The organism is Gimesia maris, assembly GCF_008298035.1.
Taxonomy (GTDB): domain Bacteria; phylum Planctomycetota; class Planctomycetia; order Planctomycetales; family Planctomycetaceae; genus Gimesia; species Gimesia maris.
This window is the reverse complement of the sequence record NZ_CP042910.1, coordinates 6,603,700-6,661,370: the sequence shown is the minus strand read 5'-3', so window position 1 is coordinate 6,661,370 and position 57,671 is coordinate 6,603,700. Positions and strand designations below refer to the sequence as shown.

38 protein-coding genes and 1 tRNA gene (2 of these 39 only partly in view) are annotated in these 57,671 nt (G+C 49.1%); 27 read left to right on the top strand and 12 right to left on the bottom strand.

Annotated features, from left to right (window positions below):
• On the bottom strand, nucleotides 1-417 hold the beginning of the coding sequence (locus tag GmarT_RS24855) for an alpha/beta hydrolase (protein ID WP_149303386.1). The gene continues 438 nt to the left of window position 1, outside the view; 417 of the gene's 855 nt are visible here — the first part of the coding sequence; its start codon is at nucleotides 415-417; its stop codon lies off the left edge, out of view.
• Between the two features lie 250 nt (nucleotides 418-667).
• Between GmarT_RS24855 and nrfH the strand changes: the two genes are divergently transcribed.
• The 6 genes from nrfH (at nucleotide 668) to GmarT_RS24825 (ending at nucleotide 10,752) form a co-directional block, all read left to right on the top strand.
• Complete coding sequence (nrfH, locus tag GmarT_RS24850; RefSeq protein WP_198139454.1) at nucleotides 668-1,162, top strand: cytochrome c nitrite reductase small subunit; 495 nt, start codon at nucleotides 668-670, stop codon at nucleotides 1,160-1,162.
• A gap of 43 nt (nucleotides 1,163-1,205) precedes the next feature.
• Nucleotides 1,206-2,573 (top strand): ammonia-forming cytochrome c nitrite reductase subunit c552, encoded by a 1,368-nt coding sequence (locus tag GmarT_RS24845; RefSeq protein ID WP_002649260.1) that lies wholly within the window; start codon nucleotides 1,206-1,208, stop codon nucleotides 2,571-2,573.
• Nucleotides 2,574-2,731: 158 nt separating this feature from the next.
• Nucleotides 2,732-3,979 (top strand): neutral/alkaline non-lysosomal ceramidase N-terminal domain-containing protein, encoded by a 1,248-nt coding sequence (locus GmarT_RS24840; protein WP_002649261.1) that lies wholly within the window; start codon nucleotides 2,732-2,734, stop codon nucleotides 3,977-3,979.
• A 146-nt stretch (nucleotides 3,980-4,125) separates the two neighbouring features.
• Nucleotides 4,126-7,509, top strand: coding sequence for a PSD1 and planctomycete cytochrome C domain-containing protein (locus GmarT_RS24835; protein ID WP_002649262.1), 3,384 nt, complete (start codon nucleotides 4,126-4,128; stop codon nucleotides 7,507-7,509).
• A gap of 4 nt (nucleotides 7,510-7,513) precedes the next feature.
• Nucleotides 7,514-8,956: a DUF1501 domain-containing protein gene (locus tag GmarT_RS24830; RefSeq protein ID WP_230682416.1), complete on the top strand. Its 1,443-nt coding sequence runs from the start codon at nucleotides 7,514-7,516 to the stop codon at nucleotides 8,954-8,956.
• A gap of 206 nt (nucleotides 8,957-9,162) precedes the next feature.
• The gene (locus tag GmarT_RS24825; protein WP_002649264.1) at nucleotides 9,163-10,752 is read left to right on the top strand and encodes an alkaline phosphatase D family protein; all 1,590 of its coding nucleotides are present in this window, start codon (nucleotides 9,163-9,165) and stop codon (nucleotides 10,750-10,752) included.
• 26 nt (nucleotides 10,753-10,778) lie between these two features.
• Here GmarT_RS24825 and GmarT_RS24820 read toward each other — a convergent pair whose 3' ends face one another.
• The 4 genes from GmarT_RS24820 to GmarT_RS24805 all read right to left on the bottom strand — a co-directional run bounded on the left by GmarT_RS24820 (nucleotide 10,779) and on the right by GmarT_RS24805 (nucleotide 16,543).
• Entirely contained in the window at nucleotides 10,779-14,276 is a 3,498-nt protein-coding gene (locus GmarT_RS24820) for a PAS domain-containing hybrid sensor histidine kinase/response regulator (RefSeq protein WP_002649265.1), read from the bottom strand.
• Nucleotides 14,277-14,737: 461 nt separating this feature from the next.
• Nucleotides 14,738-14,826, bottom strand: a tRNA-Ser gene (locus GmarT_RS24815).
• Nucleotides 14,827-15,109: 283 nt separating this feature from the next.
• Nucleotides 15,110-15,988: a dTDP-4-dehydrorhamnose reductase gene (rfbD, locus tag GmarT_RS24810; RefSeq protein ID WP_002649266.1), complete on the bottom strand. Its 879-nt coding sequence runs from the start codon at nucleotides 15,986-15,988 to the stop codon at nucleotides 15,110-15,112.
• Nucleotides 15,989-16,054: 66 nt separating this feature from the next.
• The gene (locus GmarT_RS24805; protein WP_002649267.1) at nucleotides 16,055-16,543 is read right to left on the bottom strand and encodes a GNAT family N-acetyltransferase; all 489 of its coding nucleotides are present in this window, start codon (nucleotides 16,541-16,543) and stop codon (nucleotides 16,055-16,057) included.
• A gap of 161 nt (nucleotides 16,544-16,704) precedes the next feature.
• On the opposite strand from GmarT_RS24805, the gene GmarT_RS24800 reads away from it, so the two are divergent.
• From GmarT_RS24800 to GmarT_RS24790, 3 genes are all read left to right on the top strand, one after another.
• Nucleotides 16,705-17,274 (top strand): Uma2 family endonuclease, encoded by a 570-nt coding sequence (locus GmarT_RS24800; RefSeq protein ID WP_002649268.1) that lies wholly within the window; start codon nucleotides 16,705-16,707, stop codon nucleotides 17,272-17,274.
• Nucleotides 17,275-17,384: 110 nt separating this feature from the next.
• Nucleotides 17,385-18,785 carry a Si-specific NAD(P)(+) transhydrogenase gene (gene sthA, locus GmarT_RS24795; RefSeq protein ID WP_002649269.1) on the top strand — a complete coding sequence of 467 codons (1,401 nt, stop codon included), beginning with the start codon at nucleotides 17,385-17,387 and terminating at the stop codon, nucleotides 18,783-18,785.
• 35 nt (nucleotides 18,786-18,820) lie between these two features.
• Nucleotides 18,821-20,260, top strand: coding sequence for a sulfatase (locus GmarT_RS24790; protein WP_197998152.1), 1,440 nt, complete (start codon nucleotides 18,821-18,823; stop codon nucleotides 20,258-20,260).
• Nucleotides 20,261-20,330: 70 nt separating this feature from the next.
• Here GmarT_RS24790 and GmarT_RS24785 read toward each other — a convergent pair whose 3' ends face one another.
• On the bottom strand, nucleotides 20,331-22,316 hold the full coding sequence (locus tag GmarT_RS24785; RefSeq protein WP_063825457.1) for a redoxin domain-containing protein: 1,986 nt from the start codon (nucleotides 22,314-22,316) through the stop codon (nucleotides 20,331-20,333).
• Nucleotides 22,317-22,595: 279 nt separating this feature from the next.
• Between GmarT_RS24785 and acpS the strand changes: the two genes are divergently transcribed.
• Nucleotides 22,596-22,982 (top strand): holo-ACP synthase, encoded by a 387-nt coding sequence (gene acpS, locus GmarT_RS24780; protein ID WP_002649272.1) that lies wholly within the window; start codon nucleotides 22,596-22,598, stop codon nucleotides 22,980-22,982.
• A gap of 25 nt (nucleotides 22,983-23,007) precedes the next feature.
• Here acpS and GmarT_RS24775 read toward each other — a convergent pair whose 3' ends face one another.
• Together GmarT_RS24775 and ftsH are read right to left on the bottom strand one after the other, a co-directional pair.
• Nucleotides 23,008-23,598, bottom strand: a complete 591-nt coding sequence (locus tag GmarT_RS24775; RefSeq protein WP_002649273.1) for an LOG family protein — start codon at nucleotides 23,596-23,598, stop codon at nucleotides 23,008-23,010.
• On the bottom strand, nucleotides 23,595-25,652 hold the full coding sequence (ftsH, locus tag GmarT_RS24770; RefSeq protein ID WP_002649274.1) for an ATP-dependent zinc metalloprotease FtsH: 2,058 nt from the start codon (nucleotides 25,650-25,652) through the stop codon (nucleotides 23,595-23,597). The genes GmarT_RS24775 and ftsH overlap by 4 nt, the downstream gene beginning before the upstream one ends.
• A 398-nt stretch (nucleotides 25,653-26,050) precedes the next feature.
• Between ftsH and GmarT_RS24765 the strand changes: the two genes are divergently transcribed.
• The 3 genes from GmarT_RS24765 to GmarT_RS24755 all read left to right on the top strand — a co-directional run bounded on the left by GmarT_RS24765 (nucleotide 26,051) and on the right by GmarT_RS24755 (nucleotide 29,785).
• Nucleotides 26,051-27,196 carry a 1-deoxy-D-xylulose-5-phosphate reductoisomerase gene (locus tag GmarT_RS24765; RefSeq protein ID WP_149303384.1) on the top strand — a complete coding sequence of 382 codons (1,146 nt, stop codon included), beginning with the start codon at nucleotides 26,051-26,053 and terminating at the stop codon, nucleotides 27,194-27,196.
• Nucleotides 27,187-29,208 carry a site-2 protease family protein gene (locus GmarT_RS24760; protein ID WP_149303382.1) on the top strand — a complete coding sequence of 674 codons (2,022 nt, stop codon included), beginning with the start codon at nucleotides 27,187-27,189 and terminating at the stop codon, nucleotides 29,206-29,208. Before GmarT_RS24765 ends, GmarT_RS24760 begins: the two co-directional genes overlap by 10 nt.
• Nucleotides 29,209-29,347: 139 nt before the next feature.
• On the top strand, nucleotides 29,348-29,785 hold the full coding sequence (locus tag GmarT_RS24755) for a hypothetical protein (RefSeq protein ID WP_002647049.1): 438 nt from the start codon (nucleotides 29,348-29,350) through the stop codon (nucleotides 29,783-29,785).
• 20 nt (nucleotides 29,786-29,805) lie between these two features.
• On the opposite strand, the gene GmarT_RS24750 is transcribed toward GmarT_RS24755, so the two are convergent.
• Nucleotides 29,806-31,308, bottom strand: a complete 1,503-nt coding sequence (locus tag GmarT_RS24750) for a hypothetical protein (protein ID WP_149303380.1) — start codon at nucleotides 31,306-31,308, stop codon at nucleotides 29,806-29,808.
• Between the two features lie 750 nt (nucleotides 31,309-32,058).
• Here GmarT_RS24750 and GmarT_RS24745 point away from each other — a divergent pair.
• The 13 genes from GmarT_RS24745 to GmarT_RS24685 all read left to right on the top strand — a co-directional run bounded on the left by GmarT_RS24745 (nucleotide 32,059) and on the right by GmarT_RS24685 (nucleotide 52,795).
• Complete coding sequence (locus GmarT_RS24745) at nucleotides 32,059-33,105, top strand: A24 family peptidase (protein WP_002647052.1); 1,047 nt, start codon at nucleotides 32,059-32,061, stop codon at nucleotides 33,103-33,105.
• A 47-nt stretch (nucleotides 33,106-33,152) separates the two neighbouring features.
• Nucleotides 33,153-34,358 (top strand): class I SAM-dependent methyltransferase, encoded by a 1,206-nt coding sequence (locus GmarT_RS24740; RefSeq protein ID WP_044238504.1) that lies wholly within the window; start codon nucleotides 33,153-33,155, stop codon nucleotides 34,356-34,358.
• Nucleotides 34,359-34,363: 5 nt separating this feature from the next.
• Complete coding sequence (locus GmarT_RS24735) at nucleotides 34,364-35,206, top strand: hypothetical protein (protein WP_044238440.1); 843 nt, start codon at nucleotides 34,364-34,366, stop codon at nucleotides 35,204-35,206.
• A gap of 317 nt (nucleotides 35,207-35,523) precedes the next feature.
• Complete coding sequence (locus tag GmarT_RS24730; RefSeq protein WP_002647055.1) at nucleotides 35,524-38,616, top strand: PSD1 and planctomycete cytochrome C domain-containing protein; 3,093 nt, start codon at nucleotides 35,524-35,526, stop codon at nucleotides 38,614-38,616.
• A 57-nt stretch (nucleotides 38,617-38,673) separates the two neighbouring features.
• Nucleotides 38,674-40,101 (top strand): DUF1501 domain-containing protein, encoded by a 1,428-nt coding sequence (locus GmarT_RS24725; protein WP_002647056.1) that lies wholly within the window; start codon nucleotides 38,674-38,676, stop codon nucleotides 40,099-40,101.
• Between the two features lie 189 nt (nucleotides 40,102-40,290).
• On the top strand, nucleotides 40,291-42,411 hold the full coding sequence (gene flhA / locus GmarT_RS24720) for a flagellar biosynthesis protein FlhA (protein WP_197994223.1): 2,121 nt from the start codon (nucleotides 40,291-40,293) through the stop codon (nucleotides 42,409-42,411).
• A gap of 79 nt (nucleotides 42,412-42,490) precedes the next feature.
• Nucleotides 42,491-43,831: a flagellar biosynthesis GTPase FlhF gene (gene flhF, locus GmarT_RS24715; RefSeq protein WP_002647058.1), complete on the top strand. Its 1,341-nt coding sequence runs from the start codon at nucleotides 42,491-42,493 to the stop codon at nucleotides 43,829-43,831.
• A gap of 88 nt (nucleotides 43,832-43,919) precedes the next feature.
• A complete protein-coding gene (locus GmarT_RS24710; RefSeq protein ID WP_002647059.1) occupies nucleotides 43,920-44,900 on the top strand; it encodes a P-loop NTPase in 981 nt (326 codons plus the stop codon).
• A gap of 379 nt (nucleotides 44,901-45,279) precedes the next feature.
• Nucleotides 45,280-45,501: a hypothetical protein gene (locus tag GmarT_RS24705; protein ID WP_149303378.1), complete on the top strand. Its 222-nt coding sequence runs from the start codon at nucleotides 45,280-45,282 to the stop codon at nucleotides 45,499-45,501.
• Nucleotides 45,502-45,576: 75 nt separating this feature from the next.
• Complete coding sequence (locus tag GmarT_RS24700; RefSeq protein WP_002647060.1) at nucleotides 45,577-46,353, top strand: FliA/WhiG family RNA polymerase sigma factor; 777 nt, start codon at nucleotides 45,577-45,579, stop codon at nucleotides 46,351-46,353.
• A gap of 246 nt (nucleotides 46,354-46,599) precedes the next feature.
• Nucleotides 46,600-47,559, top strand: coding sequence for an AAA family ATPase (locus GmarT_RS24695; RefSeq protein WP_044238449.1), 960 nt, complete (start codon nucleotides 46,600-46,602; stop codon nucleotides 47,557-47,559).
• A complete protein-coding gene (locus GmarT_RS24690; RefSeq protein WP_002647063.1) occupies nucleotides 47,556-48,866 on the top strand; it encodes a DUF58 domain-containing protein in 1,311 nt (436 codons plus the stop codon). The genes GmarT_RS24695 and GmarT_RS24690 overlap by 4 nt, the downstream gene beginning before the upstream one ends.
• 602 nt (nucleotides 48,867-49,468) lie before the next feature.
• A complete protein-coding gene (locus tag GmarT_RS24685) occupies nucleotides 49,469-52,795 on the top strand; it encodes a hypothetical protein (protein WP_187782318.1) in 3,327 nt (1,108 codons plus the stop codon).
• A gap of 49 nt (nucleotides 52,796-52,844) precedes the next feature.
• Here GmarT_RS24685 and GmarT_RS24680 read toward each other — a convergent pair whose 3' ends face one another.
• On the bottom strand, nucleotides 52,845-53,333 hold the full coding sequence (locus GmarT_RS24680; RefSeq protein ID WP_002647065.1) for a YybH family protein: 489 nt from the start codon (nucleotides 53,331-53,333) through the stop codon (nucleotides 52,845-52,847).
• Between the two features lie 560 nt (nucleotides 53,334-53,893).
• On the opposite strand from GmarT_RS24680, the gene GmarT_RS24675 reads away from it, so the two are divergent.
• Nucleotides 53,894-54,472 (top strand): FHA domain-containing protein, encoded by a 579-nt coding sequence (locus GmarT_RS24675; protein WP_002647066.1) that lies wholly within the window; start codon nucleotides 53,894-53,896, stop codon nucleotides 54,470-54,472.
• On the opposite strand, the gene GmarT_RS24670 is transcribed toward GmarT_RS24675, so the two are convergent.
• Nucleotides 54,453-56,588 carry a YfhO family protein gene (locus GmarT_RS24670; RefSeq protein ID WP_002647067.1) on the bottom strand — a complete coding sequence of 712 codons (2,136 nt, stop codon included), beginning with the start codon at nucleotides 56,586-56,588 and terminating at the stop codon, nucleotides 54,453-54,455. The genes GmarT_RS24675 and GmarT_RS24670 overlap by 20 nt on opposite strands.
• 99 nt (nucleotides 56,589-56,687) lie before the next feature.
• Nucleotides 56,688-57,671, bottom strand: partial view of a hypothetical protein gene (locus GmarT_RS24665; protein ID WP_002647068.1) — the 3' portion only. It continues 234 nt past the right edge of the window; 984 of the gene's 1,218 nt are visible here — the last part of the coding sequence; its start codon lies beyond the right edge, outside the window; it ends in the stop codon at nucleotides 56,688-56,690.

The window sequence follows — 57,671 nt, the reverse complement described above, 5'->3', positions numbered from 1 at the left end:
CCACTCTCTGGCCTTACTGCGAACAATTCCCAAGGCACGTTGGGCATCTTTGAGAGCGGCTTCTCGCTGGTTGCCGGGAACCGTGTATTTGACAACGATCGCATGAATGCCGATCGAATTCAGCCATTCGGCGATTTCGGTTCCTTCCAGATCATATGCAAGGATGTTGTATCCGCCACCAGGGAAGATGACGACTGCAGGGGCATTTGGTTTCGCATCGGGAGCTTTATAGAATTCAATTGCCGGTCGATTGACTTTGGTAATGCGAATGATATTGCTGTATTTGACTTCATCGTCACTCTTGTCCAGCAGCGGGCGATCCGGCCAGATGGCAATGCTTTCTGTTGGCTCAGGAGTTTCAATTGGTGCCGCTGCCAGTGAGAACAGGGCAAACACAGTAAGACAAAGATATTTCATGGTGGGGACTCCGAACAGCAGGGGCTGACGATTTTGTGGATTCAAAATATTACACTACACAAAATAATAACGCGCGGATCGGTAACAGAAAAGCAGTCACAAATCGTTATTTCAGGAGAAGATCGAGTTAATTATGAGATGCCAGATATATATCCTTGCATTTTACTAAAAAAACTACAGACTTGATTCCACGAATTCAGTCTTCACTGCCAGTTCTTTCAAGTGTGTTTTCTTTCTGTGATTGATGCAGATGATACATAAACTGAAACGAGAAACAGTACTCTACCTGATTATCGCTATTTTTATTGGTGCGATTGTCGGTGTGGGGACATTTACCTTTGGTTATGCCAAAGGAGCCTCTTATCTCAGATCTGATTCTCAATCATGTGCTAACTGCCATGTGATGCAGGGGCACTTCGATGCATGGGTAAAATCATCGCATGGAAAGTTTGCAGCCTGCAATGACTGTCACTCCCCGCATGACAGTGCTGCTTCAGCCTACTACTGTAAAGCCCGCAATGGTTTCTTTCACTCTCTGGCTTTCACAACCGGTAATTATGAAGAGAACCTGAGGATTACTGATTACAACCGACGGATTACCGAACAGGCCTGTCGGAATTGTCACGCGGATCTGGTACATCAGATCGATATTCGGGCTGTTGGAGAGTTAAATCAGTCGGCAGTGGAAAATCTCGAGTCCAATTCCTGTATCCGCTGTCACTCAACTGTCGGGCATGACACCTGAATTTAAGCGGCTTCGCGTCGATTTGTGTAAACTGGAATGAAGTATGACTCAAAAAAAATATTCGATTTCGTTTTCGACACTCCTGTTGATCGCAATTTTGTCAGCTGGCATCTGTTTTGGCGTGGTGTATCTGCTGACGAATATCTTTGAACGACAGCAGGAAGCACGGACCACCGTCCTGAAAGTCGTAGACATTGATGATAATACCGCTGATCCTGCAGTCTGGGGACGGAATTTTCCGTTGCAATATGATGATTACCTCAAAACTGTCGACATGATTCAGACCACTTATGGTGGAAGTGAAGCGATACCCCGGACTCCCACCGATGAAGATCCCCGTGATCTGGTTTCCCGCAGCAAGATCGAACGTATTCCTCAATTAAAACGATTATGGGCTGGCTATGCCTTTTCCAAAGATTATCGGGAAAAACGGGGGCACGCTTATATGCTGACCGACCAGATCTACACAGAGCGACAGAAAGTCGGGCAACCCGGTACCTGTATTCACTGTCATGCTTCCACTTATGTTCCCATGAAAGAACTGGGTGAGGGAGACATCCATGCCGGTTTTGAAAAATTAAATGCGTTGCCTTATATGGAAGCAAAAGCGCATGTGAAACATCCAGTGGCCTGCATAGACTGCCATGAGCCAGAAACCATGGCACTTCGGATTACACGCCCAGCTTTTATGGAAGGTATTGCCGCCTTTAAAAAGTCACAAGGAGTTCAAGACTATGATGTCAATCGCGATGCTACTCGTCAGGAAATGCGTTCTTTTGTGTGTGGACAGTGTCACGTTGAATATTATTTTCAAGGTGATGAGAAACGCCTGACTTATCCCTGGACGGAGGGACTGACCGTAGATGCAGCGTACTCTCATTTTGAGAGTTCAGGTTTTAAGGACTGGACACACGCGGAAACTGGTGCACCGATGCTGAAGGCACAGCATCCGGAATTTGAACTTTGGTCACAGGGAATTCATTCTCGGGCTGGAGTTGCCTGCGCTGACTGTCATATGGCTTATAAACGTGTGGGAGCGATGAAAATCAGCGATCATCACATTCGCAGCCCTTTGTTGAATGTGAACGCAGCCTGTGGAACCTGCCATAAAACTGGAGATCAGGAATTGATTGCCCGTACGGAGAATATTCAGGCCCGTCATCAGAAACTGGTAAAGATAGCCCTTGATGCGGTGATTGATCTCATTGATGATATAAATGCTGCTAAGGCGAACGGTGTCGCGGAAGACAAAATGAAAGCCGCTCAACAATGGCAGCGAAAAGCCACGTTTTATGTAGACTATGTTGAAGCCGAAAATTCGTCGGGCTTTCATGCTGGTCAGGAAGCAGCACGTATTCTGGCAGAATCGATCGATTGCTCCCGCAAAGGGCAAAATGCACTGCGCGAATAACGCAGGCTTGGTTGAACCGGAACAGAAGCTCCGCACGGATTTTGCTTATTTTCTTGATCCCAGAGTTCATGCAGGTTAGGATCGAGGACATACTTCATTCCGCGTTCGAGTCATCTCGGAATGCATCACGCTCACCCGACCTCAGGAAAGCTCTCAGCATGCGTCGCTTCTTATTCAGTCTGGCAGTTGTTTTCAGTCAATGTCTCATTACGCTGGCGGCGGACCCTGCGAAGCCGGAACCGACCGAATGGAAGGCGGGTGTTGCTTCGGCTAAAATTACTCCTGAAAAACCGTTGCGAATGGCCGGTTATGCCGGGCGTAAAGAACCCGCGGAAGGTACCGAACAGGATTTGTTTGCTAAAGCTTTGGCAGTCGAAGATGCAGCAGGGAACCGGGCCGTATTTCTGACGCTGGATCTGATCGGTGTGATTGAACAGTTACGGGCAGATGTAACCAGTCAGGTTCAGGAACAATATCAATTACCTCCTCAGTCCTTGCTGATGAACGCCTCACATACGCATTGTGGTCCTGCTTATGGTCGTGAGGATGCGACAGAGTATTATGATGATCTTGTCGTCACACTGGTTAAGACAGTTGGTACAGCGCTGGAGAAAATGCAACCGGCCAGACTGAGTTGGTCGGCAGCACGGTGTTCGGTTGCGATGAACCGTCGCACACCGACGGCGACCGGATATCGCAATCATCCCAATCCAGACGGGCGTGTGGATCACCAGGTTCCTGTATTGAGAGTGGATGACACCAACGGAAAATTGAATGCCGTGATGTTTGGTTACGCCTGTCACAATACAACAATGGGCTTTCGCAAGTGGCTGGGGGATTATGCCGGATTTGCGCAAGAGTATTTCGAGAAAGATCACCCCGGTGTGACGGCACTGTTTATGATGGGCTGTGGTGGCGATCAGAACCCCTATCCCCGCAGCGAACTGCATTATGCTCATAAGCATGGTCGTTCGCTGGCAACTTCGATTGAAGCAGCTCTGGAAGTAAATCAGCGAACTCCGCTACATCAGCGCGTATTACATGGGCCGTTGAAAACTGCATACGGAACGGTCGAACTGGAATATCTGCCTGAAAAGAAACGTGATCCCTGGAACTATCCGGTGCAGGTGATTCAATTTGGAAACGACCTGACGCTGGTTGCTTTGGGGACCGAAGTGGTGATAGATTATTCTTTGCGGATCAAACAGGAACTGTTTGATCCTGAGGGACCTGCCATCTGGGTCGCCGGTTATTCGAACGTGTATTCAGGATACATTCCCAGCAAGCGGGTCCTGCTGGAAGGGGGGTACGAAGCGAGTCGCCCGTACAAGCCGGATGTTGAAGAACGAATTATTGGCAAGGTACTGGAACTGGATCAGGGTCTGAAAACGCAGGAAACGAAATAGTGAGTTCCCAGTTGAATGTCAGCTGTTATGTTGAGTTTCCTTCAGCCGTACCATAAGATGATGACTGATAAATGTTCTTTGATGTGATTGTGCCGGTTTTCATTTTCAGATAAGCAGTCAGTCAATTTTCCTTCCGGAGAGATCAGATGCTTCCGGCCTGTCGTTGTAATCTGCTTGTATTTGTTGTTGCCTGCTTTGCTTCGCAGGTGTTCTTCACCAGCGAAGGGGCAACGGCAGAGAAACGGACTCCTGGTCTGGAACTCTTTGAGTCAAAAATTCGCCCGGTACTGATCGAGCACTGCTACGAATGTCATTCTGCAGCCACTTCTGCTGTCAAAGGGGGATTGCGGGTTGATAGCCGTGATGCGATTCGTTCCGGGGGAGAAACCGGTGCAGCAGTCGTGCCTCACAAAGTGGATGAGAGTCTGCTGTTGGAGGCGCTCAAGCACGAATCATTTAAGATGCCTCCCGGCAAGAAACTGTCTGATGAGGTCATCGCTGATTTCGTCAAGTGGGTCGAACTGGGAGCGCCCGACTCGCGCGATCGGGCACCCACGGTGAAAGAAGCCGCATCCCTCTCATGGAAAACCATTTTCGAAAAACGACGCAAGTGGTGGAGCCTGCAACCTCTGCAGGATGCGAGACCTCCTGATTTGAAGGAGAACAGCTGGTCGTCTCTTCCTGTCGACCGATTTCTTCTGGAAAAGCTGCGTAAGGTACAGCTGCAACCTGCACCTGCTGCCGAGCCAGAAATTCTGGTTCGGCGTCTGTCCTTTGTCCTGACCGGGCTGCCTCCCACTCCGCAACTGGTAAAACAGTTCGCAGCAGATGCGAAACAGAATCCCGAGGCTGCCTATGAGAGGCTCGTCGATCATCTGCTGTCTTCACCTCATTTTGGGGAGCGCATTGCACGGCACTGGATGGACGTGGTGCGGTACACCGATACCTATGGATATGAATGGGATAATCCGGCAAAAGGATCATGGGAATATCGCGATTATCTGATTCGGGCTTTCAATCAGGATGTGGGGTTTGATCAGCTGGTGCGAGAGCAGATAGCCGGCGATCTGCTACAGCAGCCTCGCATTGACGAAAACAGCGGATTTCAGGAAAGCCTGATCGGCCCCATGTTTTATCACATGGGAGAACATCGGCACGGCGACAGTGTGAATTTCAATGGTATTCATCAGGAGATGATCAATAACAAGATCGATGCTTTCTCGAAAGCGTTTCTCGCCAGCACGGTAGCTTGTGCGCGATGCCACGATCACAAGCTGGATGCCATTTCGCAGCGGGATTACTATTCGCTCGCCGCAGTCTTCATGACACCCCGCTGGACGTCACGCGTGATTGATGCACCTGGTAAGCATGAAAAAACAATCGAAAAACTCAAACAACTGCGAAATAAAATTCATCAGGAATTGAAGCCCGTCTGGCGCGCACAGGCTCAGCAGTTTGGTAGTGAGATTCGCCAGGCGGTCACAGAGAAATCGGACAGCCCTCGTTCCCGACTCTGGCGAGATGTTTTCAAACTGGAAACAAATCAGTCAAAAAAGAAAGAAGAATTGAAGTCAGGCGAGGTTGCCTACCCTGCACAACGATTGCTGAATTGTTCGCAAGCCGAAGAGTTGCAGAAGATGTGGCATGAATTGTCCCAGGACTGGCAAACCGTCAGCGAGACACATCAACGGGAAAATTCTAAGCGATTTGAGTATGTCACACGCTTTGAAAAACCAGGTTTTCCGAAAGGCTGGCAAACAGAAGGAGACGGAATACGCCATGGTTATGTTAGTGATGGCGTTCCTCTGATTTCTCTGAAGGAGGAGCGAGTCGTACAGCGTCTTTTGACTCGTGGTTATCACACGCATGCCTTGTCTTCGAAATTACCGGGCGCGATCAGACCTCCCTCAGAGCGGGATATTTCGGGAAAAATGATCAGTCTGAATCTGGCAGGGGGTGAGTGGAGCGGCTTTCTGCGAGTTCCCGATAATGCTTTTCAGACAGAGAATGTCATTTTCTTTGATCGGGAGCAGACCGAGTGGCAAACGTTCGCTGACCGTCCGCTGGTCAATGGAATTCAGCGACTGATGTTTGAAGTTGCGACCAGCGATCTGAATCCGGATTTTCCGCCACGTACTGGAAAAACCCGCGCGGGAGGCAATCTGTTGCCTGCAGACGATTATGGTTTTGAGAAACGCAGCTGGTTCAGCCTGACAGGCATTGTCTCGCATGACGCAGCGGGGACACCAGCGGATGAGCTGGCCCGCTTTGCGCCTCTATATGGCAAGACTGTTCCCGAGGATCGAGGAGAAGCCTGTGATCGAATCGGTGACTGGTTATCTTCCGCTGTCCAGCGCTGGACTGACGATCAAGCGACGGTGGCTGACATCGAACTCATCAACTGGCTGCTGGAAAAGAAGCTGTTAAATAATTCACCAGAATCAGTCTCAGGTCTGGCCGAGTTACTTTCAGAATATCGCAGAGTGGAAGATCAGATCACGTTTGCTCATACCGCCAACAGTATGGATGAACGTGGAATGATCTCAGCAAAATATCCATTGAATGTTCGCGGAAATGTCGACGAACTCGGACCGCTGATCGAACCCGACTTTCTGGAAGTGTTTGCAGGCCGTCATTCAGTCCAGCAGAGTCAGGGGAGTGGCAGACTAGAGCTGGCTGAATTTCTGATCAGCCCGGATCACCCGCTGACAGCGCGGGTTTATGTGAATCGGGTTTGGCAATGGATCTTTGGAACTGGTCTGGTACGAACGCCAAACGATTTTGGGCATCTGGGAGCCCAGCCAAACCATCCTGAACTTCTCGATTATCTGGCGCGAGAGTTTATCAGTGATGGCTGGTCGACAAAACGCCTGATTCGCCGTCTGGTCATGACGCGGGCCTTTCGTCAATCGGGAAAGATGGACGAGGCAGCACGCAATGTGGATCCGGATAATCATTTGTGGCACCACTATCCAACCAGGAGACTCGAAGCGGAAGCAATTCGCGATTCTCTGCTCGCTGTATCAGGACGCCTGGATCGTCGATTGTATGGTCGCCCTGTTGATCCGCCTCGATCCAAAGAAGATGCAGCCAAGCGGCTCTTCAGTGGTCCGGTGGATGGGGGAGGCAGGCGTTCTATTTATTTGAGGATGTCGATTATGGATCCACCCCGGTTCCTGGTGGGGTTCAATTTACCGGACCTGAAACTGCCAACCGGGAAGAGGGACGTCACAAATGTGCCGAATCAGGCTTTGATTCTGATGAATGATCCCTTCGTGATGGCACAGGCAGAAGAGTGGTCAACACGTTTGGTTCAGCAGCCAGCTGATACCGTCGAAACGCGTATGCAGCGGATGTTTCAAAAAGGATATGGACGAGAACCGGATCAACAGGAATTACATCGCTGGATTGAACTCGTACAAGAACTGGGGGGCAGCGAAGACGAATCGTATCTGCTGGCAGATCCAGGCGTCTGGAAACAGATTTCGCATACCCTGTTTAATACAAAAGAATTCATCTATTACAGGTAAAAAAATGGGACGAAGAAACAAGTCCGATTGCTGTTCAGTCCATCTGTCTGTGATGAACCGACGCGGTTTTTTGAAAAACAGCAGTGCGGGTTTTGGCTGGCTGGCATTCGCAGGTTTACTGGGAGGACAAGTTCAGGCTGCGACAAAGAAACCTCTTCCCCAGTTCGTTGCTCCTGTGAAAAACGTAATTTTCTGTTTTATGGATGGTGGCCCAAGCCATGTTGATACGTTCGATCCCAAGCCGGCGCTGAAAATTCATGAAGGGAAAGCAATTGGAAAAGAGGCCGTTTCAAAACGTTCTCAGTCGAATGCCAGTCGCGTCTGGCTGGGAAGTCCCTGGAAATTTCAACAACGGGGAGAGAGCGGACTGTGGGTCAGTGACCTGTTTCCCCATCTGGCATCAATTGCGGACGAGTTATGCGTCGTGCGTTCATTGGTGGGGGAACTGCCACTGCATGGTCAGCAGAATCTGTTATTGCATACCGGACGAATTATCGGGCAGGCTCCGAGTATGGGGGCCTGGGTTTCTTATGGACTGGGAACGGAAAATAACAATCTGCCTGCTTATGTGGTTTTGAATAATGACTGGGTCCCCAACGGGGGGCTGGAAAATTTCGGGAGTTCTTTTCTGCCAGCAACCCATCAGGCAACTCAGGTGCGGGCGAAAGGAAAACCCGTCGACAATATTCAGCCGGCGGATCCTCTTTCTCTGCAGAAGCGCAAGCTGGCGTTACTGGCAGAACAGGATCTGGCTTTCGCGACACAGGCTTCAGAAGCGTCTCCGATTGAGAGTGCGATTGCCAATTATGAAACCGCCTTCCGGATGCAGACGCTGGTTCCGGAAGTGGCAGACATTTCGCACGAACCACTCCATATTCAACGCGAGTATGGTGTTGATTCGAAGGACGAGCACCAGCACTATTATGCCACTCAGACACTGCGGGCAAGACGGCTGGTCGAAGCGGGGGTTCGATTTGTTGAAATTACCTGCCCCAGTTTTGACAGTAATAATTCGCCCTGGGACCAGCATGGATTACTCAAGCAAAATCATGAAAAGAATGCGTGGATTACAGAGCAGTCGATTGCGGCATTAATATTAGATCTCAAACGGCGCGGTCTGCTGGATGAGACTCTGGTAGTCTGGGCGGGGGAAATGGGCCGCACTCCACATACTCCTAAAGTGACATCGACCTGCGGACGCGATCATCATGTGAACGGTTATAGTCTCTTTATGGCGGGAGGGGGTTTGAAAGGAGGGATGACCTTCGGCGAGACCGATGAATTCGGTAACAGCGTGGTTGAACATCCGCTGACGATCCATGATATTCATGCGACAATTCTGCATCAACTTGGAATCAACCATGAGGATCTCATATTCCGTCATGGCGGCAGAGATCATCGACTGACTGATGTGCACGGGCATGTGATTCGAGAGATCTTAAGCTGATTCGATGAGATCGTTAAATTCAAGTTAATAGCTCGAGAATCTCTCGATATTGGCTTGTCTGGAAATTGCCTGCACTCTGAGCAACTTTTAGAATAAGTTGATCAATGAAGTATTATCCGCTATTTCAGATAGTTCACAAAACGATAGTGATTTCATGCTTCGTCTTTTCTTCCCGGCATTGACCCTCAACACAGGTAGTTTTAAATATGTTCGATTACAAACGTCTTCAGGAAGCAATCAAATCTGAAAATGGTGTCAGTCGACGATTATTTCTGTCTTATGGTGCTGCACTTTCTACGATACCTTTATTGGGGCGAGCAAGCTGGGCCGATCCGTCACCTGTATTTCAGAAAAATCCGTTCAGCCTGGGAGTCGCTTCCGGCGATCCAGATTCCAGCAGCGTAATTTTGTGGACACGACTGGCTCCGGAACCACTGGCGCCACATGGAGGCATGCGACCACAAGCGGTTGCAGTCACATGGGAAGTTGCAGAAGACGAAGGGTTCACGAAACCGGTTGTCTCAGGAACAACCCAGGCGACTCCTCAACTGGGGCATACGGTGCATGTGGAAGTTAAGGGGCTGAAACCAGATCACTGGTATTGGTATCGCTTTCAAGCCGGGGATGCAAAAAGCCCTGCAGGTCGAACACGGACAATGCCTCTCGAAACCGAATTACCTGACCAGTTGAAGTTCGCATTCGCTTCGTGTCAGCATTATGAGTCGGGGCTGTTTACTGCTTATGAGCAGATGGCTCAGGACGATGTGGATCTGGTGTTTCATCTGGGTGACTACATTTATGAAAGAGAGAACCGTAATAAAAAGGCAATACGTGCTCATTTCGGACCTGAGATTGAAACATTGGAGCACTATCGTACCAGGCATTCCCAGTATCGTTCTGATCCACTTTTGCATGGTATGCATGCGAAATGCCCATGGATTGTGACTTGGGACGATCATGAATTTGACAATAACTGTGCCAACGATATTTCTGAAGAAACACAGGTCGATCCAGTGGAATTTCTATTGCGTCGAGCCAATGCCTATCAGGCGTACTACGAGATGATGCCATTGAGGCCGCAGTCTCTTCCCCAGGGGCCTCATATGCAGCTTTATCGTCAGGCTTCTTTTGGACGTCTGGCTGATTTTTTTGTTCTGGATACGCGTCAGTACCGTACCGATCAGCCGAATGGAGATAAGAAATCGCCGATCAATGATGCAGCACTGATGCGGAAAAATACGTTGTTGGGAAGTCGCCAGCGGCACTGGCTGCAGTCGGGACTGATTTCGTCAGATGGAATCTGGAATGTTCTGGCACAGCAGGTGATGATGGGCATGGTTGGTTTTCCACAGAAAGAAGGCCCGGCTGTCTATTCAATGGATCAATGGCCGGGTTGTAGTTATGAACGGATGGGACTGGTACAGTTCCTGGCGGATCGCCAGATTCCCAACCCGGTCGTACTGACAGGAGATATTCATTCGAACTGGGTAAATAATTTACGGGTCGATGATCGCCAGCCAGAAACTCCGGTGATTGCTACGGAATTCGTGGGGACATCTATCAGCAGTGGTGGGAACGGTGTTGAGAAACGAAAAGGACATGCTGAGATCCTGTCGAACAATCCCTGTATTCAGTTCCAGAATTCCGAACGTGGTTATGCACGTTGTATCTTGACTCCAGAGAAATGGACGACTGAGTATATGGTTGTGGATGATGTGACGCGACCTGGTGGCAAAGTCAGTCAGCGGGCGGCTTTTGTTGTAGAAGCCGGTCAGCCGGGAGCACAACCTGTATAATCTAGCACTGACCCGGTCGGACAGCATTACGAAGGAGAAGGGGGTTCGATTTTCTTCTCTGCCTTGACGATCAGCCAGTGCAGTATAGTCTGGCCCAGAATTCTACTGTTGATGGGTTTGCTGAGGTAGTCATCACAGCCTGCATTCAGGCATTTCTGTCGGTCATCGGACATGGCATGAGCTGTTAAGGCTATGATGGGGAGTGTTGCGCCGGATTCCCGGAAATTTCGAGCCAGCGTATATCCATCCATTTCCGGCATCTGCATGTCGGTCAGCAGCAGATCATAAGGTTCGCCTGCAGTTTCTGCTTCCAGGAATTTCTGACATGCGATAACTCCGTTATCGGCAACATCAACTTCTGCCCCCATTTTTTTCAGCAGGAAACAAATGAGACGTTGATTGTCTGGTCCATCTTCCGCAAGCAGAATGCGAGTATGAGCGGGAAGTTTAATAGAGGCAGTGGGAGATTTTTTATCTGTCTGTTCGTGTTTCTCCTGGAAACGACTATTGGTGTATCGCGTTTCAGGGAATGTACATACAGGGAGCACGACGCGGAAGCAGGTTCCTTTACCGGGTTCTGTCCAGGCCAGTGAAACGTCGCCTCCCATAAGTCGAGCCAGTTTGCGCGAGATTACCAGTCCCAGCCCGGTTCCACCATGTTGTCGAGTGACAGAAGTATCCGCCTGTGAAAATGCCATGAACATTTTAGCGGCCTGTCTGTCTGACATCCCCGGTCCAGAGTCTTCTATCTCAAATTTCAGAAACCGGGATTCGTTTTCTTCCAGGAATTTGACTTTGATCTGGATGCGTCCCTTGTCTGTGAACTTGACGGCATTGCCAACCAGATTCATCAGAATCTGCCTCAGTCGTGTCGAATCAGTTTCGATTAAATCCGGGAGCGGCGTTTCGATGCGGGTGACCAGTTCGACTCCTTTCTCGATCGCCGGTGGTCTGAGCAGACTTTCAATATGGTCGAGGATATTAAAGAGTTGCGTGGAGGTTTTTTCTATTTCGACTTTACCGGCTTCGATTTTGGACAGGTCCAGGATGTCGTTGATGACTGTCAACAGATGGTTGCCTGCTTCCTGAATCGTTTTAACAGCCTGCTCTCTTTTACCTGCTGAACTGGCAAACTCATGATCATTTCTGAGGAGTTCTGCAAAACCGAGAATTGCCGTCAGAGGGGTCCGGATTTCATGGCTCATGTTAGCGAGAAATTCACTTTTGCTATGTGAAGCGGCCAGCGCAGCTTCCTGTGCCAGCCTGAGCTCGGTGATATCATTTCGTATGGCCAGATACCCGGTAGCCTTTCCCTCTCCATCCTTCATGGCGGCGATTGTCGTATCCAGCCAGTACAGTTCTCCATTTTTTCGACGGTTGCAGATCTCTCCCTGCCACATTCCAACAGTTGAAATCGTTTTGAAAACGTTTTGCCAGAATTCTTTCGGATGTAATCCTGAATTCACGATCCGATGAGTCTGTCCGATGGTCTCCTCTCGTTCATAACCGCTGACCTTACAGAACATATCGTTGACATGACGGATCACGCCGTTGAGTTCCGTCTCTGCGACAATTGCATGCTGGTCCAGAATTTTGAGGCACAATTCCAGGCGGGCGGTCGTTTCTCTTAAGGAATTTTCAAGAGCGATTCTGTCTGAAATATCTACAACGACATTTATCGCACCGATCATATCGCCTTCAAAATTTGTGATCGGGCTGACGTGTGCCAGCGCAGTTTTACGGTTGCCGTTTTCGCATTCAATAACGATTTCTTTGCAATGATAGATTTCACGATTCTTCAATGCGACGGACATCCAGCAATCTTCGTGAGCTAAGGAGTTTCCTTCAGAATCAAACATTTTGACGGAACCACAGAAACGATAATCTGGACTGTTCAGTTCTGGTTCGCAGCCCCAGAATTCTGCTGCTGCCTGATTGTAATAAGTGATTAATCCTGTGTTGTCACAAGTATAAGCAGCTGCAGGAAGCGCGTCGATCAGATGCTTGATTTTTTCATGGCTCTCGAATAACTGCTGTTCCTGAATCTTTTTTTGGGTAACATCGATGGCTATCCCCAGATAGCCATCGATCTGATTTTGTTTCCCGCGGATCACTGTGACGGTCAGCTCGACTATTCGCTCAGTCCCGTCTTTACAGATGTAGGTCCATTCGTGTTTATCACAGACGCCATCTCTTGCTGGCATAAAAAAGATTTCGAATCCCTCGACTTTACTTCCAAGAGTGTCAGTTAATTCTCGGCTCCTCTGTTCAAGTTCACTGGTCTGGTGGAAGTGGAGTAGAGTTTTAATGCCAATCATTTCTTCTGCAGAATAACCCAGTAATCGCTCGGCTCCAGGGCTGAACAGTGTGATTAAACCCTCAGTATCAGTGGCAATAATCGAGATTTCTGTTGCTGCGCGTATGACACTTTCTAATTGTGCTCTCGTTGAAAATTGATGGTCCTGCAGAAGAGTGAACTCCGCTTCGAGCTGCTTCTCTCGTGTAATATCCTGAAAGGCACCCACCAGCCGGACTGGTTTGTTATTCTGATATTCCAGTTCTCCCTGCGCGCGAACCCAGATATGTCGACCTTTGGCTGTGATGAACGGCAGTTTCAGATCCCAGGATTGTCCGGCGTTGATCGCGTTTTTGACGGCATTCTGGATCTGGGGGCGTATATCAGGAGGGTAAAATTCAATGGCGTTTTCGAGTGTTGGTTTAAAATCAGGTTCGACTTCGTGAATCACGTAAGTTTCTGCAGTCCAGAAAAGTTCCTGGTTTTTCAGATTCAGATGCCAGCCTCCAATTTTTCCTACTTCTCCAACTTTGGAGAGCAGTAATTCGCTTTCAGCGCCGGATTCGCGATCTGTCTGAAGGTGATGATACCTGATCCCGGATGGTCCCTGGTACTGATTTTGTGCGGTTTTCCGTACATACCACCAGACAAGCACAATCAGTGTTCCCATACAGAGCCAGATCAAACTGAGGCTTATGACCTGTCGTTCTTGGTCGTGATAAGAAAGCAACTGATGTTCTGAAATCAATGTGGACTGATAGCGTGCCAATGCTGGAAGCAGGTGCTTTTCCTCGATCAATATTGAGTTGAGCACTGTGGAAGCTGGCTGTGATCCTGACAGAACCCGGGAAATCTTTTGAGTCAGCTGTAGAACCAAAGGCGAAATCTGATGATTCAGGATCTCGGTCGAAGCCTGATCTGAAGGCGTGGAATTCAGAAGATTCTGATGTTGTTGAGAAAAGCGTGTCAAATCTGCATCAAGTTGAGAATAGACCGATGCGTCATCAGGGTCATTTGCCAGCAGAGTGATGTCTTTGACCATACGGTGTGCAATGATCTGCTGTGACCCGATAGTATGAATCTGTTCGAATCGGGATTTTTCAAGCTCAAAAATTGATGTGGAATAACTGCAGAGTTCTGCTCCCAGTATCAACAGAAAAAAACTGAAGACAGCAGCTTGAGTAGAACGTTCTTTAAGAACCTGCCTGATCCTGGAAACAGTGTGCATTGAACAGGGATATCTATCACTAGTGGGTTTCAGGGAGTTTTAATCCATGCAACTTCTGAAACGATGCCAAGATTGAAATAATGACTGAATGTTGCTGGGCCTGCAAATGGAATGATTAATTACAGGTAAATACCCGTATTGGAGATTTCGACAAGAAACACAACTAACAAACAGGAAATCCTTTGGCCGTAAACGAATAGTGATTGTTTCAATAAATCGGAACAGGAGACTTGTAGCAGCTGTGCGTGTGTGCAAGAAAAGGGGCTCAGGTATTTCCCTGTATCGGGATTCAACGCGAGGAAGGGATCAAGAAGTGAAACCAGTATGGGATCGTACAGGCCGAGTCGAAGTTTTGATTAAAGAGACTGCAGACAGTGCCCTGGTTCTCCAGCGAGCCCTACTGCAAAAAAAGCCGCTGGAAACTGTAATAACAAGAGTTTCCAGCGGCTGAATTCTATAAACGGAGAGAACGGGATTCGAACCCGTGGAACCGTTTGCACGGCTCACCGGTTTAGCAAACCGGCGCATTCGGCCACTCTGCCATCTCTCCTGAATGCTTTGACCGCCACGCTATGGTGACAGGCAGCACTCTTTATGCTGTTTTTCGTGTAGAAAGTCAACGATTGAAGCCTTGAATATGCAGAGACTTCGGTAAATTGACAACACAGCGGACAGGGAGTGTATCAAACCAAAAACCCAGCTGCAATAGTTTCGTCGTTTTGAAGGCGCAAAGTGGGAAACCAGCTATTCTTCAGCTGTGATCACAGCGAAAATCGATAGATTCGATACGAATTTCTGACTGGTCAATAAACGTATAAACCATTTAAATCAAGTTACTTAGGACAGATTTCACCCTGTGATTCAAGATAGTGTTTTAGCGAGGATTTCCAGTCGGGAATTGCATCTCCGATTGCCGCTGTCAATCGGGAACAATCAAGGACACTGAAACGGGGGCGGTCTGCTGGTGCGTTATACTGCTCAGTTGTGATGGGGTGTGTGTTGACTGAGATTCCTGCCAGTTCGAAAATTGTACAGGCAAATTCATACCAGGTGGTCTGACCCTGACAGGTTGCGTGGTACAGGCCAAACTGATTGGTTTCGATCAAGCGGGTCAATGCCGAAGCCAGATCCCGGGTGGCTGTGGGAGTGCAGTGCTGATCGTTGATAATGGACAACTCGTCCCGGTCTTTTCCCAGTCGGAGCATGGTTTCCACAAAGTTACCATTTCCCGTTTTCCCGGCGACTCCATACAGGCCACAGGTACGAACCACGTAATGTTGCGGGCAGAGGGCACGGACGAAATATTCGCCGGCCAGTTTACTGAGGCCATACGCGCTGACCGGTCCCGGGGCTTCATGCTCTTGAAACGGAGTCTGTCGCGATGTATCCAGTCCATAAACGAAGTCAGAGCTGATGTGCATCAAAGAGATGCTTTTTTCAGAACAGTACTGGGCGAGATGACGTGGCCCTAATGCATTGATCGCGTAAGCGATCTCGGGTTCTTTTTCTGCCAGGTCGACTTTGTTATAGGCGGCAGTATTGATGATCAGGTCAGGTGGAGATTGCCCCAAAGCGCCTGCAATACACTCGGGGTCTTCAATGGAAATCTGTTGATGTGTCAGACCAGTAGTCTGATGACCGGCAGCAGTCAGAGATTCCATCAGATCATGTCCCAGTTGTCCACGAGAACCAATTACAGTAATACGCCGCATGAATAAGGCCTTTTGTATTATTTCAGGAAAAATGAAAATCTCAAACCGCTATCGGTTCATCTCGTTCTATGATTTTTCTGTGGTTGAGGTCAGGGGAGCAACGAAGTGAACCTGTTTTACGATCTCTTTAAACCCGAGCGAAGTATAAAGGTGGTTGCCGACGTCATTCTGTTCGAGCGTCTCGATTTTTGCCAGAGTCAGATTGAGATCCCGAAAATGTTGCAGGGCATGTTCGAGTAGTTTTCGTCCCATCCCCTGGCCACGGAACTCAGGGGCAAATGCCAGATTGGGAATATAGCCGATGCCTGCTTCCAGGTCATGCCAGGTGGAAATATAACCCGCAATTTTGCCGTCCACTTCTGCGATGAAAATGCCTTCAGGGTCTCGACGCACGTCTGCCTCGACGTGTCCCGATTTCCGCCATTTCCAGTCGTGACCATTGATCGGGCCGTATTCCCGTTCAATTCCTTCATCAATCGAAACACCCTGAAATGCTTCTACCGTAATCGTTTTCAGGGTTTCCAGGTCTGCAGGTTGATAAGAACGTATTTTCATGACAGAGAATCAAACGGGATTATGAATTGGAACTTCTGAAAAGAGTGACGTGCGCGACTGATGTATGCTATGATGTTGCTATCAAAAATTAAAGGAGCCAGAGGGAATCCTTTCAAAGAGTTTTTACTCTTAATATCGATCTCGTTTGATGGGAACAGGGTATGAATGATTCAGTAACATATACGGCAGACGAGTTTCTGGATATCAGGCTGGAATTACCAGACGCTGGCCGCTGGACGGAATTGAACCAGGGAAAAATCATTAATCTCGACCCACCCGATATTGAACACGGAACGATCGTGCTTAACATTTCCAAGGTGCTTTCAGTTTATCTGCACAAAGTCAACCAGGGATATGCCTGTTTTGATTTAGGCCTGCTGGTCAGTCAGGATCCGGACACGATTCGATTTCCTGCGGTCAGTATATTTAACAGTGGCAAGCGGTTTGAAGAGACCGACAAAACGGTTTCAGATCGGAAACCTGATGCAGTGATCGAGATTGCTTCTACGAATCCTCGACGAAAGTCCATGACAGGGCACGTCAAGGATTATGTCATCTGGGGAATTGATCTGATCTGGGTGATAGATCCCGCTTCCCGGGAAGTTTTGGAATATCAGCCCGAAAAAGGGAGTGAAGTGATCGATATGCAGGGCAAGCTGACTGGTAAAAATGTTTTGCCGGGTTTCGTGATGCCGGTTAAAGACTTGTTCGCAGAACCGGATTGGTGGTAAGGTAAACGTAATTGTTCTCAAAGAGAGATCAGCAGATCAACGAACACTACTGCAGACAGGTCGCTCGTTTCAGTAGTAGCAACGCGTAAAGATGCAAGGAAAATTCAGGGATGCCAGATGCACACTATGATGTGGCAATAATCGGTACCGGACCTGGGGGAGAAGGGGCTGCGATGCAGGCCATCAAACAGGGCAAGTCGGTGATTTCGATTGAGAAATTTTACGAGATCGGCGGTAATTGCACACATAAGGGAACAATTCCCAGTAAAGCCCTGCGTTATTCGATTCTGCAGATGTCAGAGATTAATAACTATATGCGGCAGATGGGCCGACTGGGAATGGTACTGGATCTGGAATTTCCTGATCTGCGGAAGACGGCGGCATCTGTGATCCAGAAGCAGGTGGGCATGCGGCGTACGTTTTATGAACGGAACGGAGTTGATCTGGTCGAAGGTCATGCACGTTTTCTGGATCCACATCGCATTCATATTGATACTCCCAGCGGCCTGACTGAAGAGATCACTTTTGATTATGCAATTATCGCGACAGGGTCCCGACCTTATCGACCAGCAGATGTCGATTTCAGCCATCCGCGTATTTTCTGCAGTGATACCATTCTTGATTTGAATTTCACTCCACGTTCGATCAGCGTCTATGGTGCGGGAGTGATTGGTTGTGAATATGCTTCCATGTTGCGCACGATGGGTATGAAGGTCAATCTGGTCAATACCCGCAGTTCTCTACTGGACTTCCTGGATGACGAAATCAGCGATGCACTCAGTTATCACATGCGGGAGAGTGGTGTTCTGTTAAGACACTGCGAAAATTACGAATCGATCCAGGGGACGGATGACGGCGTCATTCTTTCACTGCAGTCAGGAAAGAAACTCAAAACCGATATATTCCTGTTTGCTGCCGGTCGGGCGGGGAATTCCGAAAATCTGGGACTGGAAACCGTGGAGATTACACCCGATTCCCGCGGGCAGATTGAAGTCAATGATGATTTCCAGACGACACAACCACATATCTATGCCGTGGGTGATATCATCGGATATCCATCACTGGCCAGCGCCGCCTATGTGCAGGGACGCTATGCCGCCAGCCATCTGGATAACGGCGAATGCGAGCGGGCATTGATTCGCGATATTCCAACAGGGATTTATACCAGCCCGGAAATCAGCTCGCTGGGAAAGACCGAGCGGGAACTGACGGAAGCCAAAATCCCTTACGAAGTCGGTCATTCGATGTTTAAGCATCTGGCGCGTGCACAGATCATGAACCGCCCGATCGGGATGTTGAAACTTCTGTTTCACCGGGAGACGCTGGAAATTCTGGGGATTCACTGCTTCGGTCCGAACGCTTCGGAAATCATTCACATTGGTCAGGCGATCATGTCTCAGCCCGGGTCAGCAAATACGCTGCTGTATTTCATCAATACAACCTTCAACTATCCCACCATGGCAGAGGCTTATCGAGTGGCAGCATTAAACGGCTATAATCGTCTGTTCTGATTTATCAAAGTCCAGCACGTTTGCAAGGGAATGAAATGAGTCGCTCGATTCCTGGAATATTGTTTCTGATGTGTGTGGCGTTATCCTGGGGGCATGGCGTTTCAGCAGCTGAAGCTCCGAACGTACTGTTTATTGCCGTCGATGATCTGAACGACTGGATCAGCTGTCTGGGCGGTCATCCGGACTGTAAGACTCCGAATATTGACCGCCTGGCTTCGCGTGGCGTGTTGTTTACCAATGCCCACTGTGCTGCCCCTGCCTGCAATCCATCACGGGCGGCGTTGATGACGGGGATTCGACCTTCCAGTTCAGGCGTGTATCTGAACTCTCAACCCTGGCGTCCCGCCATGCCGGATGCGGTCACTCTGCCTCAGCACTTTCGAAACAACGGTTATGAAGCAGTAGGCTCCGGTAAAATTTTTCATGGCAGATATAACGATCTGGGTTCGTGGGACGATTATCTTAAACAGACCGGAGATCCCAAACCGGTACCCGCAGTCTTGAATGATCCGCACAGCCGCGCCGGAACAATCATCTGGGGCGTGCTGGATGTCGAAGACAAAGAGATGAGCGACTACAAGATGGCCAATTATGCCATTGATTATCTGGGTAAAAAACACGAGAAACCTTTCTTTCTAGCCTGTGGTATTTATCGCCCGCATATGCCGTGGCAGGTGCCTCGCAAATATTATGACATGTATCCGCTTGATAAAATTCAACTCCCCCAGGTGCCTGATGACGATCTGGATGATGTGCCTGCTGCTGGTGTCCGCATGGCGAAGCCAGCCGGTGATCACGCCAAAATCCTGAAAACAGATAACTGGCGGTATTCCGTGCAGGCTTATCTGGCCAGTATTGCTTTTGCGGATGTGCAGGTCGGTCGCGTGTTGGATGCCCTTGATGCCAGCCCGTATGCGAAGAATACCATCGTGGTGTTATGGGGAGATCATGGCTGGCATCTGGGTGAGAAACATCATTGGCGGAAGTTCTCACTCTGGGAAGAGGCGACACGAGTCCCTTTGATGATGGTGGTTCCCGGTGTAACGAAGTCTGATTTACGCTGTGACCAGGCAGTGGACTTTATGAATATCTATCCGACGCTCTGTGAGTTGTGTCAGTTACCGATTGGTGGGTACCTGGATGGTGTCAGCATGGTTCCCCTGTTGAAAGACCCTGATATCATCTGGGAACGCCCGGCTTTGACGACTCACGGTCGCCTGAACCATGCATTACGCGATAATCAGTATCGTCTGATACGTTATCGGGATGGCAGTGAAGAACTCTATGATCACAAAACTGATTCGATGGAATGGAAAAACCTGGCAGACGATCCCCAGTACGCGGAGGTTAAGCAGCGGCTGGCAAAATCCTTTCCCAGCAAAAATGCCTTAGCTGCCCCGAACGATACGAAACAGAGCAGAAATCAGAACAAGCAGAGACCAGGCAATAAGAAAAATAAGTCATCCAAACAGTAGCCGATTTTTTTTCTGTTTCAGAAAAGAATACTCTCAATAGAAAGGCTGATTTCCGCTACCGAGGAGATGATCATTCCGTTTTCTTACCACGGGTTTTTTCGATCATGGCAGCCAGTTCATCGACGGTGACGATGGAGTCTTTGTCCTGGTCTGCCTGGAAGAACAGGGGGAGTTCGCGGAGCGGCACTTCATCGCGTTCCAGTTTGCCGTTTGAGTTTTTGTCACGCCGTCGTACCAGTTTAAATGCGATCGTTTTGAACTGGTTTTCGGCTTCTGCGCTTTCTTTGGGAATCGCCACATTGAAATAACCAATCATCATTTCATTCCATGTTTGATCGCCCCAGGAAACTTCTTTGTTCGGATCCGGATTTGATAAATTGCTGTCCGAATTATTATAGTGTGCCACGCAGTGAATGTATTCGCCGGCCTGGATGGGAATTGGTTTTTCCACACTGTAAGCAGTCTGCCAGTTGAAATCGAACGCTGGTACATCAATCAAGGTTTCGCCTGGTTGATCGGGAGTTTTGCGAAGTTCGTAGCGGAACGCTTTTCCCCGCAGGTGCATGTGGGGCATAAAGCTCAGGATCACGGCATCACGATCGCTGGGAGGGGAAGTGGCTTCAATTTTGAAATGATCATCATTTGCGGCAATCGAGAAACGCCGGCGAACGAAGTCTTCATTGATGACCTGCGCTGTGACGACCTGATGGGTGACTTTGGATTCGTCGGTAAACACCAGACCGACTTTACTGCGATCCTGCTGTTCAACGCCGATGGGGGTATAATGCATCTGGAAGACCAGCTTCGAGCCCGCGGGTACTTTTTTAGCCATACCTTCCGGGAGCATGACTTCGCGGGATCCCGGCACATATCCGACCAGGAACTGATCTCCTTCGCCGAACACGCGGACCCGTTTACCCTGCGGGGGACGTGCAAAAACCAGAATATGATGGACGACAGCCCGGTTGCCCGGCAGCGCTTCTGCGCCTTTCAGCCATTTATCTTCTGTAAATCCGGGGTCAACTGTGAAATATTGATATTTGACACCTCGTTTCCCAGCTTGTGCCGGAACGGTGAAGGGTTTGTCATCCATGTAGAAGACGGCGTCTGGTTTCTGAGGCAACTTCCAGCCGGTGACGTATGTCTGTGGTTTCGGAAGATTTTTGGGATCGCCCTGGGGCGCCCCGTTTTCGACCCAGGTATAGATCAGTTCTTTTTCCTCTTTTGTCAGGCTGCGATCATTGGCGAATTTTCCATGTTGAGGATCTGCGTGCCAGGGAGGCATACGCTGATCGCGTACGACTTCCGCGATGGTTTCTGCCCAGCCAGCGACTTCTTCATATTCATTTAGGGCGAAGGGAGCAATCTCTCCTTCACGATGGCATTCCACACAATGTTTCTGAAACAGACGGGAGATCTGGTTGGAGTACGTGACTTTACTATTGGGATTCGGTTCCCGGAGACGCCCGATAAAACAACCGACTGGTTTTGTCGAAGGTTGACTGACCGGTTTGCCGGCAAGTAGTTCCGTTAAAGCAATTTTGAGGTCTTCCCTTTGCGGTTCATCGCGGAGATAGCCTACACCATACTGATCATCAACACGTCCGTGGTAGCAGATCTGGCGGTCCTGATCGAGGACGAAAATTTCTGGAGTGCGCCGGGCACCGATCTGGTCGGCGACATGGTTGCCGGCATCTTTCAGCACGGGAAAAGTAATCTCATGTTTTCGTGCATATGCGGCGATTTCGGTGAGGGAATCCTGCTGATTCGACATGATTGCATAAAAGGCGACTCCCTGGCTGGTAAACTCGTCAGCCAGTTTCTGCAGACGGCCACCATAGAGCTTAGCCAGAGGGCACTCCGTGCCCAGGAAAGCGATGACCACCAGCTTCTGCTCTCTCTGATCATCCAGTTGAACCGATTTGCCACGGAAATCCTGTAGTGTAAAGTTCTGAACCTGTTTGCCGAGCAGACTGTCTTTGGACTTGGCAGAAGCTGTCGCTGTGAACAGACAGCCGGCCAGCATTCCTGTGATTAGATAATAGAAGCATCGCATTCGACCTTGAACTCCCCTCTCAACTCATATTTAATGATGGGCGCAACTTGAGTTTCGAAAACTGTCGTTAGCATCTAACCCCAAATGGGTATTGATGGTAGCGTGAATTGGCGTCATTTCGTCCAATCTTCATAGAGCCGATTAACGATCTGTTTCAACTCAGTTTGATTGGCCAGCTCTATAAGTAGTTACCCTGACTGATGTGAATCTGTTTCAGAATTCAGGAAAAGATCTGATTTTTAATTATTATACAAGTGACCACAGGCAAGGTAAATATCAGTGATCGTAGGATTGGGAACAGACATTGTTGAAATCTCGCGGATTGGTCAGATGATCGAACGTCATGGCGACACGTTCCTGAATCGGGTCTTCACAGAAAATGAAAACACGTATTGTGGCTCCAAAAAGAATAAAGAGCAGCATTACGCGGGTCGCTGGGCGGCCAAGGAAGCGGTCATGAAGACACTGGGGACCGGCTTTATTAAAGGGATTGGCTGGAAAGAGATAGAAGTGATTAATCTCCAGAGTGGTAAACCGACGATCGTCATTTCCGGAGGCGTCGAGCGGCACGCCGGGGAGATGGGGATCAGTGAAATTCTGATTACGATCTCGCACAGCCGGGAATTTGCCACAGCCACTGCGATTGCATTAGGTCAGGCAAAGTAATTCGCTGCTGGCTGATCTATGCCAGTCAGGTTTCTTTGAGGTCCAGAATTTTTTCGATGACAGGCAGCTGGTGATGAGTCAGATGATCCACCAGGGTGGTTGGCGTTTCATCGGCGATGATCAGATCACGGTACTTCGGTTTGACAAATTCGGTTTCAATACAGTGATCAACCAAATTGAGCAGCGGATCATAAAAGCCGGATGTATTCAGGAGTCCTACCGGTTTGCGATAGATGCCAAGTTGAATCCAGGAGACGACTTCGAAAAGTTCTTCCAGAGTTCCAAAGCCACCAGGCATCGCAATAAAAGCATCACATAATTCTGACATTAAGGCTTTCCGTGTATGCATATTATCCACAATATGCATCTGGTCCACACGGGGGTGAATCAGCTCTTTAACCGCCAGCTGTTGCGGTATGACTCCGATCACTTCTCCGCCGGCATCCAGAACAGCATCGGCGATGATTCCCATCAGTCCAACACTGCCTCCGCCATACACCAGAGAAATCTTGCGTTCGGCCATCAGTCGTCCGAGCTCAATTGCGGATTGCTGGTACTGCGCATCGTTCCCCGGTTTTGAACCGCAAAAGACACAGATGCTTTTGAGAGTGCTCATGCTCCGGTACCGTCGGCTGCCTGATCGTTCTCGGAAGTCTTTTCTTCCTGAGCCTGCTCTCCGGTTTTTCCTTCCGGAGAACTGCCTTTATAGGTTCCCGGTTTGATCTGTGGGCCGCGCTGATGTTCTTTGAGAATGGCCTGGAGTTGTTCCATATCCATGACTTCGACTTCCAGCAGATCCCTGGTCATGTGTTCCAGCAGTTCACGCCGTTCATCGAGCACTTCGTAGGCAATTTTGGAGCATTGATCGATAATACGTCTGATCTCGAGATCAATTTCCCGTAATGTGTTTTCGCTGTGCACGCTCTCGACTCCCGCTTGGGAATCGCCGAGGAACGGAGACCGTCTGGTTTCGCTGTAATGCACCCGGCCCAGTTTGGGGCTCATGCCGAACTCGGTGACCATGCGACGGGCAAGATCGGTCGCACGCTGCAGGTCATTCTGGGCACCGGTTGAGGTTTCCTGGTAAATGATTTCTTCCGCAGCGATTCCTCCCAGCAGGACACAGATGCGGTTTTCCAGTTCGCTTTGAGTAACCAGTTGTTTTTCTTCTTCGGGGCGCTGCAATGTATAACCGAGAGCTCCCAGTCCGCGGGGCACAATCGAAATTTTGTGAACCGGGTCGACATTGGGGAGTGAGCATGCCACCAGAGCGTGACCACATTCGTGATAGGCGACGCGACTCTTTTCATCTTCATGGATCAGACGCGTTGATTTTTCCAGCCCGGCGACGACACGTTCGACACCCTCTTCGCATTCGTGCATGGTGACTGCGTCTTTGTTGTTTCGAGCAGCCAGCAAAGCAGCTTCATTGATCAGATTGGCCAGATCAGCACCGACGAAACCGGGCGTGATTTTCGCGATGTGCTGCAGGTTGACCGAGTCATCCATCTTGATCTTGGCACTGTGGACTTTGAGAATCGCTTCCCGTCCCCGTACATCGGGACGGTCGACGAGCACATGTCTGTCGAATCGACCGGGACGCATTAAGGCGGGATCGAGCGTTTCCGGGCGGTTGGTGGCGCCCATGACGATCACACTTTGATCAGAACCAAATCCATCCATCTCGACCAGCAGTGCGTTGAGGGTCTGTTCCCGTTCATCATGACCGCCGGGCATGCCGCTGCCTCGCGTTTTTCCGAGCGCATCGAGTTCATCGATGAAAATGATAGCGGGTGAGCGTTGTGCTGCCTGCTGGAACATATCCCGTACACGGGCAGCTCCCACGCCAACAAACATTTCGACGAAATCAGAACCGGAAAGTCCATAAAAAGGCACACCCGCTTCGCCGGCAACTGCTTTGGCAAGCATTGTTTTTCCTGTGCCGGGAGGACCTACTAACAGGACTCCCTTGGGAATACGACCGCCGAGGGCCTGGTATTTTGCCGGAGTTCTCAGGAATTCGACCACTTCGCGGAGTTCTTCGACAGCCTCATCAATACCTGCGACATCATTAAACGTGACTTCGATATCATCCTGTGCATACATACGTCCGCGACTGCGACCGAATGACATCGGCGAACCTGCACCACCCATGCGACGGAAGAGATAGATTACAAAAATTAACAGTACGATGGGAAAGAACAGAACGGCAATCAAGGATTCCCATTCGGAAGGGCGGCTTTCGGAATCGACGACGATATCTTTGCTTTCCAGTTTGGATTGCAGCTGCGCGCGTTTTTCTGACGCAATTCCCCAGACCGGTATGTAATAATTTTTAGTGGTGTCAGCCAGAGTTCCTTTTTCAGATCCCTCCTGTTTGGGCTGGTCCTGAAACACGATATAATCGGTGCCGAACTTCAGTTCGTGTACGTTGGTTTTATTGTATTTTCCATCTTCCAGACCTTTAACGAAATCACCAAACTTAAGTTTCTCTCCCCGTTTATTGTTGGAGACAATTGAGAGTGTGATGACCAGAATCAATCCGCCTACGACGAGATACCAGAGCGCATTGCTTTTAGGACCTTTCGGTTCGGGACGTTTTCCATCCCCTTTTGGAGTGCGTTCAGGTGGAGCGGGACGGTCTTTTCGGTTGGGATCCGGGTTCGACATGGAGATTTATCTTTTCAATGGCGTGCGTATTGCTGAATTCTGGTCTTTGAACCGCACGGAACATAAGGTCAGTTGGTTAAGCCCTCGGTGAGAGATCGTTTCAGGGAAGAAGGGATCTTAACACAGAATGCATCTTATCTTTAAGGTAATGTATGTCGTTTCAGCAGAGGGGTCAATCAAACGTTTTCGGAGAATTGCGGGATCTTCCTTGAAACGCCGTTGAAAAGGTTCTTTTACGGAGTGAATGCCCCTTGCCATGTTTAATTATTACGCCTAAAATGCGGATTCGTTGGTGGTTAGGACAAAAAAACAGTACCAGGGAATGTCTTTTTTCCGCTCTCCTCAAGAAACAACACAACAGTCAATTATACCGACTGAGGATGAAAAAACAGGGTCGAATGAAGCGAATAGCCGTTCTCGGGTCTACGGGTTCGATTGGTACCAGTACTCTCGATGTAATCGCCGCCCATCCACAGGAAATGGAATTGACTGCGATTACCGCACATAACAGCTGGAAGCAACTGGCTGAGCAGTCACAGCAGTTTCTTCCTCGCTGGGCTGTTTTGAGCAACGCCGAACAGGCATCGTCTGTATCGAAGAGTGATTTTGCTGCCGGGACAGAAGTCTTATTTGGAGATGATCAGATAGAACGGGTGGCTTCCTCCGCAGACGTGGATGTCGTCATCTGCGGAATTGTAGGAGCAGCCGGCCTGAAAGGGGCCTGGGCGGCGGTTGAAGCCGGAAAAACAGTCGGAATCGCCAATAAAGAGACTTTAGTTGTTGCCGGGCCACTAATTATGGATCTGGCAGCACGAAGTCAGGCGACACTGCTTCCCGTTGACAGTGAACATAATGCAATTTTCCAGGCGTTGCAGGCGGGTAGTCCGCGGGATGTCAAGCAAGTGATTCTGACAGCCAGCGGTGGACCTTTTCGAGGTTTCAGCCCGGCTGAACTGAAAGATGTGACTCCTGAAAAAGCGTTGGCGCACCCTACCTGGGAGATGGGGCCTAAAATCACGATCGATTCAGCCACGATGATGAATAAGGCTTTAGAGATTATCGAAGCAAAATGGTTATTCAACCTGACTTCCGACCAGATTTCTGTCGTCGTTCATCCCCAGTCCATTGTGCATTCCATGGTAGAATTTGTGGACGGTTCGGTCATCGCCCAGCTCTCCCCACCCGATATGAGGCTTCCCATTCAGTACGCACTTACGTATCCTGATAGAAAAGCAGGTCTGAATACTCCGATGGACTGGAGCCGGTCATTTGAGCTAACCTTCGAACCACCTGACCTGGAAGCGTTCCCCGCGTTGCGTCTTGGATACGAAGTCGCAGAGCAGGGGGGGACGTGCGGTGCGGTATTAAACGCAGCTAATGAAGCTGCTGTAGAACGATTTTTGTCAGGTGAATTGCGTTTCTGCGATATCGCGACTTCCTGTCAACAAATATTAGAATCACATCAATTCGATCCCAATCCAAGTCTGGAAGAACTGTTTCTACTGGATGACTGGGCTCGCAAGGAGATAAAACAGTGGAAGTAGTGCTGACCAGTTTATTGTTAGGAACACTTACAGGAAAAATTGCCAACATTGCCATGGTCGCTCTCGGGCTGGGGCTGGTGATTTTTTTCCACGAATTGGGGCACTTCGCTGTCGCTAAGTGGTGTAATGTCAAAGTCGAGCGTTTCAGTATCGGCTTCGGTCCGATCATCTACAGTTTCAAATACGGTGAAACGGAGTATGCGCTGTCGATTATTCCTTTTGGTGGTTACGTAAAGATGCTGGGGCAGGACGATGTTGATCCGAGCCAGTTAAGCAGCGAAGAAATTGCTCTCGATCCCCGCTCTTATTCAGCCAAACCCGTTTATCAGAGAATGGGAATTATCTCTGCGGGTGTGATCATGAATATCATTACCGGCATGCTGTTTTTCGCATTTGCATTTCGACTGGGTGTTGCATCGACGCCATGTATTGTGGGGACTGCAGTGCCAGGAATGCCTGCGTGGGAGTCTGGCATTCAACCGGGCGATGTGATTCACAAAATCAATGGTAACGAGACGACGTCCTTTATGGATATTATTCGCAGCTCTGCCTTCAGTGATGGGGATATCATGATGGAAGGGACCCATCTGAACGGCGAAAAATTTGAGGTCAAAGTGACGCCGGATCAGACAGGTACCCGGCCGCAAATTGGACTGCTGCCGGCGCAGAGTCTGCAGATTCCCGTTTACCAGGATCCCAATGAGCGGATCACCAGTAAAGGGACTGCTGCCGCCAGTGCAGAGCCTCGCTTTTTACCAGGCGATACGATCAAAACCATCGATGGGCAAAAGATAGAAAATTACGCACAACTACAGCGGACCTACGCAGCAAAAAGCAGCGAGACTTTAAAGACAGGCGTCGTTCGTGAAGGAACACCCGATACAGAGGTTGTCGAGATTGAGGTGAAGAACAATCCGTTTCGAACCCTGGGACTGTGGATGGAGATTGGCCCGATCGAATCGATTCAGAAAGGGTCTCCTGCCGATCGAGCAGGATTGAAAGTCGGCGATAAGATTACACATATCGATGGTCAGGATGTGGGCAAGGCATTGAATCCTCTGCGACTCCCCAATTATTTCTCGGGTCGTGCGGGCGAAACCATTCCGATTGTGGTTAATCGCAAGCAGGATGGTGCACAGCCGACAGAGGTCAATCTGAATGTCGTTCCTCTCGATAATCCCGCCTGGCTGGAACATCCTGTTTTTTCCAATACTCCACTGGCAGTGGGGTCACTGGGAATCGCCTTTCACCTGATTCCTACGGTACTTAAAGTAGAAGAAGAAAGTCCGGCTGCGAAAGCAGGGATTAAACCGAACGCTTTGATTAAGAAGATCAAAATTCTTTATCCGGAAAATGAGACCGCAGCCGACTGGGCTCCGATCCCGGAAGTTACGTACGAATTTGATGATAAAAACAAGAACTGGGCGAATGCATTCTGGGAGATGCAGGTCCGTCCCGGTTGGCCTGTCGAACTTACATTCAGTCAGGATGGTAAGATCGTCGAGAAAAAAATCAATCCGTGGGTCAATCCAAAACAGGAACCTGATGAACAATGGTCGTTGCCTGTTCGGGGCATCCGCTTGCAGTCACTGCGTGAAATTCAGCAGGCTGAAAGTATGGGGCAGGCGCTGGGAATGGGAGTGCAGTACACAACCAATTCCGCCAAGGACATCTATCTGACTTTGAGAAGTCTGATTACCGGTCGTGTCTCCCCGATGGAATTAAGTGGACCAGTGACGATTGCCAAAGTCGCTTATGAAGTGGCCCATGATGGCTATGCACAACTGCTGCTGTTTCTGGGTTTTCTGAGTGTGAACCTGGCTGTTTTGAACTTCCTGCCGATTCCCGTTCTGGATGGGGGCCACATGGTATTCCTCTGCTGGGAAGGCATCACCCGCAAACGCCCCAATGAAAAAGTCCTTACGGCTGCCACCTATGTCGGGATGATCTTTGTGCTGGGACTTATGATCTTTGTGCTGTATCTGGATATTTTCCTGCGGGCATTATCTTAATATCATTTCCAGGGTGGCTTTAAAAAATGATTGGGATCGTACTGGGGATCTGGTAAACTGAAAACTGCTCCTGATGTGTACGAGACGTCAGGAGCTGAAGGTCCTGTCGCATTTTGGGAGCACATCGGAGAACCAAATTATGACTGCAGGTCAATCCCCTCATGGTTCGGGAGATCAGGCAGCAGCCTGGCTGGCTACAGTATTCACACTCACCGGCGGATTATTCGCCTGTATTTTCGTGGTTGTTACCAGTGGTGAACCGCCAGGCAGACCCATGATGGTCTCTATTGGCGTCATTACCGTATTGTTGTTAACACTCTGGCTGCTGCGCGACAAACCCCCGGAATCCCAGCAGGAAAAGCTCAAGCTGTGGCACTTCTGGAAGAAGCAGGAAGCAGATCCTTACGAATATAAGCCCCGTCCCCGAAAAAAGAGGTACCATACCGATTATGGTACGAATCAGCCACCGACTCTGGAATCGATCCGGGAGGCGACTGATGAGCAACGGACCTGGGTTCCCTCAATTCGGAATATTCAAGAAACTTCGGAGGGTTCTCAGTCTGATCGTGCTGAATAAACTCAGCGAGTAAGCAGAGTTTATCGGTATCGGGAGAACAGACCACGGCGACGTGCCTGACGTGAGGGATCATTGTCGGGAGTATTGCTCTGCCTGTACTGTGGCTGTTGATTGTACTGGGCAGATTTTTGCTGCTGCAGAAACTGCTTGGAGTAACCGATGATCTGATCCGAGGGTTCTGGTTTCTCAAAGTCTTTGTACTTAGCCAGCTCTTCCAGGTATTTTGCATACTCAGGTCGAGTGCGTTCACGGTAAATGACCAGTGAGTCAATCGCGTGATACATGCCACCCGGTTCCAATGGCTGACTTTTATATTCAATCAGATCGGTCGCGATGCGGTAAACAGCACTGCGAACCCACTGCTCATCCAGGCGATCCTGAGGCAATGCTTCCATGATGAACTCCAGTGTGTGTCCGGTTGTTGAAACGCGTTTATTGACGTCACTGGCGTATTCCGGGCCTTCAAAATATTTTGAAGAAAATGAGCCATCCCGGTTCTGCATTGAGCGGGCGTATTCTACATACTGACGAACCCGCATGCTGGCCTCCAGCCAGGTTCCCCGCAGTTGTTTCTGGTCTTTGAGGTAGCAGTTGACAGCACTGGCCGTCGCAAACAAACCGTGGGTTCCACCGCAAGCCGATTTGGTCGGTTCAGACTGCATTTGTACCCGTACCAGTTTCTCCATACTCCACTCTTCCTGCCGATCGCTCATCCATTCTGTATCCCAGGGGAGATAGCGGGAAAATGCCCATAGGGTCCAGGTGATCTCTTCGTTAGTATTTACTTCCGCCTTGGCATTGCTGATCATATCAGCGATTGTGATCGTTTTATCGCCAGTTTTAAATTCGTGATCGGTGGGGATTCCAGCCATGGCGTAAAAGGCGAGAAACTGATTCGGGTGTCCTTCAAACGCATAGGGCTCAGTAAAAGGATGTCCCTTACCGCCATGGGGAGTGGTAATGAACCACGGGCGTCCACGGAAACTGGGGCCGGTTGAAACCCAGTCAATGGCGCGAATGCGTTTGTTATTCTGGTAAAGCGAGTATTCCCAGCGAAGCGCGAGAATCCCATGTGCAATCTGCCAGGGGGTGTGGACATTGGTGGAAAGCATTCTGCGGTGAGAGACTTCAATTGCTTCATCTACCAGCTTATCCAGTGGGTCTATAATTTCTGGAACCGGAGGGGCTTTCGGTCCCTCTGGTTTTTTCATTTGAGGTGAAGCCTTGCTGGCGATACCCGGAAATGGTTTAGGTTCCGGCACGGAGCCAGCTTTTTTTCCTGAAGCATCATCAGCCAGAAGTTCCGGTTTCTGGGCTTCGACACTGAATTCCGGTTTGCGGGCGACCAGCGGGACATGCATGTCTTCCGGAGTCGATGTAACCTGTCTGATTCCATTTGAAGGCTCTTTTAGATCAGGAACCAGCAACTGAGGTCCAGAGGCCCCCTGAAGATCACAGGCTATCTGCGTAATTGTCGTGAATACAATTAAAGTCGAACATTTAATCCAAAGGTGAGTTTGCATCCTTGAATTCATTGCTGTGTGCTTTCCAAATCTACTGTTTGTATTCTAAACAAGTCAGGAAATATCCGTGAGGCTGGGAAATTCCATGAATACTTCAGGGTGAAATCTCGGTTTGATGTCAGGGAACAATTTCGCTTAACAGCGGTGCTGAAAAATGAACTTTCGTTAGCTGTTTTAAGTCTGAGGTCGGTAAATGACTATGAAATTGTTATCAGTGAGCTCAATCGGATTTTGGACAATAGATATTAATTGAGAGAGTTAATTCATATCCGAAGGAGTCAGCGTTCGTTTATATTGATATCTGGAGATACATGAATTATCGGTAGATGTAATTCGATCTGTTGACTGGGGTTTGAGAGAAAGCGGATTCTCCTCCCACTTTGTTAAATATCGAGTACCAGTTACGTAAAATGGTGTATGTATTTTTGATTCGGTTCTAATTATGATGCTTTGAGTTGAAATACTTATTCTCCGATTCCGGAAATTTCGCACGTATTGCACTAAGGGATTTCTGCAAATTTCCGAATTGAATTCTTTTTGAGTAAAGTCAAACCCGCCCGATTCTGCAGATAACAGCACTCGGAAGTTTTTAAGTAATAGATGGTGTGATACGTACAGCTGGCGGCGAATCTTAATCCTGAACCAAATGGAACCATAGATAGACTCTGAACCATGCAACTGATGTTAGAGATTTCCTCAAGTTCGCACTTGTGGGTTCTGGAGGTGTTTACTGCCCTCTGGTGTTTCGTAATGGGTTCTGTGATCGGCAGTTTTCTGAATGTAGTCATTTACCGGATGCCGCTGGGGTTAAATATTTCAAAACCCAAATCCCGCTGTCCTGTCTGTGAAACACCGATCCAGACGCGAGACAATCTTCCCATTCTGGGCTGGCTTCTGTTAAGAGGTAAATGTCGCACCTGTCAGGCACCCATTTCGGTACGGTATCCGATCGTCGAGGCGCTGACAGGATTATTCTTTCTCCTCTTATATATAGTGCTGGTCCATTCCGGAGGACAGTTTCTTCCCTATCGGACACCCAACCAATTTGGGGGCAGCTATCAGATCCTGGAAGGTCGGACCTGGGATCTGATTGCCCTGGATGTTTATTACAGTTATCTGTTTATCGTTCTTCTGGCATCTGCCTACATACAATATGATGGTCAGGTGATCCCCCGCCGACTGTTAATCTGGTGTTTTGTCATTGGTCTGGGGGCAGGCGCAGTCATTCCCGAATTACATCCGGTTCCGGCAATGATTTCTGCCCAGTCTGAATTATTAAAATCAGAGACACTTCTTAATGAACTTTACAATTACGGAACACTGCATGTCGGGATTGAAGTAGAAACGCTCAAGACGCTTGTCTGGGGCCTGATATATGGAGTCATCACAGGGGTGCTCTTCTGCTGGCCGGTCTTATTCAAGCCAGAATCGGTCAGTCCATTAGCCCCCCGAACCATGTGGCTGTTCGTTCTGGCAGGTATCTATCTGGGCTGGCAGCAGGTCGTGACACTGGGCTTTCTGGCGGCTTTCAGTCTGTTCTGCTTTGAGCTGTCATCATTGAGAAATAAACATTTACTATTGCGATTACCGGCATCAGCTTTTATTGTAGCTATACTTACGTCACTGTTGTTGTTTGGTAAATATATGATAGTTCTTCCCTTTCATATGAGTTACCTGAGCTATCTGCTGATAACAGGTATACAGGTCGTTGCAATCTCTGTACTGACTGGTGTGTCACAGTCGATTCATCTTAAACGCATATCTCAAAGTAAAAACACAGGACCAGATTTCAATTGAAGAATCCAGATCCATCTCGTTCTGAACTCGCATTGCCTGATGTTATCATGAAAGCGCTTGAAGGCGGAGACTGTATTCAACTGCTGTTATGTAAACCGATAGACAAACAGGTTTCCGCTTTTAGAAAAGTGACTGTGAGGCCTCTGGTTATCAAAGGAAAACCACACTATCAGTTTGCCCTCCTGCGCGGCCGGCAGGAAGTCCATGAGAATCTGCTGCGAGAGGAAAGCGTTCTACGAATTATAGAACTCTGGACGGCGCATTTTCGCGAGGGGTATCTCTTTACTCAACACGCTGATTATCATTTTCGCAAAACAAAGCAGGGCACTATTTCCATGAAGAAACATGCCCCGACGAAAGCATTGGAAAAGGAATCGGAGACGCACAACCGGAAGAAACAGTATCTGATACCTGAAGGAGTCCCCTGTGCTTTTCTGGAAGCCATTGGTGTGATGACTGACTCGGGTAAAGTAAAGTCAGCGCAATACCACAAGTTTCGGCAGATCAACCGGTATATGGAATTCATTAATGATATCGTGCCCTCACTGTCGGGAAGTGGAGAGCTCAATATCGTCGATTTTGGTTGCGGCAAGAGTTATCTTACTTTTGCGACTTATTATTTATTCACCGAAATCCTGAAGCGTCGAGTCAACATCACTGGGCTCGACCTAAAACAGTCTGTGGTAACCCACTGCCAGAAGATTGCTGATGATTTGCAATACGATGGTCTTAATTTCGAAACGGGAGATATTTCCCGCTTTCAATCGGGGTCCAGGAAATGTGATCTTTCCATTTCACTACATGCCTGCGATACTGCCACTGATGCTGCGATTGCGGCAGCCGTGTGTGCAGATACGGATGTAATCATGGCTGTTCCCTGTTGTCAGCATGAGATTTTTCAGCAGATCAGCAGTCTATCCCAGTCAGGTTTACTGAAACATGGAATTCTGAAAGAGAAAACTGCTTCCCTGGTAACGGATGCTTTGCGGGCTCTGATGCTGGAAATTTGTGGTTATCGCACCCAGGTTATCGAATTCATTGAGACAGAGCATACCCCCAAAAACCTGTTGATACGAGCTGTCAAAAGACAACCCCGACTGCCCATGAGGGAAGTGCGTGAATTAATACGACAGTTCCAGTCGTTAAAAGATCAGTATGGTATTGATACATTTTATCTCGAACAGGCATTAGGGGAGCACATTCAAAAAATAAGCCAGATGCCTGGGCATGTAATGACAGGGATTGATGGATAGATTCAATGATGTCTGAGGAATCAGAAACAAAATCAAAACGAATCCGAATCCAGTCTGGGGTGATGCTGTTTGTCTGTATTACGCTGGTCTCTGCCTTTCTGATTTACTGGATCCAGAGCCATCAGCAGCAGCCGTCTGTTTATTCAACTGGTCACATGAATGCAGTTCCTGCCATGGATGAGAACTCATCCCTATCTGCGGTTGATTCGGAAACGGCAGATTTACAGCCAGATCCTGTTTCGTCTGCCTCATCACCGGATCTAATTCTGACTCAGACGACTACTCGAAAACCTTTGTTACCTGACCTGAAGACAGTGGAGGAAGGTGAACTGGAATCAACCAGTTGGCAAAACCCTTTTTACAACCTGTTCTGGAAAAGTCAGGGCTGGCAGTTTACAGAGGAGGGCATGGAGTCTGCAGCAGATCAGGTTTCGGTAGCCACTTTTAACAGGCCTTACCAGAAAATCAGCGTCAGTTTTCGTGTGCAGGTTGAGCAGAAATTTCCTGACTTTGAACTGCAGTTACTGACGAGGCATCCAGATTTTCCAGACCAGGTTCTCGTTTCCAGCGTAATCCATTTTCAAAATGATGCTGTCAGTATTTCGGAAACAGCTAAAAATGCCAGCCAGGAACTGAAACGGATCGAGCTGGATTTAACCCGCGCGGAACCGGAATCGGTACCTGTACGCCTGGTAGGAACCGGGAACCGTTTTGTGCTCAGTATTGGCAGGCGCAGGGTGCTCACCTGTGCCCAACCTGCTTTGCAGTCGGGAAAAGAATGTTTTCTCTGCTTTCTTACCAATCGTGAGCGCGTCAAACTGACATCCCTGCGGATAGAAGGTGAGTGATCAGTAGCGATTCCTGCTGAAAACAGGAAATTCGTCGCGTGAAATCAAAGCTGTCCCTCCAACAAAAACTTGCAATCTGCCAATTCTGCTGGTACCCTGAATAAAGGGCTGTTGTCGGCTCTGTGATCTATCTTCCGGCCAAAGTGATCTCAGGCTTGTTATGAAGATGTTGCAGCGAGGCGCTACAATAGACTCAGTGAATAAACGACCTGCCTGCTTCTCCAGCGATCCCGCATCCTGATTCGTATTCCTGATTTGGAACGGATTTGATCCAGTATCACAGAAACGCGGTTTACCTTCATACTTCGGGTTTTTCCATGCGGAATTTGTTAAGATATGTGACAGCCGCTGTTTTGAGCACCTGGGTCCTCGTACATTCCGGATGGGCTGCAGACAAAAAAGTAGATATTAATTTTGAAAAACAGATTCGGCCTCTCTTTAAGCAGTATTGTTATGACTGCCATTCCCAGGATGCGGAAGAATCGGGTCTGCGTCTTGATTATGGAGCCAGCATTCTAAAAGGGGGAGACCGGGGACCGGCTGTCGTTCCCGGCAAAAAGAACGAAAGCCCGCTGTTTCAGAGCCTCACGGGACAGGGCAAAATTCCCCGGATGCCGCATGACCTGCCTCCTTTGAAACCGGCGGAGATCAAACTGATTGGAGCGTGGATTGAGCAGGGGGGGCACATTCCAGAGTCCGAATCAGTGCTGAAGCAGACGCGAGTCTCTTCGGATCACTGGGCATTTCAACCCGTACAGCGTCCTGCTGTACCCGCTGCACCAGAGCAGACCTGGATTAGAAATCCCATCGATACCTTTATTCTCAAACAACTGACTCAAAACAAACTGACTCCTGCAGCAGAAGCGGACCGGAATACACTGATCCGCAGGTTAAGCCTGGATTTAACAGGTCTGCCTCCCACAGTCGAACAGGTACAGAAGTTTGTATCTGATACCGAACCGGGGGCTTATGACCGGCTCGTGGATCGATTGCTGGCATCTCCTCATTATGGAGAACGCTGGGCCAGACACTGGCTCGATGTGGCCCGCTATGCGGATTCGAATGGTTTTACGATTGATGGACCGCGTTCGATCTGGAAATATCGGGACTGGGTTATCGAAGCTATCAACGATAATATGCCTTTTGATCAGTTTGTCACAGAACAGATTGCCGGAGACCTGCTTCCCCAGCCGACGACCGAGCAGTTAATTGCTACCGGATTTCATCGCAATACACTGATCAACCAGGAAGGGGGAACGAACCCTGAGCAGTTTCGTGTTGAGGCCGTTGTGGACCGTGTGAATACAACAGGTGCCGCCTTTCTGGGCCTGACCGTTGGTTGTGCCCAGTGTCATAAGCATAAATACGATCCACTGACGCAGCGCGATTTTTATCAGCTGTATGCCATCTTCAACAGTACGGCTGATATTAACAGTGCGCCACCCACCCTGGCATTGCCTACTGAAAAACAGAAAACCAGACAGGACGAACTCAAGCAGCAGATTGCAGCTATCACAAAGCAATTGACCGAGCAGGAAAAGATGCTCGCTCCAGAAATCGAATCGTGGAAAGCGTCGATCCAGCAAAACTTGAAAGATGCCGAGCAACAGTGGATGATTCTTAAAGCTCAAGAGGTGACTTCGGAAAACGGCGCGATCATTACCGTGTTGGCCGACCAGTCTTTACTGGTCGGCGGTAAAATCCCCAATAACGATATCTATCATGTGGAAACCGAAAATATCCCACCAGGGACGAAGGGATTGAGACTGGAAGTACTCACCCATGAAAGTCTGCCCAAAATGGGACCTGGCTGGGCGGGAAACGGGAATTTTGTGCTGGACGAAGTGATCGTCGAAGTCGCAAAAAAAACTGGAGATCAATGGACTGATTTTGAACCTGTAAAACTGGTACAGGCTACGGCAGATCATTCACAGAGTAAATTTCCGGCACAAAATCTAATTGACGGTGATCTTAAAACTGGATGGGCCATCAATGGGGCTAAGGGAAAGATGAATGTCAATCGCAGGGTCCTGTTTTCGTTGAAAGCACCCTTACAGCATTCCGAGCCGATGAAATTGCGGGTGACTTTATCACAGACTCGCAATGCGAAATACAATGTGGGGCGTTTTCGGCTGTCTGCGACGATCGTCGATCCTGAAATATTCAATGTCGATCCTGCCGTGCTTGCTATTTTGAAACTACCAGAAGAAAAATGGGATACAAAACAGAAAACCGCAATCCATCAGGCGTTTTACAAGTCGAATACTCAATGGGCTGATCTGAATCAGCGACTGACGAAACAGAAAGCAGCACAGGCCAAACTCACAAAAGACATAGTCACAACGATGGTCATGAAGGAGCTTCCGAAGCCGCGCGAAACGTTCATTCTGCTGAGAGGGAATTTTCTGGCACCTGGAGCACCAGTCAAACCGGATGTGCCCGCTGTCTTGCCTCCTTTTCCTGAGGATGTGAAACAGCCGACACGCCTGGATTTTGCCCGCTGGCTCACCAGTCCGGAACAGCCTCTGACAGCGCGAGTGACCGTCAACCGCTACTGGCAGCGTTTTTTTGGCAGGGGCATTGTAGAGACCGAAAATGATTTTGGTACTCAAGGCACTCTGCCAACTCATCCCCAACTGCTAGACTGGCTGGCATCGGAATTCATGCGACTGGACTGGGATGTGAAACAGCTTCATAAGCTGATTGTGACATCTGCGACCTATCGACAAGCATCTGATTTCAGGCCGGAGTACCAGGAGCAGGATCCCCGTAATCTGCTTCTCTCACGACAGAACCGTTATCGAATGGAAGCCGAGTCCATTCGCGATCTGTTTCTGGCCAGTAGTGGATTGCTGACGCGGACCATTGGGGGGCCAAGTGTCTATCCACCTCAACCGGAGGGGATTTATGTTCTGACACAGAATAAAAAAAGCTGGCCTGAAGAGCAGGGGGCCAATCGTTTTCGCCGAGGCATGTATACTTACTTCTGGCGTTCGAGTCCCTACCCGATGCTTCCGACTTTCGATGCACCTAACAGTAATACAACGTGTACCCGCCGTGTTCGTTCAAATACGCCGTTGCAGGCTTTAACGCTGGCGAATGACCAGTCTCTGTTTGAGTTGATTCAGGGTTTCGCGTTACGGATTCTGCAGGAGGGCCCTGATTATGATGAGGGGCGTTTGAGAGAGGCTTTCCAAATCTGTCTGTCCCGGACGCCGGCAGATCGAGAACTGAGAGTATTGACACAATACCTGAATGAACAGAGAACCTGGTTCAATAAGTCACCACATCTGGCAAAGCAGGTTGCTGCCAGCGATTTGCCCAAAGAGATCGAGGTAGCCGAAGCTGCCAGCTGGACCGCCGTCGCACGCGTGCTGATGAATCTGGATGAATTTATCACACGGGAATAACAACTTCTTCGCTATGAATGTTTCTTACTTATAATAGAAACCTTCAGGGAGAGACAAATGAGATTTCATGATTTGGGTTTACAGGATCTGACACGACGCCATTTTTTTGAAAACTGCGCCGTGGGAGCTGGGGCCATAGGTCTGGCAACTCTGATGCAGTCGGAACAACAGACTCACGCTGCGACGTCCGCTCTCGGTAAAACTCATCATCCTCCCAAAGCTAAAAATGTCATTTACATGTTTATGGCGGGAGGGCCCAGCCAGCTGGAAATGTTTGACTTTAAGCCTAAGCTGCAGGAGCTGGAAGGCCAGGTGATTCCGGAGTCTTATGTCGAAGGCAAACAGTTCGCATTTCTGAAAAAAGATGCAAAGCTGCTGGGTACACGACGCAAATTCAGAAAACATGGCGAATCGGGTACTGAACTTTCCGATGTGGTACCGCATTTGGCGAGTATTGCAGATGATATCACCGTTCTGAAGAGTATGAAAACGGATGTGTTCAATCATGGGCCCGCTAAACTGTTTATGAATACCGGGACTCAACAGTTTGGACGCCCCAGTATGGGAGCCTGGGTGACCTACGGCATCGGCAGCGAATCACAGAACCTGCCTGGCTTTGTCGTACTGCAGTCCGGTCCCCGCGGTCCGCGTGGTGGTGCTCCGTTATGGGGCAGTGGTTTTCTGCCTACGACTTACCAGGGAGTGCCTTTTTTGAATGGTGCCGACCCGATTCTCAATTTATCGAATCCTTCAGGGATTGATGCAAAACGACAGTCGGAATTTATTGAGACAGTCAATCAATTGAATGCGCTGCGGCTGGAGAAAACAAGGGATCCTGAGATTTCGACACGCATCTCTGCGTATGAAATGGCATATCGGATGCAGTCCAGTGCACCAGAGTTAATGGATCTCTCGGGTGAGACAAAAGAGACACTGGACTTATATGGTGTTGACCCGGCAACTCCCTCTTATGCGCGTAACTGTTTACTGGCGCGCAGGTTAATAGAAAAAGGGTGCCGCTTTGTTCAACTTTATCATACCGACTGGGACCATCATGGGAATAAAGGCACAGACCTGGAAGAATCACTGGATGCCCGCTGTCTGGAGACGGACCGCGCATCGGCAGCGTTGGTGAAAGACCTGAAGCAGCGTGGTCTGTTAGAAGATACACTGGTGATCTGGGGAGGCGAATTCGGCAGGACCCCTCAGGGAGAACCGCGAGATCTGATCGGACGAGATCACCATATTGATGCCTTCAGTATGTGGGTTGCAGGAGGAGGTTCTCAGCCTGGTGTCACAATAGGAGAAACTGACGAACTGGGATATTACTCAGTGAACGACACAATTCATGTCCGCGATTTTCATGCGACGGTCTTACATCTGCTGGGGATTGATCATCATGAGCTTTCCTATTTTTACCAAGGTCTCGATTTCCGCTTGACGGGAGTCGAAGAAGCGCATCTGGTGAAGAAAATGCTGGCTTGAAATGAGGGGTTCGGCTTAAGCGAACAAAAACTTGAGTGAAATATGAAGAAATCCTCTGGACAGAATTTGCAGATTCCATTATCACTCGCCTCTCTCTCACACATCTCAAAAACTTAACAAATCTCTTCACTACCTTTCTGTCATTTCTACGTCTTAATTCCCCATTAACCTGTAATCACGGAGGCATGGATGCCACCGGAGTCCAATACCGGTCTATCCGGATCGATCATGCGCAACACCGGGCTGATTTTCCCACTAGTCATAGTGAGTTCAGTCCTGGTAATCATTGCGCCATTGCCTCCGTTCGTGATGGACTTTCTGTTGTCCTGCAATATCACCGTTTCTGTAGTGATTTTGATGACAACGATTTATGTTAAACGGCCGCTGGAATTCAGCGTGTTTCCTGCAATTCTGTTGGGAACAACACTGGCACGGCTCGTACTTAACGTGGCATCAACCCGTTTGATTTTAACACGTGGTGCCGCCGATGGGACGGCTGCCGCCGGAGGGGTCATTGAAGCCTTCGGTCACTTTGTCGCCGGGGGTCAGCTGGTTGTAGGACTGATCATCTTTGTCATCCTGGTTACGATTCAGTTTATGGTGATTACCAAAGGTGCGACCCGAATCAGTGAGGTCGCTGCCCGTTTCGCTTTAGACAGTATGCCCGGTAAGCAGATGGCCATCGACGCCGATTTAAATGCAGGGTTAATCAGTTCAGACGAAGCCAAAACCCGCCGCAGTGAAATAACAGAGCAGGCTGACTTCTATGGTTCCATGGATGGTGCCAGCAAGTTTGTTCGTGGCGATTCGATTGCCAGTATCATCATCACCCTGATCAATGTCGTTGGGGGCTTGTATGTCGGGATGGTCGACCATGGCATGGAACTCTCAAAAGCAGCCACTGTATTTACAACACTAACGATTGGCGACGGACTGGTCACACAGGTTCCTGGCTTCCTGATTTCTCTGGCAGCAGGGTTAATTGTCACTCGAACTTCAGTCGACAGTAATTTGCCAGGCGATGTCGTCAAGCAGTTTTCAGGGCATCCTGAAGCTCTGTTTCTGGCTGCCACCTTTCTGTTTGCTTTGGCTTTTACCGGGTTGCCCGCTGGACCGATGCTGGCCTTGGCCATCGGATGTGTCGTAACAGGTATGATGCGAAGAAAAGGTCTCCAGGTTGCTGAGGTAAAGAAACAAAAAGCAGAAACACAACAGCAGACACAAAGTCAGCCTGAACCCAAACCGGAAGACCATCTGTTTGTCGATCCCCTGGAACTGGAACTGGGAGTCGGACTGTTAAGACTGGCTGATCCTGCGACTGGTGGTGATCTCCTTGACCGTGTGACTCGCATCCGACACAAGATTGCTCAGGAGCTGGGAATTATTCTTCCCAAAGTACGTATTCGCGACAATATTCGACTGGGACAGCGCGACTACCAGATTAAGATCCGCGATGTCGCTGTCGCCTGGGGCGGAATCTATCCCGATGGCTTACTGGCCATTGATACGGGCGCGACGAATGGTGATATTCCGGGCATCGATACTGTAGAACCCGCATTCGGGCGTCCTGCCAAGTGGATTGAACTGGGGCAGAAAGAACGTGCGGAACTGATGGGTTATAACGTAGTAGAACCTTCGGCTGTCGTCATCACTCACTTGACGGAAGTGGTCCGCGAACACAGCAGTGAACTGCTGACACGGGAACAGGTCCATGGCCTGATTGAAAATCTGAAAGAGTCGTCACCCAAAGTCGTTGAAGAACTGATTCCCGATGTATTGAAGATCTCCCAGGTACAACATGTGCTTTCCAATCTGCTCCGCGAGCGGGTGCCGATTCGCGATCTGGAAACCATTCTGCAATCATTAGGCGATTATGCAGATCGCACCAAGGAGCCCATGATTCTGACAGAGTATGTTCGCAACGGTCTGGCGCGTGCCATCTGTCAGCAGTACCGGGATAACAAGCGACTGTTAAGAGTCGTCACGCTTGATCCGGAACTGGAAGACGTGCTGATGTCAGGTATAGATTACAATGAGCATGGTCTGGTCATTAAGCTGGCACCCCAGACGGGAGAAATCATTACACAGGCCATCGCAGATCAGATCGAACCACTGGTCGAAGCAGGTGGGCATCCCATTGTATTATGCAATCCCCAGATCAGGGCCGGTTTGAAACAGATTACCTCTCCCATGATTCCCCGGTTAATTGTACTGAGTCTAAATGAAATTACCCGTGATACTGATGTGGAAGCGATCGGACAGATTTCAGCCAGTCGGTTGAAAAAAGAGGTTGCGGCAGGAGCTGCATAAACTGTTTTCCTGATGACCAGTATTCATTACCTATAAATAAAAACGATCTCAACGGAATAAAATAGAGGAAACATCAAATATGTCAGATGTTCGAACATTTAAAGCAGCTTCGATGCAGGAAGCACTGACGCTGGTAAGGGAAGAGATGGGCAGTGATGCCGTCATCCTGCAGACGCGCCAGATTCCGGGGCGTAAAAGCCTGTTGCCCTGGTCGAGAACCCAGGAAGCATATGAAATCACAGCAGGACTGGGTATTGAAACACAGACACCAGCCGCATTGCAGAATAAAAAACGTTCCACCAGTGCAGGCTCAGTATTAAGGCACCGGGCATCAAACCTGCAATCGGACAATCGTCGTCGCGAAACAGTCTCTCCGTCCGTGTCAGCACATCAGGAAACATTACCAGTCCGACGCGAAACGACTCCTCGTCGAGAATCAACATACTCCCCGTCGCCGGAACAACCACGATTCCGCCAGCGCTTCGAAGAAGCAGCACCTCGCGAACTCCCCCCCACACAGAAACAGTTTGATCCGACAGAAGAATTTACCGAGAAACTGAACGCGATTCAGGAGATGCTGGAATCACTGGATCGCCGTACCCGCTCCCATCGATCTACTGACGTGCCTTCAGAACTGTTTCATATTTATACCGATCTGATCGATGCAGAGGTGGATGAACGTATTGCCCACGATCTGATTGCCAGACTGAAAGAGCATGCGAGTCCCGAGCAACTGAAAGACTCTGCTGCCAGCAAATCGCTGCTCGCCGCATTGATTGAATCTCAGATAGCCTGTTCCGTACCAATTCGTCCCGTTCCCGGGCATCGTAAAGTGGTCGCACTGGTAGGGCCAACAGGAGTGGGCAAAACGACAACCATTGCAAAACTGGCAGCTAATTTCCGACTGCGTGATAATATTAAAATGGGACTGGTCACCGTTGACACCTATCGGATTGCCGCCGTCGAACAGCTGCGGACCTATGCTGAAATAATTGATCTGCCCATGAAGGTCGTCAGCACACCGAAAGAAATGCAGCAGGCTCTCGACGAGATGGTCGGACTGGATCTGGTGCTGATTGATACCGCCGGTCGCAGTCCCAGTGATGATCTGAAAATTCAGGAACTCGAGCGCCTGTTCCGTGAAGTACCCATTGATGAAGTTTCACTGGTCATGAGTATGACTTCCAGCGTAAAAACACTTGAAGCGATCGCGCAACGATTCCAGGTGGCCCGTCCGACTTCCATGATTCTGACCAAGTTGGACGAAGCTCCTGTGATGGGCAGTCTGTTGACCTTAAGTCAAAATGTAAAACTGCCTGTGCGATATCTGACAACCGGTCAGGATGTTCCTGATGATATCGAACCCGCCAATGCCGCCCGGATGGCGCGACTGATACTGGGTGAGGATCAGCTGCGTTAAAAAGTCGTATTACATCATTCGTTCTAACAATACATAATCGCGTTGATCATTTTCGTTTCAAACGAGATTCAGATAAAAGGAAGTTGCGATGGCTCCAGCCGTCAATGAATGGAACCCGAAGCAGGTGGAAGCAGTTCCTCCTGTCAATCCTCCCGAATCACAGTCTAATGTGGCTTCGCAGGGGGATCAGGCCAGGGTTCTGCGCGGATTGATGGAGCAGAGACGTCCTGGCATTATTGAAAAGAACAAAACCTCCCATTGCAGGACACTGGCAGTCTGTAGTGGAAAAGGAGGCGTCGGAAAGTCGGTGTTGTCATTGAATCTGGCACTGGCTCTGGCACAGTCCGGAGCTTCGGTCTGCCTGATTGATGTCAATCTGGCGCTGGGCAATATTGATTTATTGTGTCGATTAAATGGTTACTGGAATCTTTCACATGTGGTCAGCGGAGCCCGTTCCTTAAAAGAAATTCAACTGGAAGGTCCCCTGGGAGTCAGTGTCATTACTGGCGCCAGCGGACTGACAGATCTGGCAGACTGTTCGGAAGCGGTTCGGAAAGATGTGCTGGGACAGATGCAGGAACTGGAAGCTACTCACGATTATCTGATTCTGGATAATGGAACTGGCATCCACCGCAGCATCAGGCAGTTTGTTACGACGGCCGACGATGTCCTGGTAGTGACGACTCCCGAACCCACGGCCATTGCTGATGCTTATGCGACAATCAAATCACTTTCGACAATACAATCGCTGGAAATTCAGGCTTTGATCAATCAATGTACGTCAGACGATCAGTCTGAAAAGGTCTTCCAGCAACTTAAAAAAACAACGGAACTGTTTTTACACACCGGACTGGCACAAGCCGGTCAGATCCCACATGATATGCATGTCGTTCAATCTGTTTATGATCGGAAACCATTTGTATTAAGCCATCCGCATTGTCCCGCCGCGGAATCTATTTTCCGTCTGGCGCATGACCTGCTGGAACGACACCAGATTGCTGGACAACAAAATAAACAAGAGTCTTACTTTCCGCGACTTTGGCAGCGTTTGCTGGGTGAAGCCGCGTAAACACCCTCAGGCAAATGGATTGAAACCACAGGAAACACTCTCTCATCTCTCTCTCGTTTCCTTTCAATCCCTTACTTGAGTCACGTCACTATTAAATCCCTTGACAATTAATATTTTTCGCAGTTACTGCAGATCCTGGTCTGTGGTCGCGTACTTCAACAGCAGGTATTTTCCAGACTTATGGACATACCTCAAGGATCGAATTACGCATCGGAGAAGATTCAAATGTTAATGTTTAACGGTTAATTAAATTGTAGGAGAAAGGTTAAATTTTCTGGAGCAGGACGCCGATATTAAAGGATAGACGAGCGAAGGTACCTTTGGAGCGAAGTGAATTTTCTCTCGCAATCGTTTTTCAAACTCTATCCGGGAATATTCCGTGGCCCTGCATTATGCATTTCGATTATCGCTAATCGCTTTTGCGACTGAATCAGTAAGAGGAGTGATTTCTCATTCTGATTTCATTGGCGCGACACAATCCGCACTCATAGCAGCCGTCATATTTTTCGGTCTAGGTCTGTTGTTCGGAGAAGTTGCTACTCGTGTTGTTGAAGAATCAGCACGAGCAAGTTTTGAAAAATGGAAAAATAATCTTGCTTAAATATAAAATGTTTTAGCAGTCATCGTTTCATCTTAATCCATATGAAGCGGCTGTATGTTGATCACGGAGGAGTAAATGGCCATCAAAGCCAGTGAAGAAATCGCAGAAATCTGGAAGGTGTTCAAGCAGGATCAATCCAACCAGGCCCTGCGTAATATGCTCATTGAGCAATACGTTCCCCTGGTTCGTTACAATGCAGAACGAGTCTGGGCCAAACTGCCTGAAGGGGTAGATTTGAACGACTTGATTTCGGCTGGTGTATTTGGGCTGATGGATGCAATTAATGCATTCGACCTGGAGCGGGGTGTCAAGTTTGAGACATACTGTGTGCCCCGTATTCGTGGAGCCATGCTGGATGAGCTGCGCACGATGGACTGGGTACCACGCCTGGTTCGCAGTAAAGCCAGCAAGCTGGAAGCAGCCCGAAAAGCGGCCGAAGCGGAATTTGGTCGCCCCCCGGCAGACGAAGAAATTGCCCGGAAAATGCAATTGTCCCGCAAGGAATTTGAAAAGCTCAAAAATGAGGCCAATGCGGTCGGCCTGGTGAGCCTGAATAAAAAATGGTATGAAACAGACAGCTACAAAGATGTCCGGGAAGTGGATATCCTCGAAGATGCCAAAGGGGAAGATCCCACCAAGAGCATTCAGAAACGGGATCTGATGCGTCTGGTAACCAAAGGTCTGAACCGGAATGAGCGCCTGATTATCATCCTGTATTATTATGAAGAACTGACTATGAAAGAGATTGGCAGCACGCTGGGGCTGTCAGAATCTCGTGTCAGCCAGATGCATTCGAGCATCGTTAACCGCCTGAAGGAACAGTTGGGACGACGTCGCCCTGAATTCGCCTAAAGCTTCGTTTCGTGATCATACTACAGAAAAGGCCTCCATTATTGATGGGGGCCTTTTTTTATGATCTGCTCACGATTCCCGCCAGGCAATTTGAAAAAACATGCCAGTTCTCGACCCGGATGCTCGAAATCTGAACCGGATTCGCTTTAGAATAAACGTCACAGGGAACATCAGTTCCCGAAGAGTGATCCCAGATCACAATTGATTTACTTACTTCAGACAGACAATCGGGGTTACGGTTCATTCATGGATGTTTCACAAGTTGAAGATTATTACCAGCGATCAATGACTGAAGTGGGTAAAGTGCTCATGGGGCAGGAAGACCTGGTAGAGGGGGTGCTGGTCGCTTTATTTTGTGAAGGGAATGTTTTAATCGAAGGCGTTCCTGGCCTGGGTAAGACGCTGCTGGTCAATACGCTCAGTCATGTGCTTTCCAGTGAGTTTCGGCGGATCCAGTTTACTCCTGACCTGATGCCCTCTGATATTACCGGCCACTCTGTGTATGACATGCATGAGCAGAAATTCACCTTCAATCAGGGCCCGTTGTTTACAAACCTGCTACTGGCAGATGAAGTCAACCGGGCGCCAGCCAAGACGCAGTCTGCGTTACTGGAAGCAATGCAGGAACGACAGGTGTCTGTTGACGGAAAAACCTATCCGCTGCAGAGACCGTTTCTCACGATCGCAACGCAGAACCCTCTGGAACAGGAAGGGACTTATCCGCTCCCGGAAGCACAACTGGACCGCTTCATGTTCAAGTTACTGGTCGACTATCCGACACAAGATCAGGAGAATGCGATCCTGGATCTGTATGCTGCCGGGAAAGACAACCGGGATCTGAGCACTTTTGGAATTCAACCTGTGCTGAACACGGAAACCATCCTGTCGATTCAGCAGCGTGCGGCAGAAATTATTGTTGAACCTTCCATCATTCAATATATTACATCCATCGTATCGCGGACCCGTAGCTGGCATACCATTGAAGTCGGGGCGAGTCCCCGGGCGAGTGTCAATCTACTGATCAGTACACGGGTTCTGGCCGCCTGTCAGGGGCGTGATTTTGTTGTCCCCGATGATGTGAAAGAGTTGTCACTTCCCATTCTGCGTCATCGGATTCGATTGCATCCGGAAGCGGAAATTGAAGGCATGAAAGTGGACGAAGTCATTCGGGATATCCTGGAAAGCGTTGAGGCTCCCCGCAAATGATGCCCCGCCTCTCGCTGTTGTATCTGTTCGCGGCGGCCATGCTTCCCTTTGCGCTGGGAACGATCTGGCCGGAAGTGGGGCAGGCTGGTGTTTTAGTCTGTCTACTGGTATTTCTGTTCTCACTGGTTGATCTGGTGCTGACACCCTCGCTGCTTACAATCGAAGTACATCGGGAAGTGAACGATGTCTTGAGTGTCGGCGCTTCGAACAGTGTTAAGCTCTGGTTTAATAACCGTGGCTCAGTCCCACTTAAGATTCATGTGCATGATGAACCACCCATGCCCTGTCATTATACAGATCTTCCGTTTGATATCCAACTCTTTCCCAATAAGCATCAATTCAGCATCTACCATGTTGAGCCACACCATCGCGGGAAAAACCGTTTTCGCCGCGTGTTTTTACAGATGAAAAGTCGGTTCGGGCTTTGGACCATATACGACGAACGGGACATTCGCCAGGAAATAAAGATCTATCCCGACATTCAATCGGTGCGCGGGGTGGAACTGCTGGCGCGTCGCAATCGTCTGGCCGAGGCGGGAATCAAACTGTCGCGTCTACGGGGGCGGGGAACTGATTTTGACCGACTGCGTGAATATCGACGGGGAGACGAATTTCGCAGCATTGACTGGAAAGCCACGTCGCGTCATCAGGAATTGATCAGTCGGGAATACGTGGTCGAGAAAAATCAGAACATCATATTTCTTCTCGACTGTGGTCGTTCGATGTGTAATGCCGACGAAGGTGTCACCCACTTTGACCGTGCGTTGAATGCTGCGATTCTGTTGAGCTATGTCGCACTCAGGCAGGGGGATACCGTTTCTCTGATGGCCTGTTCGAACAAGGTGGAATGCTGGGTCCCCCCCATCCGCGGTGCCAGTTCGATTCAGAAGCTGATTCGTCAGGTATATGACCTGACACCGATTTATGAGGCTTCCGATTACCAGCTGATGTCCGAACAACTGCAACTGCGCTATCGTAAACGCTCGCTGGTCGTTGTACTGACACATGCGCTGGATGAAGTTCATCTGGAATACTTGGGAAACGCCTTGCGGATGATGCGCTGGCCGCATCTGGTATTGTCTGCGTTTTTACGAAACGTTCCCCTTGAAAATCGAATGAATTCAATCCCGGAGACGGACCGGGAAGCATTTCAGATCGCCGCCGCGGCTGAGATCGTTTCTTCCCAGGCGACTCAAATTGCCGCATTGCAGAAATCAGGGTTGCTCGTGCTCGATACGCTGCCTGAAAACCTGTCGGTCAACCTCATCAGTCGCTATCTGGATATCAAAGCACGGCAGTTGCTCTGATCTCAGTAAATAATACTGCCACTGACTCATCCATTTGCTTCTGACTGCGCACAGGGTTATAGTCATACTCATACCCATACGTACATCCTCCACTTAAAACCTGGATATTCACAACAGGGATTCTCCTGATGCGGTTTTCAATTCTTTTCGTTGCCACCTGTTTATTGCTTAACTCCGCGATTCTGATTCAGGCAGGATACGCGGCTGAACCCTCAGAAATAACAGAAACACAGGCAATACAAATTATCCGGTCCCTGGGCGGCAGATTCGGATATGCCAAATCAGGATCAAAAAAGAAAATAGACTCAGTTTCTTTTACCAATAACAAGATTACTGACACCCAGATCAAGTTCATCAATCATCTGAAAGACATACGCAAACTCGGATTTTACAATGTCAAAATTTCGGGGAGCGGGTTGCAGTCATTGACCAATTTGAAGCACTTGCAAAACTTGGAATTCCAAAATTGCCCTTTAGAAGACGACGCCTTCCAACATTTGAAGCAATTTCCGGCGTTGACCCACCTGTTTGTCAGACATGTACCTTTAACTGATCAATGCCTGGTACACTTAAAAGATTTAACCCAACTGGAAGTTCTGTGGTTGTTTGCGACTCAAATCTCAGATTCTGGTCTGGAGCATCTCAATAATCTGAAAGAGTTAAATTCTCTGAACCTGTATCAGACAAAAATCAGCAATGCCGGCCTTACCCATTTGTCTGAATTAAAAAAACTGAAGCAACTCGAAGTTAATGAAACAAAAGTAACCAGCGCGGGGGTCGCGGAACTTCAGGAAGCGATCCCTGAATGCAAAATTCTGTTTGACAGACCCGTCTTGCCTGCTCATCTCAAAGTTGCCCGACAAGTCAAATCACTAGGAGGGTTCGTCCGGTATCAAGATTTGGATCAGCATCGATTGCTGTCGTCCATCAGTCTTTCCAGACCACACATTGATGATAAAAGTCTAGCCTGTCTGAAAGGTCTGTCGGGGTTGAAATCTTTGACGCTGAATCAAACCAGTGTCAGTGACCAGGGATTGCAGATTCTCAATGAGCTGAAGGGACTGACCTCACTAACGATAATGCAGTCACCCATCACGGATGCTGCCCTGCCCCATCTGACAGGGCTTTCCCGTTTAACCTCGTTAAACCTCGCCAGGACAGCCGTCACCGACGCCGGCATGGAACACATCATCAAACTGAAGCAACTGAAGAAGCTGAACCTGATCTCTACCGGCGTCACCTCAGCGGGAATGGCCCGAGTCCACGCCGCACTGCCCAAATGTAAAATTGAGACGGGCAAAGCAACTGCTCCCGGCGACTCCACTCAGGCACAGGCAGCGATAGCCGCTCTGAAAGCACAGGGAGCACACATCCAGAATCAAAGAGTGTTTAAGAATGGAAAACTCACTTCAGAGTATTTTACTTCTATTCGATTCTTTGGGAATCAAATCGTCGATGCGCAGGTTAAACACTTAAAACATGTCCCCCGTTTGAAATCGGTCTCCTTCATCAGTACCAGCATCACCGATGACTGTACCCGACATCTATCCGGTTTATCTGAACTGGAAACCCTGCAATTACCAGGCACGGCAATCACAGACAAAGGACTGGCGACTTTGAATGACCTGAAAAGCCTGGAAAATCTGGACCTGAGCCGATCGGGAATTACCGACGCCGGACTGGTCTCGCTGAAAAAATTCCCGCAACTTAAAACATTGAATTTAGGAAGTACCCGGGTCACTGACGCTGGACTGACACATTTAAAAGCGCTGCCAAAACTGGAATCATTGAAACTTTATAACACGTCCGTTACAGGCACAGGCCTGAGTGAACTGGTAACACTACCAAAACTGAAAACGCTGGATTTATCACTTACTCCCCTCACCGAGACCGGCTTGCAAACGGTAAGCAAATTAATCCACTTGCAAAGCTTGTCACTCACAAAGACAAAGATCAACAGTGCAGGAGTCAAACATCTGGTACCACTGACAGAACTGACCACTTTGAAACTCGATTACACTCAAATTGATGATACAGCGCTGGCTTCGATTGCAAAGCTGACGAAGCTCCGCTCATTGAATCTCAGAAAAACTGAGATCACCGATACAGGTATGGTTCATTTAGAGAACCTGAAACCGTTAAAGGTCCTGTCTCTGGATGAAACCAGAGTTTCAAATGCCGGTTTAAAATCACTTCAGTCGCTGCAGCAACTTTACAGGCTGGGCTTACGAGAGACAGACATTGATGACGCAGGCCTGAAAACTCTCAGTTCGATTTTTAATCTGAAAAGCCTGGATTTATACGGTACCAAAGTAACGGATACAGGAATGGCATATTTTCATGACAAGTTGATCAAACCAACGGATCTCAATTTACATGGCACCGGCGTTACAGAAGCAGGCGTCGCGATGCTGAAGCAACAGTGCCCCAACTGTCGGATTCAGGCTTCGCCTCCCCTAGACTCCGGGATTCAGAGCATTCTCGCAAAACTGAAAAAATCAGGTGGCTTTTATACGCGACGTCGGCTGCCTGAGAATGCTGAACAGCTCGTCGTCCGATTCTATCCCCTCCCAGGCAGAGAAAAGAAACTCTCCCCCCTTGACGAACGGCTCAGTCTGCTGAATGGTTTAAAAACACTGTACGAGTTGGACGTCGCCGGCGCTGACTTGACAGATGCCGGACTGAAGCATCTGAAGCATGTTCCCGAGCTAAGAGTACTCAAGCTGAATGGTGGAAATTTCACTGAAGAAGGACTTAAACAGCTGACTCAACTGAAAAAGCTGGAAGTATTGCAGATTGAAAATGCCGGAATTACTAACGATCAGTTGATCCAACTCAAGGAGATGACGCAGCTGAAGATCTTCATTCTCCCCCAAAATCAGATCACGGAGCATGGGCTCAAACATCTGTCTGGCCTCACGAATCTCAAAGTTCTCAATCTGAGCCAGAACCGTATTTACAGCGACGGAATGGTCCATCTGGCATCGCTTGAAAATCTGCGAAGCCTGGCTCTGGAACACACCCGTGTGGCTGATCAGGGACTGGAAGATCTATTACGTCTGCCACGATTAAACACATTGATTCTCGACGGCACCACGATTACGGACGGTGGAACACCCCTTCTGAGAAAGATGACTTCACTGGGGATGTTATCTCTGAATTCTACTTATATCACAGACCGGGGGTTGAAAGATCTGGAAACGCTAAGGGGGTTGTACCGCTTAGATTTGAACGACACCAAGGTAAGCGAGGATGGGGTAAAAAATTTCCAGCGTTCCCAGCCGAAATGCAATATTGAATACGCGGCGCCGTTAGCCTCCTCCCTGCAATACGTGATACAGGAACTGAAAGAAGCAGGTGCCAATGTTAATGTAATCAATCAGGGACATCACTACGTAATCGAATCAGTTGAATTTCCGAACCACCTCCAGGGTATTTTTGCGATCCATAATCGCGCTGAGAAAGCTAAAGTATTCGACTCCTGCCTGAAACGAATCTCGGAGATGAAAGACTTAAAGCGACTGAGTATGCACTGGGCGGAATTCGACAATACGAAGCTTGAATACATAAAAAATTTAACGTATCTCAGTGAACTCGATTTATCGGGAAGCCGCATTCCGGACCAAGGGATCAAAGACTTGAAAGGCCTGGTCAACCTGCAAAAACTGAAACTTGAACATACACAGATCACCGATGCCGGAGTTGCCCAACTGGCCCAACTCCAGCTGAATCGGCTCTACTCACTGGATCTGGACCACAGCAAAACAACGGCTGCCTGCCTCGAATCACTGAAAGACATGCAGCGCCTGCGCTTTCTCTCCCTGCAACACCTCGAATTGTCCGCGGCGGACCTTGAAAAGTTCAAGCAGGCATTGCCGTCCTGTCAGATCAAGAGCAAAGAAGTCAAAGCACAACAGCCTGTCCCTTAACCGATCCATCGCAAGCGCGCCATAGAATGAGAGACCATTCGTCAGCAGATTAGTTCAACAGAAAGGGAAGCAGGTCGGTGTGATGGCCAATCATTTTCCATTTCCCGTTTTCTTTTCTGAAGGTGCTTGTCGCTCGAATTTTGACTTTCAGCATTTTTCCATCCGGCCCTTTGTTATGACCAATTTCGTAGTTACTGACGATGGCAAGTTTCGGTCCGACTGTGGTGTGTATTTCTGATGCTTCCACTTTACCACCCAGTTTCATGGAGCCCGTTTTTTCCCATTCAGCAGCAATCGGTTTCCAGCCATGCAGAAAGCTGCCATCCGGTCCCATAAAAGTGATATCATCCTGGTGCGACCAGACTTTTTTCATGGGCTCAACTTCGCCGGTAAACAGCTCATTCAGAGCCGTGTAAAACTGGCTGGTTGCCGCCTGCACGGCTTTCTGATCTTCATCACTGGCAGAGGCCGAGTTTTCAGAAATTAAACTGACACCAGTAAATGTGATCATCGCTATATAAATCAGAGCAGTCTTCATTGGGGATTCTTCCATATAGAGTCAGTGGGCAAGGTCTCATAAATGTCGTTCATGAGTTCTCGAACCGCTACTGCGATTTGAGACGGTCTTATCATGACGATAGTAGCTGGTACAGGTGATTGGGTCTACGTGAGAATGGTGAGTCAGATTCCCGGCAACAATCCTTTCTGTTTGACGTCATCATATCTTACTGGATTGTCAAAATGAGACCTGAAGCCAAGAGTGTGCTGTTTTGCACACTCTCTGATAGTCCTTTTGTGCGGGTTGTGATAATTATCATATAAAGTGTCTAAGTCAATCTGGGGGTATCTTGAATTTGAGAGAGTGCGGGGAATCACTCAAGTTTGATAAAAACAAGAGGTCTGTATTGAGTATATATCTATAAATAGTCGATATTTATCAATAATTAACATATTAAGCATCCGTGTAAGATATATGGGTTATGGTGTGAATTTCTGTCGCACCTGTTTCCCTTGGGCCTTTTTTCTTTTACTTGGATCAGGATGACTCGTATAATAAATATTCAATAAGTTTGCTTACGTTTCTGACTGGAGTCTTCTATGGCAGTCTGCTTAGTCCCCGTGAATCAAGGTCGCCCGATCGTGCTTGACAAGGCGATCATTCTCGTCGGACGCCACCCCGACTGTGATATCGTGATCAATGACAGTCCCAAGATCTCTCGCAAGCATTGTTGTCTCGCGATTGTGAATGACCGTCCTGTCGTTCGTGATCTGGGCAGCATGAACGGCGTTTATGTGAACGGCAAGAAGATTGACCAGCAGGCCTGGCTGAAACTGCATGATGAGCTGAAAATTGGAAACGTCGCCTATCATCTGGAAAATATTGGCGCCGACTTTCATAAGAAAAAAGAACAGTCTGACAGTCAGCCGGAGACAGACAGTACGCCTACCAAAGCACCGTCGGTCCAGCACTTTAAAAAGCCGACCAAAGACGTGGATATTTCCCAGCAGTTCCCGGTTGCCATTTCAGACAGTGGTCACAACGTAAGTGCAAACGATATGCTGCCCAGCGATGAACTGGAGAGCGTTGACGACGAAGACGATGAAGAAAATTATTCAGACAGTCACCGCTTTGAAGGGACTGGTTCCAACGTGGAATTCATTTCTTCTTCTTCGTAATCTCGCTGGCAGGGATATCAGGCTGCACTTCCATTGTCCGCTGTTTCATTTGAAACAGAATTGGATGCCAGAATCGGAAGTGGGCAATCGTCAATAAAACCAACAGTGTGACGCAGCTGACAATCGCCCCGATCAGAAACCAGCCAGACTGGTATGCCCAGACCACTTCATGTTTCCCCGCAGAAAGTTTCACGCCGCGGTACATGCCTTCGATCAGTTCTGCTTCAGCAGGTTGGCCATCGACGTAGACCCTCCAGCCAGGATACATCAAGTCGGTTAAGATGAGTGTATCTTCCGTTGGCGTCTCGGCTTCAATTACAATTTCATTTGAGCGGTAACCTGTAAGCGTGGCGTTTTGATTTTCCTGGGGATTTTTCCAGGCAAGTCGACCTCGCGATTCCTGAAGTTCATAAAAGTAAACTGGTTCGTCGAAGCGTCCCCAGGCGGGGTTAATTACCGCATCAAAATCTCTCCAGACCGGTTTTACCGGCCAATGATTCAAGTCGAGGGGATGCTGGCTGAGGATGTGGGTCACACCTGCATTGCGGAGCCATGCAATCTGCTCAGGTGTCGCGGGTTCTTTGAACGGCAGCGGCTCGGGCATTGTCAGCTTTGGATTGAAATACTGTTCGGGACCGATTCCCAGGTAAACAGGCGTGGAAGCCACGCCCAGTAGAGTAGGCAAATTGGCTCCCGGGGCAAACAGGCGAACCGGTTTACCGTAGTCTGTCACAATCTTTTTGAGTGCACTCCGGTCTAAATTATTGATCGGCGGGTCAGGTATGATAGCAGCATAAGTCACATAACGACTGACGATCCAGAAATCAGCAGTAGTAAACAGGCAGATGATCGCGACTACCATCAACTGCAGATTACGATTCCAGTTCGCTGTCAGTCGTTCCAGGCAGACGCCGGCAATGACTGCGACAGCGAATGTGGTCAGGATGCCATAACGACCGGGGCCGGTGAAAAAACTGAAGCCGGGCAGATGTTTTGTAATCGGAAGCAGCCAGCCTGGCGTATACAACAGCGCCAGAACACCGATCACAGCCAGCAGAATCAGTCTGCGGTCACGCGTCCAGACGCCACGCCAGGTCCCATAAATCAGCAGGAGAATCGAGGCGATTCCGAAGTACAGATGGGCCTCGACCTGATTGGTGGCATCGCTGCCGGCTGTCAGTCCGGCATCCAGGTTCACTTCATAGGGGTACCAGGCCCAGGGGGCAACCACCTGCGAGAGATACCAGACCGGGATATGTCCGTAACCGGGTTGATGCGAACGCTCGCCCACTTCTGCCCGTTGACTGAGTTGTTTTAATTCCCAGGTTGGCGCGAGCTGTACTGCTGAGAGTGCATAGGTGGAAATAAAAGCTACCAGAAGAAGTATGATGGTCCGTCGGCGATAGGGTTTGAGTGCTTCAGTGGTTTCGTCGCGGCTGACCCAGATGCGGGCAGGAATATAGACGACCAGCATCAATTGTGTGATAAAGGCCAGATTGAAGTGGCCAGGCAGAATCTGCATCGTCAGCGCGAAACACAATAGTATCGCATACCGCCAGTAACGGGTCTGGAAAAACGACTCGACGCACCACAGCGTTAATGGCAGCCAGGCGCCCCCAATGATGGCCCATTCCAGGCAGATGCGCGAGGGAAACCAACCATAGGTATAGACGAGTCCTGCAAACAATGCAGCAACCAGCGAGTAGCCCAGGCGTCTCACATACATGCCGGTAAAGACGAACGCCAGAATATAGTGCAAGATCTGGACGAAGTTGTAGGCAGTGTTGACGGGAAGAAAGCGGTAGGCGAAGTAGTTGAACGGGTAGAATGCACCGGTCTGACTTTCCGCAACCAGCGGGACGCCGTGTCCGATGTTGGAATTCCAGAGTGGAAATTCTCCTGCCTGCAGACGTTCGGCAAAGAACGTCTTTTGGGGAAAGAAGTAGGTATAAAGGTCACCGCCGATCAGCCCCCCACCCGACCAGAGGCCGTACCAGAAGATCCACGTTAAACCGATGGCGAGGACGAGGATCGTGCCAGCGAAGACGGGAGTACCTGCCGGTGTTGATGTTTCCGGCTGGGAGGGCCGGGTTTTCTTCTTTGCAGAACGACTCAAACGACTGAACCTTGTGTTGACAAAATAAAAGCGGCCTGGAATGACAAGTCTTGTATTCTAAGCCGCTCGATATGATGTCTCAACACTCAGCAGCAGGACTTATTCACCAAACATGCGGTTCAGTCGCGCCTGATGAAAGGCGAGCTTCTCTGCAGAACTCATGGATGCGAAGTCGGGAGTTCCCTTGTCGTTCCCTGGCTGCTGTTTCTCTGTTGTTGATTTTGAACTGTTGACGGCAGGTTTACTGTCTGTTTTCTGTGCAGGGAAGCTGAAGGTTTTTCCGTCTTCTCCCCCATAGCTCATGACGGCAGTCTGATATGTCAGGTCGACGTCCAGTTCACGTGTCGGTTTGATTCCCAGTTCCTGAAGTACACCATGATAGGCTTTGACTGCTTCGACAGGCTGAATTTTGTCTTCCACCAGGTATCGCAGGAATTGAATGAACGCCAGCTGATGTTCGGCCTGATTGATCTTTCGACCAAATAGAGCCACGCGGCCACCATATTTTCTGGCGTCGTAGATCAGCTGGAATGCATCCAGGGTGGTTCCCGCTGAACCGCCCAGAATTCCCACAATCAGATGTGGATCGTAGGCGACCAGTTCTTCCATCGCACGTGGACCGTGATAGACCATTTTCAGGAAGGTGGGCCGTCCTGCCGTCGCTACGCCAGCCAGGGTGCGGGCAATCAGGTCATTGATAAAACCTGGTGCCAGGTCGGCAGCAATGGCGGTATTGATATTCGGATCGAAGATTTCCAGGAAGTGGCGGAACTTTTTGCGTTCGGCTTCTTCTCGAAATTCTTTGTAGCGCTCAAGGGTTGCCAGGTCCTCTTCCAGATTGTTATTAAAGGTTACTGAGTAAAGACCCAGGTCAGCACCATAGGCGCGTTCTTCCGGTGAGCAATCGAGGTGGCCACACTGAATGTGATCCAGGCTGGCCGATCGAAATGGTTTCGCAGGCGATAAGTGAATCTTTCCACCCCGAGGAACATGCACATCAGTTGTGTCATTGGCCCGGGCAGCCGGCGTGATCGGCGAATTGTCGAACAGGCGTTCGTCAATCGTCAGCTTCTCACTGGTACT

What these genes read in the sequence shown, in the direction of transcription:
- nrfH (WP_198139454.1), top strand. Translation starts at nt 668, where the DNA reads ATGATACATAAACTGAAACGAGAAACAGTACTCTACCTGATTATCGCT.
- GmarT_RS24845 (WP_002649260.1), top strand. Translation starts at nt 1,206, where the DNA reads ATGACTCAAAAAAAATATTCGATTTCGTTTTCGACACTCCTGTTGATC.
- GmarT_RS24840 (WP_002649261.1), top strand. Translation starts at nt 2,732, where the DNA reads ATGCGTCGCTTCTTATTCAGTCTGGCAGTTGTTTTCAGTCAATGTCTC.
- GmarT_RS24835 (WP_002649262.1), top strand. Translation starts at nt 4,126, where the DNA reads ATGCTTCCGGCCTGTCGTTGTAATCTGCTTGTATTTGTTGTTGCCTGC.
- GmarT_RS24830 (WP_230682416.1), top strand. Translation starts at nt 7,514, where the DNA reads ATGGGACGAAGAAACAAGTCCGATTGCTGTTCAGTCCATCTGTCTGTG.
- GmarT_RS24825 (WP_002649264.1), top strand. Translation starts at nt 9,163, where the DNA reads ATGTTCGATTACAAACGTCTTCAGGAAGCAATCAAATCTGAAAATGGT.
- GmarT_RS24820 (WP_002649265.1), bottom strand. Translation starts at nt 14,276, where the DNA reads ATGCACACTGTTTCCAGGATCAGGCAGGTTCTTAAAGAACGTTCTACT.
- rfbD (WP_002649266.1), bottom strand. Translation starts at nt 15,988, where the DNA reads ATGCGGCGTATTACTGTAATTGGTTCTCGTGGACAACTGGGACATGAT.
- GmarT_RS24805 (WP_002649267.1), bottom strand. Translation starts at nt 16,543, where the DNA reads ATGAAAATACGTTCTTATCAACCTGCAGACCTGGAAACCCTGAAAACG.
- GmarT_RS24800 (WP_002649268.1), top strand. Translation starts at nt 16,705, where the DNA reads ATGAATGATTCAGTAACATATACGGCAGACGAGTTTCTGGATATCAGG.
- sthA (WP_002649269.1), top strand. Translation starts at nt 17,385, where the DNA reads ATGCCAGATGCACACTATGATGTGGCAATAATCGGTACCGGACCTGGG.
- GmarT_RS24790 (WP_197998152.1), top strand. Translation starts at nt 18,821, where the DNA reads ATGAGTCGCTCGATTCCTGGAATATTGTTTCTGATGTGTGTGGCGTTA.
- GmarT_RS24785 (WP_063825457.1), bottom strand. Translation starts at nt 22,316, where the DNA reads ATGCGATGCTTCTATTATCTAATCACAGGAATGCTGGCCGGCTGTCTG.
- GmarT_RS24775 (WP_002649273.1), bottom strand. Translation starts at nt 23,598, where the DNA reads ATGAGCACTCTCAAAAGCATCTGTGTCTTTTGCGGTTCAAAACCGGGG.
- ftsH (WP_002649274.1), bottom strand. Translation starts at nt 25,652, where the DNA reads ATGTCGAACCCGGATCCCAACCGAAAAGACCGTCCCGCTCCACCTGAA.
- GmarT_RS24765 (WP_149303384.1), top strand. Translation starts at nt 26,051, where the DNA reads ATGAAGCGAATAGCCGTTCTCGGGTCTACGGGTTCGATTGGTACCAGT.
- GmarT_RS24755 (WP_002647049.1), top strand. Translation starts at nt 29,348, where the DNA reads ATGACTGCAGGTCAATCCCCTCATGGTTCGGGAGATCAGGCAGCAGCC.
- GmarT_RS24750 (WP_149303380.1), bottom strand. Translation starts at nt 31,308, where the DNA reads ATGCAAACTCACCTTTGGATTAAATGTTCGACTTTAATTGTATTCACG.
- GmarT_RS24745 (WP_002647052.1), top strand. Translation starts at nt 32,059, where the DNA reads ATGGGTTCTGTGATCGGCAGTTTTCTGAATGTAGTCATTTACCGGATG.
- GmarT_RS24740 (WP_044238504.1), top strand. Translation starts at nt 33,153, where the DNA reads ATGAAAGCGCTTGAAGGCGGAGACTGTATTCAACTGCTGTTATGTAAA.
- GmarT_RS24735 (WP_044238440.1), top strand. Translation starts at nt 34,364, where the DNA reads ATGATGTCTGAGGAATCAGAAACAAAATCAAAACGAATCCGAATCCAG.
- GmarT_RS24730 (WP_002647055.1), top strand. Translation starts at nt 35,524, where the DNA reads ATGCGGAATTTGTTAAGATATGTGACAGCCGCTGTTTTGAGCACCTGG.
- GmarT_RS24725 (WP_002647056.1), top strand. Translation starts at nt 38,674, where the DNA reads ATGAGATTTCATGATTTGGGTTTACAGGATCTGACACGACGCCATTTT.
- flhA (WP_197994223.1), top strand. Translation starts at nt 40,291, where the DNA reads ATGCCACCGGAGTCCAATACCGGTCTATCCGGATCGATCATGCGCAAC.
- flhF (WP_002647058.1), top strand. Translation starts at nt 42,491, where the DNA reads ATGTCAGATGTTCGAACATTTAAAGCAGCTTCGATGCAGGAAGCACTG.
- GmarT_RS24710 (WP_002647059.1), top strand. Translation starts at nt 43,920, where the DNA reads ATGGCTCCAGCCGTCAATGAATGGAACCCGAAGCAGGTGGAAGCAGTT.
- GmarT_RS24700 (WP_002647060.1), top strand. Translation starts at nt 45,577, where the DNA reads ATGGCCATCAAAGCCAGTGAAGAAATCGCAGAAATCTGGAAGGTGTTC.
- GmarT_RS24695 (WP_044238449.1), top strand. Translation starts at nt 46,600, where the DNA reads ATGGATGTTTCACAAGTTGAAGATTATTACCAGCGATCAATGACTGAA.
- GmarT_RS24690 (WP_002647063.1), top strand. Translation starts at nt 47,556, where the DNA reads ATGATGCCCCGCCTCTCGCTGTTGTATCTGTTCGCGGCGGCCATGCTT.
- GmarT_RS24680 (WP_002647065.1), bottom strand. Translation starts at nt 53,333, where the DNA reads ATGAAGACTGCTCTGATTTATATAGCGATGATCACATTTACTGGTGTC.
- GmarT_RS24675 (WP_002647066.1), top strand. Translation starts at nt 53,894, where the DNA reads ATGGCAGTCTGCTTAGTCCCCGTGAATCAAGGTCGCCCGATCGTGCTT.